We start from the raw sequence: 51,083 nt of genomic DNA on the forward strand, positions 1-51,083 counted from the left end.
GTCAACGGCCAGAAGCTGTCGGGCGGCGACGCCGCGATGCTGCAAGGCGAATCGCAACTGACGCTTGGCGCCGGCAAGGATGCCGAAGTGCTGGTGTTCGACCTGGCCGCCTGAGCAGGCGCTTTCTTCAATTCTTGTTTTCCGTTTCTCTCAACTTTCAACAACCGAGGAGTTTCATCATGACAACCACTGCAATCAACGCAACCGCCACATCCAACCCTACCGCCGCGCAAGACACGCTGGCACTTGTAGGCCGCGTGCTGCTGGCGCTGCTTTTCGTGCCCGCTGGCTTCAGCAAGCTCATGGGCTTTGCGGGCACGGTGGGGTACATCTCGTCCGTCGGCGCGCCGCTGCCTCAGGTTGCGGCAGTCATCGCAATCGTCGTGGAGCTGGGCCTTGGCCTGATGCTGCTCGTCGGCTTCAAGACCCGCCTTGCGGCCGTGGTGCTGGCGGTGTTCACCGTGGCAGCATCGGTGCTGTTCCACAATTACTGGAGCATGCCTGCGGACAAGGCCTTCGTGAACCAGTTGATGTTCTTCAAGAACATTGCCATTTCTGGCGGTTTGCTCGCCTTCGTTGCCTTCGGTGCCGGCCGTTTCAGCATCGACAGGAAGTAAGCAGGCTTTCGCCTTTGCTCGTTCGCATCAACGACCCTCGCCATCACTTCAGGAGAATCAACCCATGCCAAATATCGTTGTCGTCTTTCATTCCGGCTACGGCCACACCCAGCGCATCGCCCAGGCGGTTGCCGAGGGAGCCAGCGCGCAGCTGCTTGCCATTGATGCGGACGGCAACCTGCCTGAAGGCGGTTGGGAAACGCTGGCCGCGGCGGACGCCATCGTCATGGGCTCGCCGACCTACATGGGCGGCGTGAGCTGGCAGTTCAAGAAGTTTGCCGATGCGTCGTCGAAGGTGTGGTTCACGCAGGGCTGGAAAGACAAGCTCTTTGCGGGCTTCACCAACAGCGCCACCATGAACGGCGACAAGGTCACGACCATGGCCTACCTATGGACGCTCGCGATGCAGCACAGCGGCATCTGGGTGAGCATGGGCATCCTGCCGACCAACAACAAGGCCGCCACGCGCGATTCGATGAACTACGTGGGCGGCTATGGCGGCCTGCTCACGCAGTCGCCTTCTGACGCGAGCCCGGCCGAGATGTTCAAGGGCGACTTCGATACGGCCCGGGCGTTTGGAGAACGCGTCGCCGAAGTGGCAAGATCGCGCGGGTAAAAACCCAGCCCACCACGGAGCCCCCCGATGACCGATACCGCCGCACAGACCCAACTGCTTCAACCGCACGACAAGGACCTTGGCGGTGGCTTCAAGGTGCGGCGCCTGCTGCCTGCGGCGCAGCGCCGTTCGGTCGGGCCGTTCGTGTTCTTCGACCACTTCGGTCCGGCCACCGAGCAGCCCGGTGCCGAGCACGATGTGCGGCCGCATCCGCACATCGGCCTTTCGACGGTCACCTATCTTTTCGAGGGCGCGATGATGCATCGCGACAGCCTTGGGAGCGTGCAGGAAATTTTGCCCGGCGCCATCAACTGGATGACGGCGGGCCGCGGCATCGTGCACTCCGAACGCAAGCCCGAGCGGCTCAAGGCCGATACCTACGTGAACCATGGCCTGCAGCTTTGGGCGGCCTTGCCGCAGGCGCATGAAGAGGTCGAGCCGAGCTTCGAGCACACGCCGGCCAGCGCTATTCCCGAGCTTGTGGAGCAGGGCGCGCAAGTGCGCGTGCTGGTGGGCGAGGCCTTTGGAAAGCGCTCACCGGTCAAGACGCTGTCGCAGACGCTCTACCTCGATATTGCATTGCCGGCGGGCGGCCGCTTCGAGCTATCCGCGCTGGCACGGGAGCTGGCCGTCTATGCCGTCGATGCCGATGCGCGCGTCAACGGCGAGATCATTGCGGCACATACGATGGTTGTCCTGCCGGACGGCCAGGGTGCGGTGCTGAGCGCCGATACGGCGGTGCGTTTGATGGTGATTGGCGGCGAGCCACTCGATGGGCCGCGCTACATCACCTGGAACTTCGTCTCCAGTCGGCGCGAGCGCATTCTGGAGGCGGGCTCCGACTGGGCCGCCCAGCGCATGGGCCATGTGCCCGGTGAGACCGAATTCATTCCGCTGCCGGGCAAGCCGTTCGGCGTGCGCGAGCCGGACGTCGGCACCACGCCGGTCTGACGAGCCCGCGGCGACGAAGGCCCCGCGCCTCGGAGCTCAGTTCTTGCGTTCCAGGTCGGGATCTTCGGCCGCGCGCGCGCTGGCATCGGCCGCGCGTGCGCTCAGGTCCGGCGCGAGCGCGCGCCGGCCGTCGAACACGAAGCAGTCGCCGTGATAGTGCGCACCGCCGACCTCTTCGAAATATTTCAGGATGCCGCCTTCGAGCTGCAGCACGTTCTCGATGCCTTCCTCGCGCATGAGGATGGCGGCTTTTTCGCAGCGGATACCGCCTGTGCAGAAGCTCACCACCGTCTTGCCCACGAAATCGGCGCGGTGCGCTTTCAGTGCGGGCGGGAATTCGGTGAACTTGGTGATGCGCCAGTCGATTGCGCCGTCGAAGGTGCCTTCGTCGACCTCGAAATCGTTGCGTGTGTCGAGCAGTGCGATTTCTCGGCCCTCGTCGTCGTGGCCTTGGTCGAGCCAGCGCTTGAGCGTGAGGGCATCGACTCCTGGCGCCCGGCCGGCTGCCGGCTGGATGGCGGGATGGTCCATGCGGATGATCTCGCGCTTGAGCTTCACCAGCATGCGGCGGAAGGGCTGCGTGGCCGACCAGCTTTCCTTGGTTTCGAGGTCTGCAAAGCGCGGATCGGCGCGCAGGCTGGCTACAAAGCTGTGGACGGCGTCGGCTGCGCCTGCCAAAAACAGGTTGATGCCCTCCGGAGCCAGCAGGATGGTGCCCATGAGGCCCAGCGCCAGGGCGCGCCCGCGCAGGTCTTCACGCAGCACGGGGCTGTCGTCGATGGCCACGAACTTGTAGGCCGCAATATTCAAAATCTCTTGCACGGGGCGGAATTGTAGGTGCCGCCGGGCCGCCCCAAGGCACCGAGCCTCCCCCTCGGGGGGTGGCGAAGCACACGAAGTGGCAAGCCGGGGGGCTCAATTTAGGGGATTGCCAACCCACATCGTGGAGTGCCGGTTTCTACAATGGGAGGATGTTTGTTCACCTGCGCCTGCACACCGAGTTTTCCGTCGTCGACGGCACCAACCGAATCGATGAAGTCGTCAAGGCCGCCGCTGCCGACAAGCAGCCCGCACTGGCCATCACCGACCTGAACAACCTGTTCGGGGCGATCAAGTTCTACAAGCAGGGGCGCAGCAAGGGTGTCAAGCCAGTCATCGGCGCTGAAATCTTCGTCGAAGGGTTGGGCAAGGAGCCCGGCGTGCTCACGCGCATCGTGCTGCTGGTGCAGAACATGGAAGGCTACCTGCACCTTTCAGAATTGCTGGCGCGTGCCTGGACCCAGAACGTGGGCCGGGGGCAATCCCAAGCCGCCTGCAAGCTCGAGTGGCTCGAAGAACTGCAGGGCGGGCTGATCGCGCTTTCGGGCGCGCAAGCCGGCCCGCTGGGCGCGCCGCTCTTGCAGGGGCAGGAAGAACGCGCCGCCGAATTGGCGCTTCAGTTGGCGGGCATGTTCCCGCACCGCTTCTACATCGAGTTGCAGCGTGCGGGCCGCCCCGAGGACGAGCCGCACGTGATTGCCGCCGTGAAACTCGCCGCGCGGCTGCGCCTGCCCGTGGTTGCCACGCACCCCGTGCAGTTTGCTGAACGCCAGGACTACGAAGCGCACGAGGCGCGCGTCTGCATCTCGGAAGGTGAAATCCTGGGCAACCCGCGCCGGGTGCGCAAGTTCACCGAGGAGCAGTACTTCAAGTCGAGCGCCGAGATGGAGGCGCTCTTTGTCGACGTGCCGAGCGCGCTTGCCAACACGGTCGAGATTGCCAAGCGCTGCAACCTGACGCTGGTGCTCGGCAAACCGCAGCTGCCCGACTTTCCGACGCCCTTCATCAGCGAAGGCGTGCGCATGCCGATCGACGAGTTCTTCCGCCAGGAGTCCTTCGCCGGCCTTGAGGAGCGGCTGGTGCACCTGTACCCAGACCCCGCCAAGCGCGATGCCGAGCGGCCGCGCTACGTCGAGCGGCTGGAGTTCGAGATCAACACCATCTTGAACATGGGGTTCCCGGGCTACTTCCTGATCGTGGGCGACTTCATCAAGTGGGCCAAGAACAACGGCTGCCCGGTGGGTCCGGGCCGGGGCTCGGGCGCGGGCTCGCTGGTGGCCTATGCGCTTAAGATCACCGACCTCGATCCGCTCGAATACAAGCTGCTGTTCGAACGGTTCCTGAACCCCGAGCGCGTTTCGATGCCCGACTTCGACATCGACTTCTGCCAGGGCAACCGCGACCGGGTGATCGACTACGTCAAGGACAAATACGGCCGCGAGGCCGTGAGCCAGATCGCCACCTTCGGAACCATGGCCGCACGCGCCGCCATTCGAGACGTGGGCCGCGTGCTGGACATGAGCTACATGTTCTGCGACGGCATCAGCAAGCTCATTCCGAACAAGCCGGGCCAGCCGGTCACCATCCAGTACCCGCCCGAGCCGAAGGTGGAGGGCGACAAGAACAATTACGCCATCGAGATGGAGCCGCAGCTTGCGGCCCGTATCGAGAAGGAAGAAGAAGTGCGCATGCTGGTGGAGCTTGCGCAAAAGCTCGAGGGCATGACCCGCAACATCGGCATGCACGCGGGCGGCGTGCTGATTGCGCCCGGCAAGCTCACCGATTTTTGCCCGCTGTACCAGCAGCCCGGCAGCGACTCGGCCGTGAGCCAGTACGACAAGGACGACGTGGAGGCCATCGGCCTCGTGAAGTTCGACTTTCTGGGCTTGGCCACGCTCACCATTCTCGAGATTGCCAAAGAGTTCATCGTCAAGCGCCACAAGGGGCAGGAGAACTTCGCGTACGAGAACATCAGGCTGGACGACCGCGAAACCTACAAGCTGTTTTCCGAGGGCAAGACGGAAGCGGTGTTCCAGTTTGAAAGCCGCGGCATGCAGGGCATGCTGAAGGACGCACGGCCCACGCGCCTTGAAGACCTGATTGCGCTCAACGCGCTGTACCGGCCGGGCCCGATGGACCTGATTCCGAGCTTTGTGGCGCGCAAGCACGGCCGCGAAGAGGTGGAGTACCCGCACCCGGCCGTGGCCGAAATGCTCTCCGAGACCTACGGGATCATGGTCTACCAGGAGCAGGTGATGCAGACCGCGCAGATCCTGGGCGGCTACTCGCTTGGCGGCGCCGACCTGCTGCGCCGCGCCATGGGCAAGAAAAAGCTCGAGGAGATGGCCGAGCACCGCGAAAAATTCCGCGCGGGCGCGCTCAAGACCCACGGCATTCCGCAAGACAAGGCCGACGAGATCTTCGACTTGATGGAGAAGTTCGCGGGCTACGGCTTCAACAAGTCGCACGCCGCCGCGTACTCGCTGCTGGCGTACCACACGGGCTGGCTCAAGGTTCATTACACGGCCGAGTTCTTCTGCGCCAACATGACCGTGGAAATGGACGACACCGACAAGCTCAAGGTGTTGTTCGAAGACGCGCAGAAAAACTTCGGCATTACCTTCGAGCCGCCGGACGTGAACCGCGGCAACTACCGTTTCGAGCCGGTTACCGACAAGGTGATTCGCTACGGACTGGGTGCCGTCAAGGGCACGGGCCAGCTGGCGGTCGAAGCCATTGTTCGGGCGCGCGAAGAGGGCGGCCCGTTCAAGAGCCTGTTCGACTTTTGCGTGCGCATCGACCGCCAGCGCATCAACAAGCGCACGGTCGAGGCGCTCATCAAGGCCGGTGCGTTCGACGCCATCCAGCAGAACCGCGCTTCGCTCATTGCCTCGGTCGACCGCGCCTTCGAATTTGCGGTGGCCACCGAGGCCAACGCGGCGCAGGTCGACATCTTCGGCGACAGCGAGCACGGCTCGGCCACGCAGGAGCCCGAACTGGTCGACGCCACGCCCTGGGGCGTGAAGGAGCGGCTCACCTACGAGAAAACGGCCGTGGGCTTCTACCTCTCGGGCCATCTGTTCGACGAGGTGTCGCACGAGGTGCGGCGCTTCTGCAAGCGCGAGATCGGCGACCTGATGGACACCCGCGAGCAGCAGGTGATTGCGGGCATCGTGAGCGACTTCCGCGTGATCAACGGCCAGCGCGGACGCCTGGCGATCTTCAAGCTCGACGACAAGTCGGACTCCATCGACGCGACCGCCGACGAGGCGCTGATCAACGCGAACCGCAACACGCTGAAGGACGACGAACTGGTGATCGTGAGCGGCCGGCTGCAGCCGGGCCGCGGCGGTTTCGAAGCGCGCTTCCAGGTGCAGCAGGTGTGGGACCTGGCCACGGCGCGCTGCCGCTTCGGCAAATTCCTGCGTGTGGCGGTCAACGGCAAGGCGCCGGACATCGCGCGCCTGGTGAAAGACTTTCCGCCGCGCACCGAGCAAAGCGAACACGGCGACCTGGTGCAGGGGCTGCCGGTGCGTCTGTCGATGGCGCGGGGCGGCGCGCAGGTCGAGTTGCAGCTTGGCGAGCGCGCCAAGTTCTTTCCGACCGATGCCGCGCTGGCAAGCTGGACGGCGCAGGCCGAAGCCGGAAAAGCCTCGGTCGTCTACGAGTGAGTTAGCGGCGCCGGATGTTCCTCAGGGAACATTCGGGCGCCGGGGCTGTCCATCTGGTTCTTCTCAACCAGGCCTTCAAAGGAGGACAGATCGAATGGCCCATGGCAAGACCGAGACCCTGAAGAAAACCACGCTGGCCATCGGCGTGTCACTCGTGCTGGCGCTGCCCTTGTCGCCCGCCCTTGCGCAGTACGCAGGCCCGAGCACCGTACAGAGGATGACCGTCAAGCAACTGCTCGACACCGGCAAGGACGACCAGCACGCCACGCTGCGCGGCTTCATCGTTTCGCACGACGGCGGCGAGCACTACACCTTTGCCGACGACACCGGCCGCATGAAGGTGGAGATCGATGCCAAGCACTTTCCGCCGGGCGTGAAGATCGACGACAAGGTGCGCGTCGAGATTTCGGGCGAGTTCGACAAGGATCTCGTGGGCAACAAGGCCGAGCTCGACGTCAAGCGGCTGAGCGTCGCGGCGGCCAAGTAAAGAGCGCCAGCGCTTTCGCTGCCTTTGGCGCGCAAGCACCGAAGGCAGCGGAATCTCAACCTTAGCGCTTGGGCCGTAGCGAGACGATCAGCGACGGGAAGATGCGCCCGTCCGTGTCGCGCGGCAGCTTGTCGGTCTTGCGCAGGCCGCGTTCGGCGGCTTCGTCCCAGCTGGGCAGTCCGCTCGATCGGGTCAGCTTGACGCCGACGATGGTTCCGTCGGGTGCCAGATTGACTTCGAACTCGGCGGCCGGATTGCCATTGACCGTTTCCGCATCGGGGAAGGTGATGTTCGGGCGAACGGCCGCGGCGATGCGCCCTGCATAGCCGCTCGAAGGCCCGGACGAACGCAGGGCCGTGCCCTTGGAATCGTCGCTGCCGCTCGCGCCCGCGAGGCCTTGCATGCGCTTGAGCGTTGCGGCGCGGTCGGCGGCGGCCTGCTTGGCTGCCGCTTCCTGCTGCTGTTTTTTCGCTTCGGCCTGCTTGGCCTCCGCTTCCTGCTGCTTCTTCTGTTGCTCGGCGAGCTTTTGCTGCTGGGCCTTCTTGCGCTCGGCCTCGTCTTCGGCGCGCTGCTTGGCTTCGAGCTCTTTCTTGCGCTGCTGTTGCTGGCGCTCGAGCTCGCGCTCCTTCTGCTCTTTTTCTTCCTTGAGCTTTTTCTCGCGCTCGAGCGCGATGTCCGGCGCGCGCGGCGGCGGTGCGGGCTCGGGAGCCTTCACCTGGGGTGGAGGAGGCGGCGGCGGTGGGGGAGCCGGCGGCGGTGGTGCGGGAGCGGGCGTGGGCGCCTGCGGGGCGGACAGGCGCGGCGCGGCCTGCTGCACCGTGGAAGACCACAGCTCCGCGTCGACCGCGCCTTCGTCGGCGTCGCTGCGCCAGCGCACTCCCCACGTCAGCGCCGCAATCAGGAGCGCATGCGCGACCAATGCAAGCAGCACCGCGCGCGGCGTGCCGCGCTGCGGCGGTGGGGCGAACTCGGGGCGATCCAGGGCGAGCGACATGCCTTATTTGCCGCCTGTGGTGGTGACGGACAGGCCCACGCGCTCGATGCCGCTGCGCTTGAGCTGGTTCATCGCCTTCACGACGGTTTCGTACTTGACGGACTTGTCGGCGCTGATGACCACGGGGCGCTGGTCGTCGCCACCCTGGGCGGTCTTCGCCGCGGAGCCGATCTGGGTCATGGGAACGGACGTGCCGCCGCTGCCGGCGGACGGGTCTTTCTTGATCTGCACTTCGTCATCGCTCTTGATGACGATCTCGATGGGCTTGTCGGGCTGCTTGTTGGCACGGTCGACCGAGGGCAGGTTGATCACGCTCGGCGTGATGAGCGGCGCCGTGACCATGAAGATGATCAACAGCACCAGCATCACGTCGATGAACGGGACCATGTTGATCTCGTTGATCGTGCGGCGGCCTCGGCCCCGGGATGAAACGGCGGGCATGCGCTGGGCCTCCGTTCAGCGGTTGCCCGGAGTCGCCGAAGCTGCCGTCGCGCTCGCGGCCGGGTGGGCCGAGAGGTTGCGCTGCAGGATGTTCGAGAACTCCTCGATGTAGGTCTCGAGCGCAATGGCGATCTTGTCGATCTCGCGCGCGAAGCGGTTGTAGCCCACCACCGCGGGAATGGCTGCGAACAGGCCGATGGCCGTGGCCACCAGTGCCTCGGCAATGCCGGGTGCCACGGTAGCCAGCGTTACCTGCGCGAGCGCGGCCAGGCCGGTGAAGGCGTGCATGATGCCCCAGACCGTGCCGAAGAGGCCGACATACGGCGACACCGAACCCACGGTGGCCAGGAACGAGAGGTTCTGTTCGGCCGCGTCGAGTTCGCGCTGGAAGCTCGCTCGCATGGCGCGGCGGGCGCCGTCGAGCAGCGTGCTGGCGTCGCTCACGTGGCGTTCGCGCAGCTTCTGGTATTCGCGCATGCCCGAAGCGAAGATGCGCTCCATGGGGCCGGCGAACTTGGCGTTCTGCGCGGCCGAGGCAAACAGCTCGTTCAGGCTGGTGCCCGACCAGAACTCGCGCTCGAAGTCGTCGTTCAGCGCCCGCATGCGACGCAGCGCGAAGTACTTGCGGATGATCGCGGCCCAGCTGGCAATCGAAACGATCACGAGCAGCAGCACGACCAGTTGGACCACGAAACTCGCGTGGAGGAGGAGATTGATGATCGAGAGGTCTTGGTTCATGGCTTGAAAGGTTGAGTCATGGAGCCGCCGGAGCGCTCGAGGGTTCCCGAAACTTGGGTCGGTATGCGCGCGGGGCGCAATGTGGTGGCGTCCACCCAGCCGATGCGGATGGTGCCTTCGCACAGAAGGACGGGCGCCGGGGCGCCTGTTCGCTCTTGCTCTGTTTTTGATAGCACCTGCTGACCGATTATCAACGACGCCGTACCCATTTGTCGGAGATCGGCTGTAACCAGCAGTTCGTCGTCGAGCCGGGAGGGGCGATGGTATTTGAGCTGGGTTTCGCTCACCACGAACTGGCCGCCGGTTTCCTCTCGGAGCTTTCGCTGCTCCACGCCCAGCGAGCGCAGCCATTCGGTGCGCCCGCGTTCCATGAACTTGAGGTAGTTGGCATAGAACACGATGCCGCCGGCATCGGTGTCTTCCCAGTACACGCGGATCGGAAACGCGTAGCTCATCGGGCCGGGTTCGCCATCATGGCCCGCAGGCGTTCGATGGATTCCTCGAGATGCGCCATCGAACTGGCGGTGGAAAAGCGCACGAACTTGCCGGTTTCGGCGGTGCCGAAATCGCGGCCGGGCGTCACGGCCACATGGGCGCGCTTCATGGTTTCGAAGGCGAAATCCCAGCTGCCCGAAATGCCGAGCTTCTCGGCCACGCTGGTGCAGTCGGCCCAGGCGTAGAAGGCACCATCGGGCACCACCGGCACGCTGAGGCCCAGCGCATCGAGCTGCGGAATGAACCAGTCGCGGCGCGCCTTGAACTCGGCGCGGCGGCGTTCGTATTCGGCAATGCTCGCATCCTCGAAGCAGGCCAGCGCCGCATATTGCGACACGGTGCTGGGGCAGATGAAGAGGTTTTGCGCCAGCCGCTCGACCACCGGCACCAGCGCTTCGGGCACCACCAGCCAACCAAGGCGCCAGCCCGTCATGTTGAAGTACTTGCTGAAGCTGTTGATGCTGATGACGTTGTCGTCGATGGCCAGCGCCGTCTGCCCGAAGGCATCGTCGTATGAGAGCCCGAGGTAGATCTCGTCGATCAGCGTGATGCCGCCGCGCTGCGACACAACGTTGTGGATGCGGCGCAGCTCGTCGGGCGCAATCGAGGTGCCCGTGGGGTTGGAAGGCGAGGCGAGCAGCACGCCGCGCGTCTTGCCGGTCCACGCGGCTTCGACCTTGGCGGCGGTGAGCTGAAACCGCTCGTCGGCCGTGGTCGGGATCATCACCGCGGTGCCATCCGCGGCGCTCACGAAATGGCGGTTGCAGGGGTAGCTCGGGTCGGGCAGCAGGATCTCGTCGCCGGACTCGATGAGCGCCAGGCAGGCCAGCTGCAGCGCGGCCGACGCGCCGGCCGTCACCACGATGCGGCGTGCCGGTACGTCGACGCCGAAGCGCTGCGCATACCAGCCGCTGATGCGCTCGCGCAGATGGTCGAGCCCGGTGGCCTGCGTGTACTGCGTGGCGCCGGCACGCACGGCGCGCGCGGCGGCTTCCTGGACCAGCGGCGGCGCGGTGAAGTCGGGCTCGCCGATGTTCAGGAAGATCATCGGCCGGTCGGTATGCGCCACCTCGCGCGCCAGCACGCCGGCGGCCTTGGCAACCTCCATCACATAGAACGGTTCGATGCGCTGTGCGCGCTTCGAAATTCTCACGTCCTGGCCTTGCCGGAAGTGCGGTCGGCCTCCACCTCGGCCGCGCGCAGTTGCGGCGCCAGGCCGTTGAGCACGGCGTTCACGTACTTGTGGCCGTCGGTGCCGCCGAATTCCTTGGCAAGCTCGATGCACTCGTTGAGCACCACGCGCCACGGCACGTCGAGGCAGTGCTGGAACTCGTAGACGCCGATCCACATCACGGCGTGCTCGATGGGCGATATTTCTTCGAATTTGCGGTCCAGCAGCGGGCGGATCAACGCGTCGAGCTGCTCGGCACCTTCGATGGCGCCGTGCAGCAGCGCGTCGTAATGCGCGGCGTCGGCCTTGTGGAAGCCCGCAAGGTCGCGCGTGAACTGGTCGATGGCGGCGGCGTCATTGCGGCCCACCAGGTGCTGGTAGAGCGCCTGCAGCGCAAATTCTCGCGCGCGGCTGCGGTTGGACTTGGCCGAAGCCTTGCGTGCGCCGGTGCTGGTGAGGCCGGTGCGCGCCTGGCGCGGCTTGGCGCCTGCTGTCTTGTTGTTGTCTTCGGTCATTTGAGGGAGGCCAGCAATTGCGCCATCTCGACAGCCACCTGGGCCGCATCGCGGCCCTTGTCGGTCTGGCGGGCAATGGCTTGCTCCATGTTTTCGGTCGTGAGGATCGCGTTGGCGATGGGAATGCGATGGTCCAGCGCGATGCGGCTCACGCTCGCGCCGGATTCGTTGGCCACCAGTTCGAAGTGGTAGGTTTCGCCGCGGATGATGCAGCCCAGCGCCACAAGCGCGTGGTAGCCGCCGCGCACGGCCATCGCCTGCAGGGCCACGGGCACTTCGAGCGCGCCGGGGACCTGCACATGATGGATGTCGTCCGCCGCCACGCCGAGCTTTTCGAACTCGGCCAGGCAGGCCGCGGCCAGCGCGTCCGTGATGTCGGCGTTGAAGCGTGCCTGGACGATGCCGATGCGCAGCCCTTTTCCGTCGAGCGGCTTTGCATCCGCTCCCTTGTTTGCACCTTGCATGTCGTGTCAGTCTTTCGTGAGGTAGCCGGCAATTTCGAGGCCGTAGCCTGCAGCCATGCTCGGCATGCGGCGGGGCGTGCCGAGCAGGTTCATCTTGTGCACGCCGCATTCGCGCAGGATTTGCGCGCCGATGCCGTAGCTGCGCAGGTCCATGCGACCGCGTTCGGGCGCTTGCGCGGGACGCGCGGTACCGTCGAACTGGGCCAGCAGTTCGCCGGCCGTTTCGCCGCAATTCAGCAGCACGGCCACGCCCTTGCCTTCGTTGGCAATGTGCGCCAGGCTGGCGTCAAGGCTCCAGGAGTGCAGCGAGCGGTTGATTTCGAGCGCGTCGAGCACCGAGAGTGGCTCGTGCACGCGCACCGACACCACGTCGTCCGGCGCCCACGTGCCGCGCACCAGCGCAAGATGCACGCCGCGGCTGGGCTTGTCGGTGAAGGCGTGGGCGGTGAAGGTGCCCCACGCGGTCTGGATTTCGCGGCAACCGACTTTTTCGACCAGCGACTCGGTGCGGCTGCGGTGCTCGATGAGCGCGGCAATGGTGCCAATCTTGAGCCCGTGCTCGGCCGCAAAAATCTGCAGGTCGGGCAGCCGCGCCATGGTGCCGTCTTCGTTCATCACCTCGCAGATCACCGAGGCGGGCGAGCAGCCGGCCATGGCCGCCAGGTCGCAGCCGGCTTCGGTATGGCCGGCGCGCATCAGCACACCGCCGTCCACCGCCTGCAGCGGAAAGATATGGCCGGGCTGCACCAGGTCGCTGGCCACGGCATTGCGCGCCACGGCGGCCTGCACGGTGCGGGCGCGGTCGGCGGCCGAAATGCCAGTGGTCACGCCTTCGGCCGCCTCGATCGAAACGGTAAACGCGGTCGAATGCTTGGCGCCGTTGCGGGACACCATGGGCGGCAGCTGCAGCCGCTCGCACATTTCGCGCGAAAGCGTGAGGCAGATCAGCCCCCGCGCATGGCGGGCCATGAAGTTGATGGCTTCGGGCGTGATGTGGTCCGCGGCAATGACGATGTCGCCTTCGTTCTCGCGGTCTTCCTCGTCCACCAGGATGACCATGCGGCCGGCGGCAAGCTCGGCCACGATCTCCTCGACCGGGGAAATCGGCGCGGGTGCCCGCGAACCGCGGGGCGCGCCGATAGGGGTGACGGAGGCGTTCATTCGGCGGTGTCCTTGGAATACGTGGAAGGAGTTGGCACCAGGACGCCAGCCTGGAGCATGCGCTCCACGTAGCGCGCCACGGTATCGATTTCGAGATTGACCTTGGAGCCGGCCGTGAGGCTGCCCAGGGAGGTGTTTTCGACGGTGTGCGGGATCAGGTTGATGCTGATTTCCGCACCGTCTTCGATGTCGCTCACGCTGTTGACCGTCAGGCTCACGCCGTTGATCGTGATCGAGCCCTTGTAGGCCAGAAAGCGCGCCAACGCCGGCGGCGCGACCACGCGCAGTTCCCAGCTTTCGCCCACGGGCGCAAAGTGGCTCACCGTGCCGATGCCGTCCACATGGCCCGACACGATGTGCCCGCCCAGCCGGTCGCTGGCGCGCAGCGCCTTCTCGAGGTTGATGCGGGCGCCTTGCTCGGTGAGGCCAGCGGTCTTGTCGAGCGATTCGGCCGAAATGTCGATGGTGAACAGCTGCTGCGCCGGATCGAGCGTGGTCACGGTCATGCAGGCGCCGTTGAGCGCAATGCTGTCGCCAAGGCCTACATCGTCGAGATATCCGTCGGGCACCGAAATGCCGAGTCTTTTGCCGTAAGAGGAGGAGGGGCCGAGGTCGTGGATGGCGGCGATGCGCCCCACGCCGGTAATGATTCCGGTGAACATTTGCACATTTTCGCAGATGCGGGGGCCCTCGGCCTTTCCGCGGCGCTTTGGCCGTGCAATCCGCCTCCGCTTGCCCGAGGCGGGCCGCTAGAAGCTGTCGCGCCCGCGCACCCGCGACACGACCCGAAGGTCGGGCCCGAGCATCTGCACAGACTTGAATTCGAGCGCCAGCGCGCCTTCCAGCGAGGTGAGCGGCCCTTCGGCGTGCAGGTGGCTCGCCATGTCGAGGCCGCTGCCGATGAGCTTGGGCGCCAGATACACCAGCAGTTCGTCGACGCAGCCTTCGCGAATGAGCGAGCCGTTGAGCTTGTGACCGGCTTCGACGTGGAGTTCGTTGACGCCGCGCGCTGCCAGGTCTTGCAGCATGGCGGCCAGATCGACCTTGCCGCTTGCATTGGGCAGGCAGGTCACGGTGGCGCCGCGTGCTTCCAGGGCGGCAGCGCGGGCTTCGTCGCGGACAGCCGCGTAAATCCAAACCGGACGGCCTGCTATGAAAACATGAGCATCGGGCGGCGTCTGCAAGTGGCTGTCGACGATCACCAGATACGGCTGGCGCGGCGTCTCGATCAGTCGTACGTCGAGCCGGGGGTTGTCTTCGAGCACCGTGCCGACGCCGGTCAGCACCGCGCTGGCGCGAGCCCGCCATGCGTGGCCGTCGGCGCGGGCGGCCTCGGACGTGATCCATTGGCTGACGCCGTTGGCAAGGCCTGTCTTGCCGTCGAGCGAGGCTGCGACCTTGAGGCGCACCCAGGGCAGCTTGCGGACCATGCGGCTGAAGAAACCAATGTTGAGTTCACGCGATTCGGCCGCGCCGGGGCCGGTTTGTACCTCGACACCTGCTGCCCGAAGACGGGCGAAACCCTGTCCAGCGACCAGCGGGTTCGGGTCAGCGAGCGATGCCACGACCCTGCCGATGCCGGCCGCGATCAGGGCGTCGCAACAGGGGCCGGTGCGTCCGTGATGCGAGCAGGGCTCGAGCGTGACGTAGGCGGTGGCGCCCACAACCGAATGGCCCTTGGCCGCCGCATCGCGCAGCGCCATCACTTCGGCATGCGGTCCGCCGGCTTGCTGCGTATGGCCCTGGCCCAGCACACGCCCGTCTGCATCGCACAGCACGCAACCCACGCGCGGGTTGGGATCGGTCAGCAACAACGCGGCCGAGGCCAACTGCAATGCGGTGGCGATGTGCTGCGCGTCTTGTTCGGGGGAAGGCATGGACTGCGAGAAGAATTAATTAACACCGGAGCCGCTGGATCATACGAGCGGCGGTCAAAAGCGGATGAACGGCAAACGGCATGCAGAGAGCCGCACCTACGCTCCAGTTTCGATGCAGGAATAAAGAAGCAACCGAAGTTGCAGGACGGGGGAGGACATCGAAAAATGGCTACATCAAGGCAGGCCTCCACGGGCTTTTCGCTCGTGGAGGTGCTCGTTTCCATTGCGGTGCTGAGCCTCGGTTTGCTCGGCTCCATCGGCATGCTGCTCACGGCTGTGCGAACGGGCAAGGAAGCCGCAACGTTCGCTGCGGCAGTCAACCTTGCTCGCGACCTCTCGGAAAAGGTTCGCATGAATCCGGGCGTCGCGGCCAGAAACGACGCGGCCAATACTTACCTCGTCGTCAACTGGAGCGCGGATTCCGGTACCGGCGGTGCCTCGGGTGGATGCGCGGCGGCCGGAGGGGCTTGCGATCCGGAAGGCCTCGCCGCTTGGGACATGGACGAATGGATGCGCCGCGTTGCCAAGGCACTGCCCGGTGCCCGCGTCAGCGTGTGCTTCGACGACAACCCTTGGAACGCGTCGGCCGGCGAATACGCGTGGCCATGCAGCCAGTCAGGCCGCAATGTGGTCGTCAAGCTCGGCTGGGTGCCGCACGCCGACGCTGCGGACGCAAAGCACGGCGGCAAGCCGCAGCGTGAGCTTCCGCCTCGCTTGGTGATGCAGCTGGTTTCCGGCTAGGCGAACGGCTGCCATGCGAGCCTCTTATCACCCAATGCGCCTGCGCCAGTGCGGGATGACCTTGGTCGAATTGATGGTCGCCGCCGCGATTGGCCTGATGGTGGTGCTCGCCGCCACGGCCACCTTCCTTGGCAGCCGGCAGCTCTTTGCCGCCAATGCGGAAGCGCAGTCGGTGGAAGATTCACTGCGGTTCGCGGCTGCCGTCGTCAGGGGCATGGTGCGGCAAGCCGGCTATACCGACTACGCACCGGACCGCGTCGGCTCCGACGGCACCGTGGTCATCGGCAGCAGCGCAAACCTGATGGCCTCGGCCGACGATCCATCCGACCTGGACATCGTCGGCGCGAGCAATGCGCGGGTGAGCTTCACAGGCGAAAGCCACGGCAGCCACAACAGCAGGGGCGTGAACGGAAGCGACTCGCTGCGGGTGCGGTTTTTCGGCCGCAGCCGCGCCGGAGGCGGCGACACCGAGCCCGACGGCACCATGGTCGATTGCATGGGCATCGCCCAGCCCGGGCCTGCTGATGGCGAGCCGTCGCTCGCCGATCGGGCGTGGAGCTTCTTCTTCGTGGCCGAAGCTGCCGACAAGGAACCCGAGCTTTACTGCAAGTACCGCAGCGACAAAGAGGGTGCGTTCAGGTCCGAGCCGCTTGCGCGCGGCATCGAGGTGTTCAAGGTCGTCTACGCCTACGACGGCAATGGCGACAGCGTGCCTGAACGCTGGCTCGATGCAGCACAGCTGGAGGCGCTAGCGGGCTCCACCGCCGGCATCAACAGTGAGTGGCGCAAGGTGGTCGGTCTTCGCATCGGCATGGTGGCGCGCAGTGGCCCCGGCATTGGTGGAGCCCAAACGCAGGTCGAACGTCTTTACCCCCTCGGCGCCGACTTTCCCAGCGTGAGCTTCATGCCGCCGGCGGACGGCAGGTTGAGGCGCACCTCCACCTTCACGGTCATGCTGCGCAACGTCATGAAGGAGCCGGCACCATGAGCCGGAGCGGCCCTTCGCCGCAGCGAGGCTTCTCGTTGATCGTGGTGCTGTTGATGCTGCTCATTGCGATGGTGCTGGGCATTGGTGCGGCGCAAGTCTCGCTCGTAGGCGAGCGAAGCGCACGCAACGACCGCGACACCGAAATCGCGTTCCAAGCCGCCGAAGCCGCGCTCGTCGACGCCGAGCGCGACGTGCTCGGCCCCAACCCAAGCGCGGCGCAGCGCCTGTGTGTTTTCAACGGCAAGGACGTCTCGGCCTTTGTCGCGGGATGCGGCGGCCCGGGCATTCACCAAGGGTTGTGCGCCCATGCAGAAGACGGCGCCAAGCCGGTCTGGATGACGGCTGATTTCGCTGCTGAAAGCACAACGTCGGTCGCCTACGGCACCTTCACCGGACAAAGCTATGCCACTGCCAGTGCGGCCGCAGGCACCCGCGGCGGCGCGCTCTCCGCACGCGCGCCGCGCTACATCGTGGAAGCGGTGCGCAACCACGGCGGCTGGCAGTCCAGCCAGCTGCAGAGCGCAAGTGCACGAAACGCCTCGCATCTTTTTCGCATCACGGCCATCGGCTACGGCGTGCGGGACGAGACGCAGGTAGTGCTGCAAACCAATTTGTACAAGCCGGCCGCCAGCCCGGGTTGCCCGTCCTGACTTTCCATCTTTTTTGCTGAAACGGAATCCGAATGCGTTCTCCTGAAAGTCGCTTGTGCCCGGCGGCAGCTGTTGCCGCGTGGGTGCTCTGCATCGGTACCTCTGTATTTGCAACGGACCGCGGCGTGGCGCCGGCTGTAGATCTCCCGAGCGAGCCGCTGTCTTCCATGGCGTCGCGCGTCGACGCGAACATGGTGCTCGATCTTGCGCTGGAGTTCTCGAACACCGGTGCGGCCTATCGCGGCAGCTTCGACTGGAAGAAGGTCTACCTCGGCTATTGGGATCCGATGGCCTGCTACGGCTACGCCCCCGCCGATGGCCACTTCAAGCGCGTGGCTCCGGCAACCCGACTTGCAGGCGGCGAGATCGCGTGCGCGCATCAATGGAGCGGCAACCTGTTGAACTGGGCCGCCACGTCCACCGTCGACGTGCTGAGGCTTGCATTGACGGGCGGCGACCGGGTGGTGGACGAAGCCGACCGCACCGTGCTGCAACGTGCGGTGCTGCCGCAGGATTTCTATCGCAGCGCCGGCTTCGCTGGGGCGAATGCGGAGGGCTCATTCAGGCCGAGGGCTCTGCCCGAAGCTGCGCTTTTCGCTCGAGCTGCGCGCGGCGCGCATCGATCGCCAGCAAGCGAGCCTTTTCATTGCCGTGCGTTGTCACCGAGAACCACTCGGCGATGCTCCTGCCATCGATCCCACCGGTTTTGGCCAGCCAGTAGCGGGGCAACTCATCGGCGCCCTTGACGCACGAGACCCCGGGAATGCCCGAGCTGTTGTTTTTTCTGAGGATCTCGACGATGGGAATGGGCTCGGGCAGCTTTCGTTTCGACCTGGACGCCGTGGCCTTGGCGGCATTTGGCGCCTTCTGTGTGGTCGCCCTCACGCTTGCTTCGGCGGGATGAACGTTCCGCAGTCCTTTCATGGCCTCCAGTTGCTTCTCGCGCTCCGCCATGGCCAGGCACTCCGCCTGGGCTGCGCCGTAGCGGCCCACGCCGAAGGACTTGGTCAACAGGCGATCAGCGCTCACACGGGTGATCGCGTGCCAGCTCATGATTTCGCCCTTGGCGTTGAAGCGGAAGGTCACGCCGGAGACGCCGCTCTTGTTGGTGGTGCGCAGGTTCTGCGCCAGTTCGCTTCGCTCGGGCGGCAGATGGTTGCGCACGATCTCGTCTCGGTAGGCCTGCGCGCACGCCAGTGCAGCGGCCTCGCCGCCATACCGGCTGAAGGCGAAGCTCCTCATGAACCGCGTTCCCGCGCGGCTCAGGGTGACTCGCCAGCTGTTGGCTACGCGGAAGATGCCGTACATCGCCGGCACGTTGTAGAAGTTGCGGCCACCCGACGCCGATGGCGCTTCGTGCGTGTTCGCGGGCCCTGGACCTGCATTCGCGCCGGCATCGCTTGCCGAGAGGGATTCGCTCTGCTTCATGCTGCTTGTCTGAAGTGGATTTCAGCCGAGGCCCGGCCTCGACCGGACGAAGGGCTCTTGCTCATGGGCGTACGCGAAATGTGTCTCGGCGGAAAGCTGCGGAGCCCGATCAAAAGCTTGCGTTGAGATTGAACCCAAAGGTGGTCCTGGCCGTGCGATACCCCTCCGGCTTGCGGATGGGCGCCCCCATGAAGAAGTCATAGCTCAGCTTGCTCCACTGCCCCCGCACGCCAATGACCGCACCTGCGAGGCTCCGGCCCAGCAGGTCCACAGTCGAGCGCCCGCCCACATGCCCGTAGTCGGCGCCGACATACAGCTCCGCGCCGCTCTGTCCCACGGCCCATCCAACATCGTTGCGAATCAGCCAGCCCCGCTCGCCCATCAGGCTCGTCTCGCCGTCGAAGCCGCGCACCGTGTAGCGCCCGCCGATGGCGAACCGGTCCTGCGACATCAGCGGCGTGCGGTTCCACTGCGCGCGGATCAAGCCCGAATAGCGCAGCTTCTGCGCCCCCAGCTTGAACGGCGCATTCAGGCTCACTTCGGCCGTGTACAGCTTCATGCGCGAAGTGCCTTCGCCGAACTCTTCTTCCGGCGCCGCGATGGAACCGAAGCCGCCCGTGCCGTGCTTGAACGCCAGCGTGCCCTCCAGCGTGGCCTCGCCGATGAACTCCTTGTGGTTCAGGCCCAGCTCCCAGCCGCCCACCACCCGGTGCTGCACATCGACCTCGGTGTCGTCCACGAAATTGCGCGATTCCCTGCGGAACCCCTTGAGCGCCAGCGTCGTCTTGCGGCTCTGGTCGCGGTACAGCAGGCGCGAGAGCTTCACTTCGGCGTTGTTGGTCTTGCCCGCATACACATAGTCCTGGTTCAGCCCGGCCACGCTCTGGTGGTACTGGCTGTTCGAGGCCGTGAACCCCAGCATCCAGTAGCCGTACGGCAGCGAGTAGTGCACCGTCTGGCCCTCGGTGCCGTAGCTCGGCAGATCCTCGGCCGGCGGCGTGACGCCGAAGGTGGCCCAGATCGGATCGGTGCGCGCATACCAGCTGCCGGGCATGGCGACGGTCTCGCAGACCTGGACATCGCCGCCGCTGCAGTGCTGGTAGCTGCGGTCGGCGCTGTTGGCCGGGCTTCGCAGGTAGTAGGCGCGGAACTGCGCGAGCGGGTAGTCGGGCGACGGGATCAACAGGCGCACGTTGGCATTGCTGCCGGGCGCCTGGGGGTCGGTGGCGGGGACGCCGGCCCAGCCGTTCCAGCCGATGTCGGGGATCCGCTCGAAGCCGCCGATGCTGAAGAGGACTTCGCTCGCCGCATAGCGCACGCTGCTGCCGGGAAGCGCGTATTCGACGATGTGCTGGTCCGATCCGGGCTCCAGAGTCCAGGTCACGCCGCCGTTGGTGTTGCTCAGCGTGGCCGTCTTGATGTCGACGTTGCGGGTCGCCTCGATCGTTGCGGCGTGGTTGTTCACGGCGCCGGCCGAGCCAGTGGCATGGCCCGCCGCATCGAGGCCGCCGCCGATGAAAAGGTCGCCGTCGCTGAAGATCAGCGATCCGTCGCGGTTGTTGACGGTGGTGGCGCCAATATCCAGGCGCTGGCGCGCGGCAATGGTGGCGGCGCTGGTGGCGCCGTTGGCGGCGGTCTCGGCCAGGTTGTTGAGCGTGCCGACACCGATGGAGATCTGGTCGCCATAGATGCGTCCAGTGCCGATGTTGGTCAGCGTGCCTGCGTCGATGCGGGTCACGACACCGTCGATCACGCCCCGGTTGGTCACGGTGCCCGTGGCGCTCAGGTGGGTGGTGGTGCCCTGGATGTCGCCAGTGGCGGTGTTGTCGATGTTGGCGGCCGCGAGCGACAGAGCGTTGCCGGCGGCGATCCGACCGCTGTTGCGGATGTTGCCAGTGGTGGCGATGCCCAGGTCGCGATTGGCGATGGTCTCGCTGCCGGCGGCGAAGACGGCGTCCTGCGTCAGGACCAGGCGCATGTCCTGCTGGGAGAGCAGCCGGCCGGTGTTGGCGAGCGAGGCTGCGTCGACGACGAGGGCCTTGCCGGCGAGCAAGGTGCCGCCGTTGGCCACGCTCAGGGTCTTGGCACCGGGATTGGCGGCATTGGGATCGACGATGGCCAGCGTGTCGCCGGCATGGATCAGGCCGCCGGCGCCGTTGTCGATGCGGCCGCTGCTGGTGAGGGTGGTGTTCACATCCGCCCGAATCGCGCCCGCGGTGTTGTCGACGGTCGTGGCGGCGATGGCGACGTTCTGCCCTTCGATGCCTTGTTCGGCGCCGGAGGTGAGGCGGTTGTCGATGCTGCCCGCGTTCAGGGTGGTCGTGGCAGTCGAGCGGATCAGGCCGCCGACGTTCGCGATGCTGCCGGCGTTGATGCCCACGTCGCCAACGGCCAGCGTCTGGCCGCCGCTGTTGTCGTAGCCTGCGCCCTGGGTGTGGATCGCCACCGTGGACTGGCTGAGCACCAGGCCGCCACTGGTGTTGGTGAAGGCCTGCGTGTCGGCGGTCAGCGCACCATTCGCGCCGATGAACCCGGCCGTGTTGTTCACCGCACCCGTGTTCAGCGTCAGCGTGCCGCCGCTGGTGATGCCGCCCTGGCCATTGCTGTAGCCCGCCGCATTGGTGTTGCTCAGGCTCTGACCGTTCGTATGGATGGTCATCGCGGCGCCCGACTGGACCAGGCCGGCGTCGTTCACCAGCGCGCCCGAGCTCACCGCCACCGTGGTGGTCGCGGCCAGCGTGCCTTGCGTGTTGTTCAGCGTGTTGCCGTGCGTGTCCACCACCAGGCTGTTGCCGAAGACTTTGCCCGATTGGTTGCTCAGACCGCCATTGCTCAAGGTGGTCGCGCCGCCGGCTTGCAAGGTGCCGCTGTTGTTCGTCGTCGCGCCCGTGGTCGTGACATTCAGGTTGCCGGAGACGGCGGCGGTTGTCCCTGCGCTGTTGTCCAGGCTGGCCGCGGTCAGCGTCGTGTTGCCGTTCGCGGCCAGGGTGCCACCCACGTTGGTTGCGGCCCCGCCGATGGTGGCGCTCAGATCGCCGACCGCGGTCACACTGCCCGCGTTGTTGTTCAGGCTGCCCGCCGCGAGTGTGGTGTTGCCGCCCGCGAGGATCTTGCCACCGGCCGAGTTGTCGAGTGGTCCGGTGGCCGTGAGGCTCAGGTTGGAGGCACCGCCCGCCTGCAGCGTACCGCCCTGGTTGCTCACCGAGCCTGCACTCGCAGCGATGGCACCGTTGCTCGCGATGGTGCCGGCGTTGTTGTTCAGCAGGCCGCCCACAGCCAGGGTCGTGGCGCCCGTGCCGGCCTGGACGAGGCTGCCGCCCTGGTTGCTCAGCGACCCCGCGCTCAGGTCGATCTGCTGGACGTAGGTGGTCCCGCCGTCCTGGTTGAAAGCGCCCGACAGGGCCACCGCCAGCGCGCCGTTGGTCGTGATTTGGCCGTTGCTGCCGCTGTAGTTGCCGCCCGCGATGGCGAGCGTGCCGGCGCCGGCATGCTCGATCTTGCCGCTGGTGTTGGTGATGCTGGCGCTGTTCAGGCTCAGGTCCTGGCCGTTGCTGGCGATGCGCCCGCCGTCATTGTTCAGGGTGCCACTGGTGGCGATGGTCGTTGCGCCCGTGCCTGCGTTCACCTTGAGGCGCTCGACGGCCTCACGAAAGTTCGCTCCAGCGTTTTCAGGCTTCGGCAACGTCATAGACCTTCCAATGGCTTGCTTCTCGGGCTGAAGGCTTCGGTGCCTAGGCGAACGGGGGTTGACGGTTCTCAGCTGTTTGTCAGTCCTCAAGAGATCCGTATCGCAGGCACTCTGCGCAGTTCAGGCTGCAGCTGTGCCATGACATTCGTTCTGGCGTTCTAGGTCGGCGCGATGCCCAGCGGAAGTACACCCTCTCAGCCAACCTCATCCAGATGTGGCTGACGCAGTTCGACCGCGGCGAGCTCAGCAACGAGGAGGTCGAGGCGGCTCTTGTGGCCGACTACGAAGCGAAGATCGCAGCCTTGGAGCGCAAGGTTGGTGAGCTCCGAAGGACAAGAAATCTCGATGTACAGGATCGCTTTCACAACCCGTGCGGCGCCATCTTTAGCTGCGTGTTCAGAATTGACAGATGGCGACAAGGGCTTCGGCGCCGGATGTCTCGCGCTGAAGGCCTAGTCGGGCCGCAGGGCGTCGATCGTGGTGTCGGCATCGGGCCGCGCCAGCGTCTGCAACCCCGATGTGCGGGGCGACTGCGGAAGCGGCGTCTGCGGCAGCGGTGGCAAATGAACTGGCGCCGGGGGCTTGCCTCGACGCCTTTTGCTCAAATGTCCCGCAACAGCTGCCTGAACTCGTCCACGTCCTCGAAGCTGCGGTACACCGAGGCAAAGCGCACGTAGGCCACCTTGTCGAGCTTCTTGAGCTCGCGCATGACGAGCTCGCCGACCTTGGTCGAATCGATTTCGCGCAGGCCGCTGGCCAGCAGCTTCTGCTCAATGCGCAGCAGCGCGTTGTCGATCTGCTCGATGCTCACCGGCCGCTTGCGCAGCGCCAGCATCATCGAGGCACGCACCTTGGTCGAGTCGAAGTCGGCGCGGCTGCCGTCCTTCTTCACAACGACCGGAAAGTTGACGTCCGGCCGCTCGTACGTTGTAAAGCGCTTGTCGCAGGCGCTGCACTGGCGGCGCCTGCGCACGAAGTCGGCGTCTTCCGAAACACGGGTCTCGACGACCTGCGTTTCAAGATGACCGCAAAAAGGGCATTTCATGCGGCCAGGTCTTGCGGACGATCAGCGGTAGACAGGGAAGCGGCTCGTGAGCGCGTGCACCTTGGCGCGCACTGCGTCGATGTTGGCCGCATCGCGCGGGTTCTCGAGCACGTCGGCCACCAGGTTCGCCGTGATGCGGGCTTCTTCGTCCTTGAAGCCGCGCGTCGTCATGGCGGGGGTGCCGATGCGCACGCCGCTGGTCACCATCGGCTTTTCAGGGTCGTTGGGGATCGCGTTCTTGTTGATCGTCATGTGGGCGGCGCCCAGCACGGCTTCGGCTTCCTTGCCGGTAATGCCCTTGGAGCGCAGGTCGACCAGCATCACGTGGCTTTCGGTGCGCCCGCTCACGATGCGCAGGCCGCGCTCGGTGAGGGTGTCGGCCACGATCTGGGCGTTCTTGACCACTTGCTGCTGATAGGCCTTGAACTCGGGCGTCATGGCTTCCTTGAACGCGACGGCCTTGGCGGCAATCACGTGCATCAGCGGACCGCCTTGCAGGCCCGGGAAGATCGCGCTGTTGATGGCTTTCTCGTGCTGCGACTTCATCAGGATGATGCCGCCGCGCGGGCCGCGCAGGCTCTTGTGCGTGGTGGAGGTCACCACGTCGGCATGCGGCACGGGGTTGGGGTACACGCCCGCGGCTACCAGGCCGGCGTAGTGAGCAATGTCGACCATGAAGATCGCGCCCACATCCTTGGCCACCTTGGCGAAGCGCTCGAAGTCGATGCGCAGCGAATAAGCCGAGGCGCCGGCGATGATGAGCTTGGGCATGTGCTCGTGCGCCTTGCGTTCCATCGCGTCGTAGTCGATGGCTTCGTTGGCGTCCAGGCCGTAGCTCACCACGTTGAACCACTTGCCGCTCATGTTGAGGGGCATGCCGTGCGTGAGGTGGCCGCCTTCGGCCAGGCTCATGCCCATGATGGTGTCGCCGGGCTTCAAGAAGGCCAGCATCACGGCCTCGTTGGCCGATGCGCCGCAATGCGGCTGCACGTTGGCGGCGTCGGCGCCGAAGATCTGCTTGATGCGGTCGATGGCCAGCTGCTCGGCCACGTCGACATGCTCGCAGCCGCCGTAGTAGCGCTTGCCCGGATAGCCTTCGGCGTATTTGTTGGTGAGCTGCGAGCCCTGCGCGGCCATGACGGCCGGCGAGGCGTAGTTTTCGCTCGCGATGAGCTCGATGTGGTGTTCCTGGCGCGCGTTTTCGGCCTGGATGGCAGCCCAGATTTCGGGATCGGTCTGTTCGACCAGGATATTGCGTTGGTACATGGCAGTCCTTTGAAGACGAGGTCCTTGTTCTTCAACCAAACAAGGGCTGCCCAGGCGAACGGCTGAACGCCTGAATGGATGCCAGGCGGCACGCTTCCCAGTGGTATTCCACGTCAGCGCGTGGCACCTCTGGAGGTGCTGCGCCTATCGCCAGTCGCGTACGGAACGGAGTGTAGCTCACCCCATGGTTTTGCCCATGGGGCAGGGGCTCAGGAAACCTCGGAAAGCAGTGCGACTTTTTGAGGATCGGCCACCACCGGCTCGGCCGCTTGCTCCGGCTTCGGCGGTACAGCGATGGGGATTGGCTGCGCGCGAACGATGGGCGCCGTCGTGGTCGGAGGATTGCGGCCATTGGCCACCTGCAGCAGCCGCTCGTGCTCGGCGAGGACCTTGTTGGCATAGCCGCCGTCGTCGTCGAGATTGGCTGCGCCCACGTAGTAGCGCAGGCCGCCTTCGAGCGAACCGGCGCGGGCGATGCATTCCTGCAGCACTTTCACGCCGACGCGCATGTTGGTCACGGGGTCGAAAGCAGTGAGCGTGCCGCCGGCGCTTTCGTATTTGTCGCCGTGCACGCGGGTCATGACCTGCATCAGGCCCTGCGCGCCCACGTGGCTCTGGGCGAACGGGTTGAAGCTCGATTCGACCGCCATGATGGCCAGGATCAGCGTCGGGTCGAGCTTGGTGCGCTTGCCCAGTTGGTACGCTTCTGCGACGAGCACGCTGAGGGGCTCGGCCGCGACACGGTACTTCTTGCTGAGCCAGTAGGCCACCGCGGCCTGCTGCTTGGGCAGGTCGCCGGGGCTCGCGGCCGTGGTGCGCACAATCGCGGTCGGCTCCAGGTCGGTGGGCTCGGGCGCGGGCTTACGCGACTGGAGCCAGCCCATGAGCTGCTCTTCGCCGGTCTGGCGCAGATCGGGCCGTGCCACCAGGGCGAGAGCCGCAAACACAATAGCCAGGCCGACCAGTGCAAACCCGTTGTGGGTGATCTCAAAAAAGCCGTCTGCCACATCGGACGCAAAGGTCCTTAGCCCGCGGGCTGTGGCATCAAACGCCTTGTTCATCGCTCTTCCTTTCTATGCGGCACCTGATCGCAGCGCCCGGAGGGCGACGGATAAGGCAGCGGCGCTTGATTGGTACGAATCAGGCTCCGCGCATGGAGGTGTAGGGTGAGGGCGCGGCGACCTGATCAAGCCGGGGGGATTCGGCAGCGGGTTCAGGGGCCCCTGCTGGGTCTGGGGCAGGCCAGGGGCAGGCGGATTCTAGCGTGGCTAAATACTCGGTCAAGCATAAGGATCTATTTCCTTATGTGATTACATATTTAAACAAATCCAACTTTTTGATTCGAAGCACAAGGGAAATCCCTTGGGGCCAGGCATTGCAATGCAGGCGTGCGGCGCCTAATCTGAACACGCCTGAGTTCTCAGGCGGTTTTCCGAAATCCGGCAGCCCGAGGTGCAAGTCAAGGGCTCGAACGATGGAGGATCCATGGCGGCAATCTCTTGCTGCCAGCACGGCAGGAACCATTGACTTCCGGTCGCGCGAAACGATGGCATGGGTCTTATGCCCGCCATCAAGCCCGGTAATGAGACTTTCGTCGAATTGCCGGGCTTTCTTGTTTCTGGCTTTGCTTCTCTTTGCGGCACACTCCCGCGATGGATGTAGCTTCGCTCAAACAAAATAAATGGATGCGGCGTGGGATCGTCGCCTTGCTGGTTCTTCTGGCTTTGTGGGCCATTGCGTGGCTGGCTGTTCCGCCCATCGCCAAGAGCCAGATCCAGAAGATCGCAAGCGAGAAGCTCGGCCGGCAGGTCACCGTGGGCAAGATCGACTTCAAGCCCTGGACCCTCGAGCTCGCGCTGAACGATCTGAGCATTGCCACGGCCGACGGTAGCCGGCCCCAAGTGGCCATCAAGCGAATCTACGCCGATGCCGAGCTGCAGTCGCTCTTGCGCCTGGCGCCCGTGATCGATGCGGTGTCGGTCGAGTCGCCGGCCTTCCTCCTCACGCACCTTGCCGACGGCAAGTACGACATCGACGACATCGTGGCCAAGCTCGCGGCCGGGCCGCCGCCCGATCCCAAGGCCGAGCCCGCGCGCTTCGCTATCTACAACATATCCATCAAGAACGGCGCCGTCGATTTCGACGACCAGACCGTCAAGCGCAAGCACGAATTGCGCGACTTCGTGCTGAACGTGCCGTTCCTGAGCAACCTGGCTTCCAAGCGCGACATCAACACCGAGCCCAAGCTTGCCTTCACCCTCAACGGCAGCAAGTTCGACTCGGCTGCGCTCACGACGCCGTTCGCCGAAAGCCGCAAGACCGACGCCCATGTTCAGTTCAAGGGGCTCGACCTGGTGCCGTACCTGGGCTACATACCCGGCGGCTTGCCGGTGAAGCTGCAAGCCGGCAGCCTGGACGCCGACCTGAAGATCGACTTTGCCCAGGCTCCCGCGCCCGGCCTGAAGATCACCGGGACCATCGAAGCCCGCGGCGCCAAGCTGGGCGATGCACGGGGCCGCGACTTGCTGGCGTTCGAGTCGCTCAAGCTGGCGCTGGCCGACGTGCGGCCGCTGGAATCGGTATTCCACCTGAGCGAAGTTGCGCTCTCCAGTCCGCAGCTTGCGGTCGCCCGCGATGCGAAGGGCCAGCTCAACCTGCTGGCCACCGATCCGGCCACCGGGGCTGCCGAAAAAGTAGCCGCCGCTCCCGCTGCCGCGGCAAGTGCTCCGGCCGGCAAGGCACCTGAAAAACCGAAGCTCAAGGTCCAGGTCGACAAGCTCGCGCTCAGCGGCGGGCGCATCGGCTGGCGCGACGAAACCGTCAAGCCTGCAGCGCTGGTCGACCTGAGCGCGCTCGGCCTCGATGTGACCGGCGTGACCTGGCCCATGGAAAAGCCGGCCCAGTTCAACGGCAGCACCGCCGTAGCGGGCGCAACGCTCAAGTTCAAGGGCAACGCCACCGACAAGGCGGCCGACGTACAGACCGAAGTCGAGGCGCTGCCGCTGTCGCTCGCGGCTCCTTATCTGGCGCAAAGCCTGGAGCCCACGCTCGACGGCAAGCTCAGCGGACAGATCGACATCGCCTGGGCCCAGCCCGATCTCAAGTTCAAGGCCCGGCGCCTCGCCGCCGACGGCCTGGCGCTCACCCAGGCGAAGACCGCCCTGGCGAGCGTCGGGCGCTTCGAACTGGTCGACGCCGAGGTCGACATGACGAAGCACACGCTGAACGTGGCCTCGTTCACCGCCAGCAACCCGAAGGTACATATAGAACGCGACAGCGAAAAGCGCTGGATGTTCGAGCGTTGGCTCAAGACGCCCGCCGGCGGCGCGGCGGCAGAGGCCAAGGTGGCCGCGCCCAAGCCCGCGGGCGCCGGGTCGGCGGCCGCAGCGCCGGGCGCCAACACCAAGCCGTGGGCATTGACCATCGGCACGCTCGCGGTCGACAACGGCACGCTTTCATATGCGGACAAGGCCAGCGCAACGCCTGTGGCGGTCGAGATCACGGCGCTCAACCTGAACGCGCAGAAGGTCGCGCCCGAGACCAGCACGGTGTCGCCGCTGCAGATTTCAGGACGCATCGGCTCGCGGCGGGCCGAGCCGGGCCGCTTCGACTACAAGGGCCATGTGGTGCTGAAGCCGCTTTCGGCCGAAGGCCGGCTCGAAGTGGCGTCGTTTCCCGCCCATGCCTTCAAGGCCTACTACGCGGATGCCCTCAATGTGGACATCCGCCGCGCGTTCGCGAGCTATCGCGGCACCGTGCGCTATGCAAGCGCACCGGCCGGCATGACGCTGAAGCTGGCCGGAGACACCGCGCTCGACGATTTCCGCGCCAACAGCATCTCGCTGACCCAGTCGCCCGGTTTCGACCGCAACACCAACCAGCTGCTGAGCTGGAAGACGCTGAGCCTGCGCGGCCTGCAGGTGAGCATGGCGCCGAACGCGCCGCCGGCGGTGGACGTGCGCGAAACCACCCTGACCGACTTTTTTGCCCGTGTGATCGTCGACCCCACCGGGCGGCTGAACCTGCTGAACCTGACCAAGAAAGGTGAGGCGGAAGGCAATGCCGCGGCGGCAACCAGTGCCGAGGCAAAGACCCGCAGGAGCCTGGGCGGAACCAGCACCACCACGGCGCCCCTGCCGCAGTCCGGCGGCGCCCCGGCGTCGGCCGAAGCCATGGTCGGCGGCAGCCCCGAGCCCGCCAGGCCGGCTTCGGCGCCTGCTGCAACGGCGCAGGCCGAAGCGGATACCGGGCCCAAGCCGGTCATCAACTTCGGTCCGATGAGCCTGGTCAACGGGCGCATCGACTTCACTGACCTGTTCGTCAAGCCCAATTACTCGGCCGACCTGAGCGAACTGACCGGCAAGCTCAGTTCCTTCTCGTCGAATCCGCCGAAGGGCGAGAGCGGCCGCCCGGCGCTGGCCGATCTGGAACTGCGCGGCAAGGCGCAGCAGACGGCGGCGCTGGAAATCACCGGCAAGCTCAATCCGCTGGCCAAGCCGCTCGAGCTCGACATTACGGCCAAGATGCGCGATCTCGACCTGGCGCCGCTGTCGCCCTATTCGGTGCGCTATTCGGGCCATGGCATCGAGCGCGGCAAGATGAGCATGGACGTCAACTACAAGATTGCGGCCGACGGCCAGCTCACGGCCACCAACAAGCTGGTGCTCAACCAGCTGCAGTTCGGCGACGAAGTGCAGGGCGCACCCAACAGCCTGCCAGTGCGGCTGGCGGTGGCCCTGCTGGCCGACCGCAACGGCGTGATCGACGTCGACCTGCCGCTGCGCGGTTCGCTCAACGATCCGCAGTTCAGCATCGGCCCGCTGATCTTCAAGGCCATCGTCAACCTCATCGTCAAGGCGGCGACATCGCCGTTCAGCCTGCTGACCGGTGGGCTCGGCGGGGGCAGCGGCGAATCGAGCACCGTCACCTTCGAACCTGGCAGTTCGGTGCTCAGCGCGAGCGCCAAGGAAAGCCTGGACAAGGTCGCCAAGGCCTTGACGGAGCGTCCGACCCTCCAGATGACGGTGGTCGGCACTTCCAGCCTCGAGCAGGAGCGCGATGCCTACCAGCGCCAGCGCCTGCGCCAACTGGCCCAGGCCGAGAAGCGGCGTGCGGCCGTGCGTGGCGGCCAGGCGGGCACCGACGTGCCGCCGGTCACCGATGCCGAATACCCCGAACTCCTGACCGCCGTGTACAAGCGCGCCGACATCACCAAGCCGCGCAACATGGTCGGGCTGGCCAAGGACCTGCCGGTGAAGGAAATGGAAAACCTGCTGATCACGAGCATTCCGGTCGATGAAGAGTCGATGCGGCAACTGGCCGTGGAGCGCGGCGCCGTGGTGCGCGACTACCTCCTGGCGCAAAAGCTTCCGAGCGAGCGCTTGTTCCTTGGCGCCGTGAAAACCAAGGCAAGCGGTGCCGACTGGAAACCGGGCGCCGAACTCAACCTGGCCATGAAGTAGGGCAGAAGAGCACTTGGTTTTTGCGCCGGCCCGCTATATATGTAGGCCGCCCCCCGGGCCTTCCGGCAGCTATTTGGCTGCTGTCCCGGCATGGAATTCAACCGCTCGCCACAACTGGGTGAAAATGTCGATGTGCGCCGGCCTTTGCCGGCGCCTTCGCTTTCTCTCTTCAGACAACGATCTCGCGCAAGTGACCTCTACTTCTTCCAAGCCACACGACCTCCAGGCCCTCGACACGCTCACCGGCGGCGCCTTCACCGCGCCAACCTCGGGCGAGCGCGCCGCGCGCATCCGCGACTGGCTCGCGGGCAACCCCGCGCCCGAGCAGATGCAGGAAGTCTTCAAGGAGCTGAGCGGCCGCGACAAGGGCGCGGCGCGCCTCTTGCGCGAAAAGCTCGACGAACTCAAGCGGGCCAAGGGCCAGGAAGCCATTGCTGCCGAATGGGCGCAAAAGGCCGAGGCGTTGCTGGGCCAGTCCAAGCTCAACATTGCCGATGCGCTCGCCTGGCAGCGCGATGCCGCCAAGGCCGGCGCGCCGCTGTCGCGCGAGCCGCTGGCTGGTTTCAAGGTGCAACTCGCCGAGCGCGTGAAGGGCATCGAAGACCTGCAGCACCGTGCCCAAGTGCACCGCGAAGCCGCCGTGCTGCTCGCGCAGCGCTTCGAAGTGCTCTCGACCAAGGGCTGGCAGGACGCCCAGGCCGCCGAAGAATCGCTGCGTGCCGACGTGACCCATTGGCAGCAACAGGCTGCCGACATCACGGCCGATGCAAACTGGACCAGCCTGGACGCGAGGTTTGCCCCGCAGCTCGAATCGTCGAAGGCCCAATTGCTGGTCGTGTCCGATGCGTTCCATGCGGCGTTGGCCCAGGCGCAAGCCGCGGCTGCAGACTCCGCGGCGCCCCTGCCGCCGGTGCCCGTGTGGGCCGACGAGCTGCGCGCGGCGCGCGGTGAAGTAGTGGCGCCCAAGGCCGCGCCCGCCAAGCCGGCCGCACCCAAGGTCGACCCCGCAGTGCGCGCAGCCGCGCAAGACGCCGTGCAAGCGGCCCTTGCCAAGCTCGAGCAGGAAACCGCCGAAGGCCACGGCAAGGCCAGCGCCGGTGCGGCCGCTGCGCTGCGCGCGGTGCTGAAGGAACATGGCAAGCTTGTCGATGCCCCGCTCGAAGCACGCGTGCATGCGGCGCTGGTGGCGGCCGGCGAACTCGAAGGCTGGCAGCGCTGGAGCGCCGACAAGGTGCGCGAAGACCTCGTTGCCAAGGCTGAAGGCCTGCTCAAGCGCCCCGAAGGCCAGGCCCTCGGCGGCCGCAAGATGCAGGAAACGCTGCGGTCGCTGCGCGACCAGTGGAAGCAGGCCGACCAGGGCGGCGTGCCCAACCATGCGCTGTGGAAGCGCTTCGACGAAGCCTGCAACGAAGCCCACAAGGTGGTCGAAGCCTGGCTCGAAAAGGTTCGCGCCGATGCGGCCGAGCACCGCGCCCACCGCGTGGCGCTGATCGAAGAGGTCAAGGCCTGGGCGGCCGAGCATGCCACCCCCTCCGACCTGAAGGCGCACAACCGCGCGCTGCACCAGTTTGCCGACCGCTGGCGCGATGCCGGCCACGTGGGCGAGAAGGTCTTCGCCGAGCTGCAGCCGCAGTGGAACGAAGCATTCGGCGCCGCGCGCGCACCTTTCGAGACGGCGCAAAAGGCCAGCATCGAACGACGCCAGGCCATGATCGCCGAGGCCGCCGAGTTGGGCGCCCAGCCCATGCTGCGCATCGATGCCGTCAAGGCGCTGCAGCAGCGTTGGCAGGCGGAGGCCCAGAGCGTGCCGCTCGACCGCCGCCACGAACAGAAGCTGTGGGATGCGTTCCGCGCACCCATCGACGAAGCCTTCAATCGCAAGACGGCGGAGCGCGAGAAGTCCGCGACCGCAATGAGCGAACACGACCGCCATGTGCTCGAGGCGTCCAAGGCGCTTGACGCTGCCAATGCCGGCGGCGACGTGCAGAAGATTCGCGCCGCCATCGCCCGGCTCGAAGCCGCGCTGCGCGGCGAGGCGCCCCCACCGGCACCCGCGGCCTCCAGCGACGGACCTTCGGTCGGCGCTACCGAGGTGGTCGCACCCGGGCAGGCCGCTGCTGAATTCGGCGAGAGCGCCGAACAGGCCCCGGGCTCGAGCGACGCGGAAGCCTTGCCGGGCACGCGCGCCGAATCGGCACCTGCTGCCAATCCCGATCTGGTGGCCCCTGCCGACGGTGCAGATGCATCGGCGCGAGCCGACAGCGCGGCACACGAAGGCAGCGAGCCTGCTGCGGCCGAAGAAGCCAAGGCCCCGCCCGCACCGCCGAAGCCGGCTCCCAAGCCGGTGGTTGCCGTGCGCGGCGACGACCGGCCCGGCAACAAGAAGGCCGAAGCGGCCCCGGCAGCCCGTGCAGGCGGCAGGTTCGGCGACCGGCGCGATGGCGCCCGTCCGGGCCCGGGCGGCCCTGGTCGTCCTGGCGAGCGCGGGGCACCTCGCGCTGACGGACGTGGCGACCGCGGCGATCGCGGTGCACCGGCCGGACGCTTCGGCGACCGTCCGCCGCGCTTCGAAGACCGTGGTCCGCGGCTCGGCGACGCGGCCTTCCGCGCGCAGCGCGAAGCCCTCGAGCGTGCGGACATGGCGCTGCGCAAGCTGGCGGCCCAGGCCCACGGCGAGGCGCTCACGCAAGTGCTCGGCGCATGGGAGCAGCGCGACGCGTCGAAGCTGCCCAGCGTTCAGGAGCTGGGCCGCGCGGTAACGCCCGCGGTGCGTACCGGCTGGTCTCAGGCCATCGGTTCGGCGCCCAAGGCCGCACCCGATGAAGCCGCCGAAGCGCTGCTGCGCCTTGAAATGGCCGCCGAAGTGCCGACGCCTGCCGAGCAGCTCGACGCACGCCGTGCGCTGCAGCTCAAGCTGCTGACGAAGCGTGGCGATCCCCCGCCGGCGCAAACCTGGGGCCAGGACGCCGGCAAGGTGCTGGCTGCCGCGCACGATGCAGCCAGCGCACGCCGGCTGCAGAACGCGTTGAAGGCGCTGCTGCGCAAGTAAGGTGCGCACCCGCCGCCGCACCGCCTGACGGCCATGCATGAAAAAGGCGCCCCGCGGGGCGCCTTTTTCATGGTGCGATGAAATCGCGTGGATCAGACTTTCTCGCCGATCATGGGCGTCTGGACCGTGGCCGCCTGCTCGGCCGCATGGCCGCTCGCCATCCGACGCCGGACGAACAGCCCGCCGATGCCCAGCAGCAGGGCGACGGCGCCGACGATCAGCGTGATCTTGTCCGTGGCCATCGATGCTGCGACCTTGTCCTTGTTCTCCATGATCTTCTGTACGTCGGCGAGCGCGACCACCGGTTTGCCCTTGAGCTTGGCCTCGTACACGAGGTTGTTGTCCGAGGGATCGATGCGCACTTCGATGGCTTCGTCGATCAGCGGCTCGACCTTGCTCCGGCCGATCGCATGGTCGACGCGCCATTTCTCGATGCTGCCGTCGGCGAGCTTCGCGTCGAGCACGAAGTAGTGGCGCGTCGTGGTGCCGCCGCGGCGGCGCTTGGTCGTCTCGGTGATCTCGCTGCCGCTGACGATCGTGCCGCTCTTGGCGACCAGGTCTTCCACCGCGGTGCCGTGCGTGTCGGCGCCCGCCTTGAACTGCGCATAGGCTGCCCAGCCCAGGATGCCGATGCCGAAGAGCAGCGCGATCCATGCCTTGCCCGTGAGCTGATAGAACCAATCCCTCATGTTGTTGACCTTTTTCGGTGAGTTGATAACCCGCCGATGTTAAGGGGCAAACTGCTACTGAATAGGTAGCAAAGAATGAAGAATTGGCGGGCGATCAGCCCTGTTTAGGAAGAAAGAATTCATCGAACAGCGCCACCACCGCGGGGAAGTCCCGCGCGAAGTTCGGACGGTTCACGAAGTAGGCCTCGCAGGCCACTGCGAAGAACTCGCTGATCGATGTCGCGCCGTAGTCGTCGAGCCATGGCGGCTCGGCGCCGAAGCGGTCGGCAAGGATCGTCTTCTCGCGAAAGTCTTCGTACGCGGGCTGCAGCACCGCGAGCCAGGCGGCGCGAGCCTCGCGTGCGCTCTTCTTGCCCGCAAAGCCCGGCGGCAGCGGCGGGCAGCCGTCGGCATCGCCTGCGCGCATGTCGATCTTGTGGGCGAACTCGTGAATCACGACGTTGTAGCCGCCGCCCGTGGTGATGCCGCTGGCGAGAACGTCCTGCCAGCTCAGCATTACCGGGCCGCGATCCATGGCCTCGCCGGCCACCACCTCGTCGTATTCGTGCACCACCTGCGCTTCGTCGACGATCTTGCGCCGCGCAACGACCTCCGACGGATGCACCACGATGCCGACAAAATCGTCGTACCAGTCCAGGCCGCCCTTCAGGTTCAGAACCGGCAGCACCGCCTGCGCGGCAATCGCCAGCGCGACCTCGTCGGTGATGACGAAGCCCTGCGTGCCATGGAATTCCTTGTCGCGCAGGAATTCGGCGGTGAGGGTGCGCAGACGTTGCTGTGCTGCGTGAGGCAATTCGCCCAGAAAGGCATAGCGCTCGAGCGTTGCCTGCCACGCAGCCTCCGGAATCGGGGGCAGGGCGCGCAAGCGGCGCAGCCACTTGAACATTGCGGTGGTTAGCGCAGATCGACGCGTTGCGCGCCGGCGGGTGAAAGGCACAGCAGCTGCGCGCGCGGCGGATGGGCCGCCGCGTCCCAGTCGCTCAGCACCATGCGCTTGAGGCCCTCGCCCAGGTCGTGGTCGGCGGGCCGGTGCGTGTGGCCGTGCACCAGCGTGCGCGCGCGCGCCTGCTCAAGCCATTGGCGTGCTGCACCGCCATCCACATCGGCCCAGAGCGCCGACGGGTCGCGCTTGCGGTCTTCGCTTTGCGTACGCATCGATCGTGCGAGCGCCCGGCGCTCGGCCAGCGGTCTGGCCAGGAACGCGGCCTGCCATTCGGGCGTGCGCACCTGGGCGCGAAACTTGAGGTAGTCGGTATCGTCCAGGCAAAGAATGTCGCCGTGGCTCAGCAGCCAGCGTTCGCCGTGCAGCACCAGCACCGTGGGATCGTCCAGCAGCGTGAAGCCGCATTGCGCCGCCAGCGCCGGGCCCACGAGGAAGTCGCGGTTGCCGTGCATGAAGTACACCGGCAGCCGTTCGGCCGTGCGGCGCAGCAGCTCGGCGCACTGCGCCTCGAAGCCGGGCGGGGCGGCGGCATCGTCGCCCACCCACACTTCAAACAGGTCGCCGAGGATGATCAGCGCATCGGCCGGTGTGGTCTGCAAATAGCCCTGCCAAGCCTCGAAGGTGGCGGGCTCGCCGGCCTGCAGATGCAGGTCGGAAATGAGGTCGACGGTGCGCCACGTGGGCGGGGCGAGCAGCTCCTTGAAAGCCGGATTTGCCGCCATGCCGCTGTCGCGCCCCGCCTGCTCTTGCCGATCGTTATTCGGAGACGACGACAGCCTTCTCGATCACGACGTCTTCGAGCGGCACGTCGTCATGGAAGCCCTTGCGGCCCGTTTTCACGGCCTTGATCTTGTCGACGACATCGGTGCCGCTGGTGACCTTGCCGAACACCGCGTAGCCCCAGCCTTGGGCCGAGGGAGCGGTGTGGTTCAGGAAGCCGTTGTCGGCCACGTTGATGAAGAACTGGGCGGTGGCCGAGTGCGGGGCGCTCGTGCGGGCCATGGCAACGGTGTAGTTGTCGTTCTTGAGGCCGTTGTTGGCTTCGTTCTCGATTTCCGCGCCCGTGGGCTTTTGCTTCATGCCGGGTTCGAAGCCGCCGCCTTGCACCATGAAGCCCGGAATCACGCGGTGGAACACCGTGTTGTCGTAGTGACCGTTCTTCACATAGCTGACGAAGTTCTCGGCCGACTTGGGGGCCTTGGCGCTGTCGAGCTCGAGCGTGATCACGCCGTAGTTCTTGATGTGCAGTTCGACTTTGGGGTTGCTCATGAGGGAGTCCTTCTTTCGGATGTGTTCGAGAAATTACTTCGCCAGTGTGGCGGACTTGATGATGATGGGCTCGAGCGGCACGTTCTGCATGCCGCCCTTGTTACCGGTTTGAACAGCGCGGATCTTGTCGACCACGTCGGTGCCGGCCACCACGCGGCCGAACACGGTGTAGCCGTAGCCGTCCGGGTTGGGCGCGTTGAGCGAGTCGTTGTTCTTCACGTTGATGAAGAACTGCGAGGTGGCCGAATTCGGGTTGCCGGTGCGCGCCATGGCAATGGTGTACCTGTCGTTCTTCAAGCCATTGTTGGCTTCGAGGGCGATGGGCGGACGCGTGGGTTTTTGTTGCATCTCGGCCGTGAAGCCGCCGCCCTGGATCATGAAGCCGTCGATCACGCGGTGGAACACCGTGCCGTCGTAGTGCTTGTCGTTGACGTACTGCAGAAAGTTTTCGACCGTCTTGGGTGCCTTGGCCTGGTCGAGTTCGACCAGGATGTCGCCGGCCGAGGTCGCGAGCTTCACGCGAGGCCCGGGCTGCTGCGCGTGTGCGGCACCGGCAAAGGCGAGGGCGGCGGCCAGCGCGAGCGCACCGCGGCGGCTGAATCGCGTGGACGGGAAATTGAACAAGGCTTGGATCGTCAAGGAAAGCTCCGTGTGCGAATGATGTGGGGTGCGGGCCCGGCAACGCAAGTTGCCGCGGCCAGGGTGGGCGTGCGGCCGGTTACTTGCTCGGGCGGCCGACCGGCTTGCGAACTTCCGCCGGGGGCGGCGGCAGCGTTGCGGCTTGCGCCTCGGTCTTCGGGTTGAAGATCTGGCGGATCAGCGAGAGCTTGGGCGCCACGCTGGCATTGGTGCTGGCGAATTGCTGCGCCCGCACATACTCCTGGGCGGCCAGGCGCGCGTACACGTCGCCGAGATTTTCATGCGCGGTGGCGTAGTTCGGGTTGAGCTTGAGTGCCTGTTCCAGCGCGGCGCGCGCCTGGTCGAACTTGCTCTGCGCCGCATACAGCGCGGCCAGGTTGTTGTAGGGCTCGGGCAGTTCCGGGAAGTCTTGCGTCAGCTGCGTGAACGCGGCAATGGCCTCGTTCTGCTTCTTTTGCTCGGTGAGGATCACGCCCCGCAGAAAGCGCATCTGCGGATCGCGCGGCTTGCCGGCAATGTAGGCATCGGCCTTGGCAAGCGCTTCGTTCGACTTGCCCTGGCGCAGCAGCGTGTTGACGTCGTCGTAGTCGTTGGCGTACGCGGCGGAACCCCACAGGCTGAAGAGCAGTGCAAAGGCGATGGAGAGTTTGGAGAACGCGACGTGCTTCATGAAGCCTCGGCAAGATTGGGAAGTGCGGGCCTCGAAAACACCCGGAATGTACACGGCAGCAGCCGTTTATACTGCGATGCATTGTAGCCGAGGGGCCATGTCCAACCCCTCGCGGCCACTGTCCCCGTCACCCCTGAAATTCAACGTCGTTCGCCCGTGCCGCACGTGCGCGAAGCGACGCTTTCCGAGCCTCATGAGTCTGCGCATCTACAACACGCTTTCGCGTGAACTGGAGGAGTTCTCCCCATTGCAACCGGGCCGGGTGCGCATGTACGTGTGCGGCATGACGGTCTATGACCTGTGCCACATCGGTCATGCCCGCATGATGATGGCCTTCGACGTGGTGCAGCGTTGGCTGCGAGCGAGCGACTACGCCGTGACCTACGTGCGAAACATCACCGATATCGACGACAAGATCATTGCTCGCGCGGTGCAGCGTGGCATCACGATTCGCCAACTGACTGATGAAGTCATTGCCGCCATGCACGAAGACATCGGCGCGCTTGGCATCGAACCTCCCACTCTGGAGCCGCGTGCGACGGAGTACGTTCCGCAAATGCTCGGCATCATCGAGACGCTGGAGCGCAAGGGGCTGGCCTATCGCTCGCCCGACGGCGACGTGAACTATGCGGTGCGCAAGTTTCCCGGATACGGAAAGCTGTCGGGAAAGTCGCTCGACGAATTGCATGCCGGCGAACGCGTCGCAGTGCTCGAGGGCAAGCAGGACCCCCTCGACTTCGTGCTCTGGAAGGCAGCCAAGCCATCCGAGCCCGACGATGCCAAGTGGGACAGCCCCTTCGGCACCGGCCGCCCGGGTTGGCATATCGAATGCTCCGCGATGAGTTGCGCCACGCTTGGTGAAACCTTCGATATCCATGGAGGCGGGGCGGACCTTCAGTTTCCGCACCACGAGAATGAAATTGCGCAAAGCGAGGGCGCCCACGGCAAGCCGCTGTCCCGCTTCTGGGTGCACAACGGCTTCGTGCGCGTGGACAACGAAAAAATGTCCAAGAGCCTGGGCAATTTCTTCACCATCCGCGAGGTGCTCCAGAAGTACGACGCCGAAAGCCTGCGCTTCTTCCTCGTTCGCACGCACTATCGCAGCGCGCTCAACTACAGCGATGCGCATCTGACCGACGCCCGCAACTCGCTCAAGCGCCTTTACACGGCGCTGGACCTGGTTACCCCCGCGCCAGTCGCGCTTGACTGGACGAACCCGCACGCAGCTGCTTTCAAGGCTGCGATGGATGAAGACTTCGGCACGCCTGGGGCCATTGCAATCCTGTTTGAATTGGCCACGGGAGTCCACCGTACGCAGTCCGCGGAAACCGCCGGGCTTCTCAAGGTGCTCGGCGGTACGCTGGGGCTGCTCCAAGGTGATCCCAAGGCGTTTCTGCAAGCGGGCAGCAGTCTCGACGATGCCGCAATCCAGGTGCTGATTGCGCAGCGCGCAGCCGCCAAGGCCGCAAAGAACTTCGCCGAGGCCGACCGCATTCGCAACGACCTCCTGGCGCAGGGCATCGTGCTCAAGGATTCGCCCACCGGCACGACCTGGGCCGCAGCGCAGTGAACGGAACCACCAACCCCATGCCTGCAACCAGGAAATCGAGCGTCCAGATCTTCACGCCCGACTATTGGGAGGAGGCCTGCAAGCACCTGGCCAAGAAGGACCGCGTGATGAAGCGGTTGATCCCGAAATTCGGCGATGCCTGCCTCGAGTCGCGCGGCGACGCATTCACTACGCTCGCGCGCAGCATCGTGGGCCAGCAGATTTCGGTGAAGGCCGCGCAAACGGTGTGGGACAAGTTCGCGGTGCTGCCGCGCAAGCTAACCCCGGCCAACGTGCTCAAGCTCAAGGTCGACGACATGCGCGCGGCGGGGCTGTCGGCGCGCAAGGTCGAATATTTGGTCGACCTGGCCATTCATTTCGATTCCGGCGCGGTGCACGTCGACGCCTGGAAGGACATGTCGGACGAGCTCATCATCGAAGAGCTCGTCGCCATTCGCGGCATTGGCCGCTGGACGGCCGAAATGTTCCTCATCTTTCACCTGATGCGGCCCAATGTGCTGCCCGTGGACGACCTGGGCCTGCTCAACGGCATCAGCGTGAACTATTTTTCGGGCGATCCCGTGAGCCGCAGCGATGCCCGCGATGTTGCCGTGGCCTGGGCACCATTTTGCAGTGTGGCAACTTGGTATATTTGGCGCTCGCTCGACCCGGTACCGGTCGCATACTGAACAACAGGAGAAGACGTTGGCGAAACGAACCTTCCTCGACTTCGAGCAGCCCATTGCTGAACTCGAATCCAAGATCGAAGAACTGCGCTATGTACAGACCGAATCGGCGGTCGACATCTCGGAGGAAATCGACCAGCTGGGCAAGAAAAGCCAGCAGCTCACCAAGGACATCTACAGCGACCTGACGCCCTGGCAGATCACCAAGATCGCGCGGCATCCGGAGCGCCCGTACACGCTCGACTACGTCAACGAAATCTTCACCGACTTCGTCGAGCTGCATGGCGACCGGCATTTCTCGGATGACCTTTCGATCGTCGGCGGGCTTGCGCGCTTCAATGGCACGCCCTGCATGGTGTTGGGCCACCAGAAGGGGCGCGACACCAGGGAGCGCACCGCGCGCAACTTCGGCATGAGCAAGCCCGAGGGCTACCGCAAGGCATTGCGGCTCATGAAGACGGCCGAGAAATTCAAGCTGCCGGTCTTCACCTTCGTCGATACGCCCGGCGCCTACCCAGGCATTGATGCCGAGGAGCGCGGCCAGTCCGAAGCCATCGGCCGCAACATTTATGAAATGGCGCAGCTCGAAGTGCCGATCATCGTCACCATCATCGGTGAAGGTGGCTCTGGCGGCGCACTCGCCATCTCGGTGGGCGACCAGCTCCTGATGCTGCAGTACTCCATCTACTCGGTCATCAGCCCCGAAGGCTGCGCTTCCATTCTCTGGAAGACCAGCGACAAGGCGCAGGAAGCGGCCGATGCCCTCGGCATTACCGCGCACCGCCTGAAGGCATTGGGCCTGGTCGACAAGATCGTGAACGAGCCGGTCGGCGGCGCGCACCGCGACCACCGCCAGATGGCCGCTTTTCTCAAGCGCGCCCTCAACGACGCCTTCCGCCAGGTCAGCGACCTGAAGCCGAAGGAGCTGCTCGATCGCCGCTACGAACGCCTGCAAAGCTACGGGCGCTTCAACGACACCAAGGCCGACACCGGCAGATAAGCAAGCGCCCCATGAACGAAGCCTTCGAACGCGCGATGGCCGCGTTCGAGCCGGCGCAGCTGCCGCTGGCGGTGGGCTTCAGCGGCGGGGCGGATTCCACCGCCTTGCTGGCCGCTTGCGCATCGGCCTGGCCGGGGCAGGTGGTCGCCTTTCACGTACACCACGGGCTGCAAGCCGCAGCCGACGATTTCGAGCGGCATTGCGCTGCGGTGTGCGAGCGGCTCGGTGTGCCGCTGGTCGTTCATCGCGTCAACGCTCGGCATGCGCAGGGCGACAGTCCTGAAGACGCGGCACGGCGGGCCCGCTACGAGGCCTTCGCAGCGATGGCCGGCTCGGCCGAACCCGCCGGCGCGATCAAATCGATAGTTCTTGGGCACCACGCAGATGATCAGGTCGAGACATTGCTGCTCGCCTTGTCCAGGGGGGCGGGACTGCCGGGCCTCGCGGCCATGCCGGCCCATGCGCGACGCAATGGACTCGACATTTACCGGCCGCTGCTCGGCGTGCCCGGCTCGGATATCCGTGCCTGGTTGAAAGGCCTCGACCTGCCCTGGATCGAGGATCCGACCAACCAGGACGAGCGCTACACCCGCAACCGCATCCGCGCCGTGCTGTTGCCCGCGCTGGCGCAGGCTTTTCCGCAGTTCCGTTCCACCTTCACCCGCAGCATCGGCCATGCCGCGCAGGCACAGGAACTGCTGGGCGAACTGGCGGCGCAAGACTTGGGCGTGGTGGGCGACCCGCCGCGCATTGCCGCGCTGCGGCTGCTTTCGCAGGCGCGCCAGGCCAACGTGCTGCGGCACTGGCTGATGCAGGCGCACGGCTGCGCCCCCAGCACGGCGCAGCTCGACCAATTGCTGAGCCAGTTGCAGGCCTGCACCACGCGCGGCCATCGCATCCACCTCAAGGTGGCCAACGGTTTCGTCGAGCGGCGGGGCGATTTTCTGCATTGGTACAATTCCAGGCCCTCGCCCAAGGCTTCGCGCTGACGGCTTGCAGGGCGCCGCGTTGGCACTCGGGAGTGCAGCGGCCCTTTCTTTTTCTCTGAATTCACCCATGGCATTGATCGTTCACAAATACGGCGGTACGTCGATGGGCTCGACCGAGCGCATCAAGAATGTCGCCAAGCGCGTCGCCAAGTGGGCGCGCGCCGGCCACCAGATGATCGTGGTCCCGAGTGCCATGAGCGGCGAAACCAATCGCCTGCTCGGCCTGGCCAAAGAGCTGGCCCCGAGCAAACCCAGCGACGCCCACGGCCGCGAACTCGACATGCTCGCCGCCACCGGCGAACAAGCTTCGTCCGCGCTGCTGGCCATTGCGTTGCAGGCCGAAGGCATGGAAGCCGTGAGCTATGCCGGCTGGCAGGTGTCGGTGCGCACCGACAACTCCTACACCAAGGCCCGCATCGAAAGCATCGACGACGAACGCGTGCGCGCCGACCTCGACGCCGGCAAGGTGGTTGTCATTACCGGCTTTCAGGGCGTGGACGACAGCGGCAACATCACTACGCTGGGCCGCGGCGGCAGCGACACCTCGGCCGTGGCCATCGCCGCCGCCATGAAGGCGCACGAGTGCCTGATCTATACCGATGTGGACGGCGTCTACACCACCGACCCGCGCGTGGAGCCCGATGCGCGCCGCCTCTCGACCGTGAGCTTCGAAGAGATGCTCGAAATGGCGAGCCTGGGCTCCAAGGTGCTGCAAATCCGCTCGGTGGAATTCGCCGGCAAGTACAAGGTGCCCCTGCGCGTGCTTTCGAGCTTCACGCCCTGGGACATCGACATCAATGAAGAGGCCAAGTCCGGCACGCTGATCACTTTCGAGGAAGACGAAAACATGGAACAAGCCGTTGTATCCGGCATCGCTTTCAACCGCGACGAAGCCAAGATCTCGGTGCTGGGCGTGCCCGACAAGCCGGGCATCGCGTATCACATCCTCGGTGCCGTGGCGGACGCCAACATCGAGGTCGACGTGATCATCCAGAACCTCAGCAAGGACGGCCGCACCGACTTCAGCTTTACCGTGCACCGCAACGAGTACGCGAAGACGGTCGACCTGCTGCAGTCGAAGGTCATGCCCTCGCTGGGTGCGACCGAGATCGTGGGCGACACCAAGATCTGCAAGGTCAGCATCGTCGGCATCGGCATGCGCAGCCACGTGGGCGTGGCCAGCAAGATGTTCCGCGTGCTGAGCGAAGAGGGCATCAATATCCAGATGATTTCGACCAGCGAGATCAAGACCTCGGTCGTCATCGACGAAAAATATATGGAATTGGCCGTGCGCGCGTTGCACAAAGCCTTCGATCTGGACCAACCTGCCGCCTGACAGTGGCATAATCTCGGCTTCTTTCAGGAACTGTGACCGAGTGGCCGAAGGTGCTCCCCTGCTAAGGGAGTATGGGGTGTAGAGCCTCATCGAGGGTTCGAATCCCTCCGGTTCCGCCAAGCTGATGAAGCCCTGTTGATCTTCGGATTGACAGGGCTTTTTTCATGCTTGGGAAATGCTGCCAGCATGGCTTTGAAGCCATCGGCGGCTTTTTTTTTCGTCTGCGTTTTCCGGTGCCTCAAGGTCCTTCGCCATCGCCGCAATGAATGCCCGAGTTGGGTCTTCTCCCGGGGTGAGCCGAATCAGCTGAGAGGAGGCGAGCAGCGCGGTGGCGCCCAGCATCGCAACTTGCGAGCTGGCGCATTGATATGCCGAGATCAGAAATGAGCGTAAATAAATCTCGTACAACCATTTGATCCGTAGCAGCTTTGCGACAAATCTGGGGCAAAAGTAACCATCTGTATGGTTAAATCGGCCGAACTATCGCGAAGAGGACGAGGGAATCTCCATGAAGCTGCTGCTGAGCGTCGTGTGCGCCGTTGTTGCATTGGCCGGGTGCGTCAGCACGCCGCCGACACCGACGGAGCCTGGAACAGGGTCGGGGCTTTCCTATGTGCCCATGGTGGCCATGGAAGGCGTCGACAAGGCCCGATACGACAGCGACGTGGCCGATTGCCGCACCGCGGCGACGCGGATCACCGCGCGCAGCGAATCTGGCGACGCCATGTGGCTGGCGCTGGGCCTGGGCCTGATCACCGTGCACGGCCAGGGCATCGTTGCCGCAGCCGCTCAAGGGGGAATTGCGGCCGCCGTGATCGACATGTCGTACCGTCCTGATGCACAGGTGATTGCCGAGCACCAGCAGGTCGCAATCGTGCACTGCATGGCGAAGCGCGGATATCACAACCTCGACCCGAACGTGCGCGACACCTTCTACGGCCACTCCTTCAACCCTGAAGTCGTGATGGCGCCGCGCCGCACCGGCGTGGATACCTACAACGCCGAACTCGTCGCCAAGGCCGGGCAGTGCAGCATCCAGCCGCGCGCGGAGCTGACGGCCAAGGGCCCCGGCTACGAGGCCTACAGCGTGCCGTGCTCGAACGGCGCAACCTGGGCCGTGCGCTGCGAATTCGGCAAGTGCCGCGTGCTGGGCCAGTCGGCCGTTCGCCGCTCCTGACCCTCGATGGCCGCGGCGCCGCGTGCGCCGACGGCCTGCGCCCGCCCGATCACTTGATGATCATTCCTTTTAGCGCCGGATCCGCGGGCGGCGCCTTGAGCTTCATTTCGCGCAGGGTCTTCATGAGCAGCTTGGCAATCATGAGGTTGCGATGCCGCTTGTGGTTGGCGGGAATCACATACCAGGGCGCGTGGTCCGTGGAAGTGGCGCGCAGCGCCTTGTCGTAGGCCTGCTGGTAGGCGCTCCACTTGGTGCGCACCTCGAGGTCGCCCATGCTGAACTTCCATTGCTTGCCGGGCGTATCGATACGGGCTTGAAGGCGTTCGCGCTGTTCGTCCTTGTCGATGTGCAGCATGCACTTGACGACCACCGTGCCGGTTTCGACCAGCAGGCGCTCGAAGTCGTTGATCTGCGCATAGCGCCGCTTGGCCTCGGCCTTGTCGATCCAGCCTTCGACCACCGGCACCAGCACGTCTTCGTAATGGCTGCGGTTCCATACCGCGATTTCGCCTGTGCGCGGCACGACCGCGTGGCAGCGCCAGAGATAGTCGCGCGCGCGTTCGTCGTCAGTGGGCGCCTTGAAGGCTGTCACGCGAACGCCGAGCGGAGAGGTGCGCGAAAAGACCCATCGCACGGTGCCGTCCTTGCCGCTGGTGTCCATGCCTTGCAGCACCAGCAGAACCTTGCGACGGCCTTCGGCATGCAGCAAGTCCTGCATTTCGTCGAGTTCGCCCGCCAGTTCGTCTATTTCGGCGACTTGCGCGGCTTCGTTGCCCTCGAGAAACGGCGTGTCGCCGGGGCTCACCTGCGAGAGTTGGAAGCTGCTGCCGACGCGGTATTTTTTAAGGCTGGCCATGAACCGGAGCTCCGTGCAAAAGCACGCAGCGTACGCGATCGGCGGTCAGCGGTCGGACTCATCCGGATCGATGGATGCGCTCCAGCGGTTGTCCCAATCGGCGTGGCGCGCCGCGCCGTCGAGCTCCCGCCGGTCGCGCTTGGTTGGCCGGCCCTGCTCGATGGCCAGCGCCGGTTCGCTGCCCATGCGGCGCTGTTCGCGCGCGGCGGCCTGCGCGGCGATGCTCTCCGCCGTCTCTTCATAGAGCTGCTGCGCCACCGGCGCTGGCCCGCGCTGACCGCTCAGGCCGCGCACCAGCACAGTCCGCGTTACGGCGCCCAGGCGGATGGCCACGGTGTCGCCCGCCTTGACCTCGCGGGACGCCTTGGCAACGTCGCCGTTCACCTGCACACGGTTCTTGCCGATCTCTTCCGCGGCCAGCGACCGCGTCTTGAAGAAGCGGGCGGCCCAAAGCCATTTGTCGATGCGCAAGCGATCCATATTCAGGAATTGTGGTGGTAGACAGGGAGCCGCACGACAGCGTCGAGCCCGACCACCTGTGCGGAATTTTCCTGCACGCCGCGGTTGTCGAGGCTGATGCGGCCGCCGAGCGCCAGCACGATTTCGCGGCAGATGGCCAGGCCCAGGCCGGAGCCGCTGCCGGTGTCGCCGGCGGAAAAGGGTGCGAACAGGCGCTGGCGAAGCTCGGCTGAAATGCCGGGGCCTTCGTCGCGCACCGTCAACATTGCTTCGTCACCCGTGGAACGCACCGTGACCGAAAGTGCGCCGCCCCGGGGACTCTGCTTGATGGCGTTGTGCAGCAGATTGCGCGTGAGCTCCTGCAGCATCCAGCGGTGTGCGCGCACCGTCACGGGCTGGTCCACGGCCAACTCGAAGTCGAGCGCCTTGTCGGCGATGAGCGGAGACAGGTCCAGCGCAATCTGCCGCACCACTTCGCCGAGTTCGAGCGGAACCGATTCAGGCTGCTGGCGCAATTGCTCCACCTTGGCGAGCGAAAGCATCTGGTTGGCGAGCGTTGTGGCGCGCTCCACGGTCTGGCTGATCTCGCTCAGGGCCTGTTCGGGTGCCACGTCGCCGCGCCGCGCCGATTGCACCTGCGCCTTAAGTACCGCCAGCGGCGTGCGCAACTGATGAGCGCTGTCGCGCACGAATCGCTTTTGATGGTCGAGCAGGCGTTGCAGCCGGCCCATGACCTCAGTGGTCGCATCGACCAGCGGGCGCAGTTCTCGCGGCGCATCGGGCGCATCGATGGGCGAGAGGTCGTCGGCCGCGCGCTTCTCGATGGCCTCGCCGAGCTCCCGCACAGGCCGCGTGGCGCGCTGCACCACAAGCACGGTGACCAGCGCGATCACGCCCATCAGCAGCAGCTGGCGCCACAGCATGTCGGTGAGCAGCTTGCGCACCAGCGTCTCGCGCAACTCGAGGGTTTCGGCCACCTGCACCACCGCCATGCCGCGGCCCTTGGCGCTGGCGACGGGTTGCAGCAACACTGCCACCCGCACCGGCTGGTTGCGAAAACGTGCGTCGTAGAAGTCGACCAGCGCCGAATAGGCCCCGCGGTCAGGAATTTGGCCGCGCCAGAACGGCAGTTCGGCAAAGCCCGAAACCATCTCGCCATCGAGCGCGGAAACGCGATAGAAAAGCCGGCTGCGGTTGTCGGCCTCGAAGGCTTCAAGCGCGGAATAGGGAACGATGGCGCGCAGTCGCGCCGCTTCGTCGTAGCCTTCCACGTCGAGCTGCTCGCCGATGGTCTTGGCCGAGGCGAGCAGGGTACGGTCGTAGGCCGTGGTGGCCGCCGCCAGGCTCTGCCGGTACAGGCTCACGCTGTTGATCACGATGAACAGCGCCACCGGCGCGAGAATGCCGAACAGCAGCCTCGCGCGCAGCGACAAGGCCTTCTTCATGGTTCGGCGCGCAGAAGGTAGCCCAGCCCGCGCAGCGTCATCAACGCCGCGCCGGTGCCCGCCAGCTTCTTGCGAAGGCGGTACACCACCACCTCCACGGCTTCGTACTGCACATCGGTTTCGCCGGGGAACACCAGCTCGAACAGGCGCTCCTTGCTCACGGCGTGCCCTGGTTTCATCATCAGCGCCTTGAGCAGTGCCAGCTCGCGCGGCGTCAGTTCCAGGATCCCGCCGCGGTGGTAGACGGCGCCGCTTTCGGGCTCGAAGCGCAGCCCGCCCACCTCCTGGGGGTTGAGGCCCATGTCGGGGCCGGCATTCTGGTGGCGCCGGCGCAACGCCCGGATGCGGGCTTCGAGTTCGTCCAGGTCAAACGGCTTGGGCAGGTAGTCGTCGGCCCCGGCGTTCAGGCCCATGATGCGGTCGCCCACCGTGCCGCGGGCGGTCAGCAGCAGCACGGGCGTGCGCAGCCCGGCGGCACGGGCCTGGGCCAGCACCTGGAGACCGTCGAGGTTGGGCAGGCTCAGGTCGAGCGCCACCACGTCGGGCTCCAGCTCGCGCCACTGCTCGACGGCCAGCGCGCCGTCGCCGCAGATGCGCACGTCGATCTTGCTGCGGGCGAGGGCGCGCTGCAGGGTGACCTGCATCGAGGGATCGTCTTCGACCAGCAGCAGCTTCATGGGGTGAGGTGGGGGAATGGTACTTCGGTGTTTTCCCCAGTCCGGCGGACAGCCAACTGACAGCGGGGCGGCGCATGATAGCGGCTCAGGCCCAAGTCAGGTTTTCTTTAGTTCTCAGGAGACAACGATGCGTCGCGACACCTTTTTGAAGTCATTGGCCGCGCTGGCCGCCGCCGGAGCCCTGCCGTTGTCGGCGCGCGCCGCTGCCAACGTCAAGATGATGATTCCAGCCAACCCGGGCGGTGGCTGGGACACCACGGGCCGCGCGCTGGGCAAGGCACTGACCGACGCCAAGCTGGCAGACACGGTCACCTATGACAACAAGGGCGGCGCTGCGGGCGCACTGGGCTTGGCCCAGTTCGTGAACGGCTCCAAGGGCGACCCGAACGCGCTCATGGTGATGGGCTCCGTCATGCTGGGCGGCATCATCACCGGCAAGCCGCCGGTCAACCTGTCGCAGGCCACGCCGCTGGTGCGCACCACCACCGAATACAACGTGTTCGTGCTGCCGGCCAACTCGCCCTTCAAGACCATGAAGGACGTGGTCGAGCAGCTCAAGAAGGACCCGGGCAGCGTGAAGTGGGGCGGCGGTTCGCGCGGCTCCACCGAGCACATTGCCGCGGCCATGATCGCGCAGAAGGTCGGCGCCGATCCGTCCAAGATCAACTACGTGGCCTTCCGCGGAGGCGGTGAAGCCACCGCCGCCATCCTGGGCGGCAACGTCACCGTCGGCGGCAGCGGCTACAGCGAATTCGCCGAATACATCGCCGCCGGCAAGATGAAGGCCATTGCGGTCACGTCCGCCCAGCGCCTGCCGGGCATCAACGTGCCCACGCTCAAGGAGCAGGGCATCGACGTCGAGATCGGCAACTGGCGCGGCGTGTACGGCGCCCCCGGCATTACCGCCGAACAGCGCAAGGCGCTGACCGACATGGTGCTGGCCGCTCTCAAGAGCCCGTCGTGGGCCGAGTCGCTCAAGAAGAACGACTGGACGCCTGCCGTGCTGTCGGGCGAGGCTTTCGCCAAGTTCGTCGACGACGACTTCGCCAGCCTGCGCGCCATCATGGCCAAGTCCGGAATGATCTGAACTTGACTCGCCCCAATCTTCGCGTACTTCGGAGATTGGGGGCTCTTTCGATAGTGGGGCCCTTCAATGGGCCCCATTCCTTTCCCTGACTGCGGGAGAAAAAATGACAACTCCAGAATCCTCGGTCTCGCCGCAACCCGCGGCCACGTGGCCGCAAACACTGGTCGGCGCGGGCGTGCTGCTGACCGGCTTGGCGCTGGGTTTCGGCGCCATTGGCATTTCTTCAGAAGCTGGCTACGGCGGCGTCGGCCCCAACTTTTTGCCTTGGCTGGTGTCGGGCGTACTCACCTTGTGCGGCGCCTGGATTCTCTGGGAAGCGCGCACCGGCGGCTTTCGTGAACTCGACGCCCCCTCGGGCGCAGAGCATGCCTACTGGCCGGGCTTCGTCTGGGTATCGGCCGGCCTGCTGCTCAACGCGGCGCTCATCACCACGCTCGGCTTCATCCTGAGTTGCATGCTGTGCTACCTGCTCGCCGTGCAGGGCCTGCGCCGCGCGAGCGGCCAGCCCTCGGCCAGCGCGCCGCGCACCTGGGCCATCGATCTGCTGACGGGCGCGCTCATCTCGGCTCCCGTGTTCTGGATGTTCACCAAGTTCCTGGCCATCAACCTGCCGGGCCTCACAACAACCGGGTGGCTCTGACATGGAAATCTTCAACGCACTCATGGCGGGTTTCGCCGCCGCGATCACTCCCGTCAATTTGCTCTGGTGCCTGGTGGGCTGTGCACTGGGCACGGCCGTCGGCGTGCTGCCGGGCATCGGCCCGGCCGTCGCGGTGGCCATGCTGCTGCCCATTACCGGCAAGGTCGACATCACGGCCTCGATGATCTTCTTCTCGGGCATCTACTACGGCGCCATGTACGGCGGCTCGACCACTTCCATCTTGCTCAACACGCCAGGTGAAACGGCCAGCATGGTCACCGCGATGGAAGGCAACAAGATGGCCAAGAGCGGGCGCGCGGGCGCTGCGCTCGCCACCGCCGCCATCGGTTCCTTCGTGGCCGGCACCATCGCCACCGTCATCGTCACTTTGTTTGCGCCGTTCGTCGCCGAGTTCGCGGTCAAGCTCGGGCCGCCCGAGTATTTCCTGCTGATGCTGCTGGCCTTCACCACCGTGAGCGCAGTGCTCGGCAAGAGCACGCTGCGCGGCATGACGGCGCTGTTCGTCGGCCTTGCAGCGGGTTGCATCGGCCTGGACCAGATCTCGGGCCAGGGCCGCTACACCGGCGGCGTTCCTGAGCTGCTCGACGGCATCGAGATCGTGTTGGTGGCCGTGGGCCTTTTCGCGGTGGCCGAGGTGCTGTATGCCGTGCTCTACGAGGGCAAGGTGGTCGAGGGCCAAAACAAGCTCACCCGCGTGCACATGACAGCGCGCGACTGGAAGCGCTCGATTCCCGCGTGGCTGCGCGGCACTGCCATCGGCACGCCGTTCGGCTGCATTCCGGCCGGCGGCACAGAGATTCCGACCTTCCTGAGCTATGCGACGGAAAAGAAGCTGGCGAAGGACGCGGACGCGAAGGCCGAGTTCGGCACCAAGGGCGCCATCGAAGGCGTGGCCGGCCCCGAAGCAGCCAACAACGCCACGGTGACCGCCGCGTTGATTCCGCTGCTCACGCTGGGCATTCCGACGTCGAACACCACGGCCATCTTGCTCGGCGCATTCCAGAACTACGGCATCCAGCCTGGCCCGCAGCTGTTTACTACCTCCGCCGCATTGGTGTGGGCACTGATTGCCTCGCTCTACATCGGCAACGTGATGCTGCTGGTGCTGAACCTGCCGATGGTCGGTTTGTGGGTCAAGCTGCTGAAGATCCCCAAGCCGCAGCTCTACGCGGGCATCCTGATCTTCGCAACGGTCGGTGCCTACGGCATGCGCCAGAGCGCGTTCGACCTGTTCCTGCTCTACGGCATCGGCCTGCTCGGCGTCGTGATGCGCCGCTTCGACTTCCCGACCGCTCCGGTCGTGGTGGGCATGATCCTCGGGCCGCTCGCTGAAGCACAGCTGCGCAATGCCATGTCGATCGGCGAAGGGAGCGCTTCGGTGTTCTTCCAGCGGCCGATGTCGATCACGCTGGTGGTCATCATCGTGGCGGTGCTGGTGTTGCCGCGCGTTGCCAAGCGGATGAGCGATCGGAAGCTGGCGCGGTTGGCGGCTCAATAATTTCTGCTGGACGTTACGGGCGCTTTCGTTTTGGCTGAGCGCTGTTCAGGGCGGCGCACCCGCCGACGGGGTACCTTTCTCCGCGAATGTCCCCCGGCCTGCGGCCTCCTCCTTTATTT

The 51,083-nt window shown here is 65.6% G+C and carries 48 protein-coding genes, 1 tRNA gene and 1 riboswitch (1 of these 50 running past the window's edge); of the genes, 21 read left to right on the top strand and 28 right to left on the bottom strand.

Translation table 11 applies throughout. The features are described from left to right. The 4 genes from V9K97_RS10220 to V9K97_RS10235 form a co-directional block, all read left to right on the top strand. Nucleotides 1-114: the 3' end of a pirin family protein gene (locus V9K97_RS10220; protein WP_337317850.1), read on the top strand. It extends 588 nt beyond the left edge of the window; the window shows 114 of its 702 coding nt (coding positions 589-702); its start codon lies beyond the left edge, outside the window; it ends in the stop codon at nucleotides 112-114. 65 nt (nucleotides 115-179) lie between these two features. Then, nucleotides 180-617 carry a DoxX family protein gene (locus V9K97_RS10225; RefSeq protein ID WP_258507019.1) on the top strand — a complete coding sequence of 146 codons (438 nt, stop codon included), beginning with the start codon at nucleotides 180-182 and terminating at the stop codon, nucleotides 615-617. 64 nt (nucleotides 618-681) lie between these two features. After that, complete coding sequence (locus V9K97_RS10230) at nucleotides 682-1,233, top strand: flavodoxin family protein (RefSeq protein WP_337317852.1); 552 nt, start codon at nucleotides 682-684, stop codon at nucleotides 1,231-1,233. Between the two features lie 27 nt (nucleotides 1,234-1,260). After that, complete coding sequence (locus tag V9K97_RS10235; RefSeq protein ID WP_337317853.1) at nucleotides 1,261-2,184, top strand: pirin family protein; 924 nt, start codon at nucleotides 1,261-1,263, stop codon at nucleotides 2,182-2,184. Between the two features lie 36 nt (nucleotides 2,185-2,220). Here V9K97_RS10235 and V9K97_RS10240 read toward each other — a convergent pair whose 3' ends face one another. Continuing rightward, nucleotides 2,221-3,006, bottom strand: coding sequence for a sulfurtransferase (locus tag V9K97_RS10240; RefSeq protein ID WP_258507014.1), 786 nt, complete (start codon nucleotides 3,004-3,006; stop codon nucleotides 2,221-2,223). Nucleotides 3,007-3,155: 149 nt separating this feature from the next. On the opposite strand from V9K97_RS10240, the gene dnaE reads away from it, so the two are divergent. Continuing rightward, nucleotides 3,156-6,674 (top strand): DNA polymerase III subunit alpha, encoded by a 3,519-nt coding sequence (gene dnaE, locus V9K97_RS10245; RefSeq protein WP_337317855.1) that lies wholly within the window; start codon nucleotides 3,156-3,158, stop codon nucleotides 6,672-6,674. A gap of 94 nt (nucleotides 6,675-6,768) precedes the next feature. Next, a complete protein-coding gene (locus tag V9K97_RS10250) occupies nucleotides 6,769-7,161 on the top strand; it encodes a YgiW/YdeI family stress tolerance OB fold protein (protein ID WP_337317857.1) in 393 nt (130 codons plus the stop codon). A gap of 61 nt (nucleotides 7,162-7,222) precedes the next feature. Here the strand turns inward: V9K97_RS10250 and V9K97_RS10255 are convergent, their stop codons facing one another. The 10 genes from V9K97_RS10255 to ribD all read right to left on the bottom strand — a co-directional run bounded on the left by V9K97_RS10255 (nucleotide 7,223) and on the right by ribD (nucleotide 15,017). Continuing rightward, nucleotides 7,223-8,155 (bottom strand): cell envelope integrity protein TolA, encoded by a 933-nt coding sequence (locus tag V9K97_RS10255; protein ID WP_337298534.1) that lies wholly within the window; start codon nucleotides 8,153-8,155, stop codon nucleotides 7,223-7,225. A gap of 3 nt (nucleotides 8,156-8,158) precedes the next feature. Further along, a complete protein-coding gene (locus V9K97_RS10260) occupies nucleotides 8,159-8,596 on the bottom strand; it encodes an ExbD/TolR family protein (protein WP_337317859.1) in 438 nt (145 codons plus the stop codon). 15 nt (nucleotides 8,597-8,611) lie between these two features. Continuing rightward, nucleotides 8,612-9,334 carry a protein TolQ gene (gene tolQ / locus V9K97_RS10265; protein WP_126750007.1) on the bottom strand — a complete coding sequence of 241 codons (723 nt, stop codon included), beginning with the start codon at nucleotides 9,332-9,334 and terminating at the stop codon, nucleotides 8,612-8,614. Then, the gene (locus tag V9K97_RS10270) at nucleotides 9,331-9,789 is read right to left on the bottom strand and encodes a YbgC/FadM family acyl-CoA thioesterase (protein ID WP_157614416.1); all 459 of its coding nucleotides are present in this window, start codon (nucleotides 9,787-9,789) and stop codon (nucleotides 9,331-9,333) included. Before V9K97_RS10270 ends, tolQ begins: the two co-directional genes overlap by 4 nt. Further along, nucleotides 9,786-10,982, bottom strand: coding sequence for a pyridoxal phosphate-dependent aminotransferase (locus V9K97_RS10275; protein WP_337317861.1), 1,197 nt, complete (start codon nucleotides 10,980-10,982; stop codon nucleotides 9,786-9,788). Before V9K97_RS10275 ends, V9K97_RS10270 begins: the two co-directional genes overlap by 4 nt. After that, nucleotides 10,979-11,515, bottom strand: coding sequence for a transcription antitermination factor NusB (nusB, locus tag V9K97_RS10280; protein WP_126750010.1), 537 nt, complete (start codon nucleotides 11,513-11,515; stop codon nucleotides 10,979-10,981). Before nusB ends, V9K97_RS10275 begins: the two co-directional genes overlap by 4 nt. Beyond that, a complete protein-coding gene (gene ribH / locus V9K97_RS10285; protein WP_126750011.1) occupies nucleotides 11,512-11,979 on the bottom strand; it encodes a 6,7-dimethyl-8-ribityllumazine synthase in 468 nt (155 codons plus the stop codon). Before ribH ends, nusB begins: the two co-directional genes overlap by 4 nt. Nucleotides 11,980-11,985: 6 nt before the next feature. Continuing rightward, nucleotides 11,986-13,140 (bottom strand): bifunctional 3,4-dihydroxy-2-butanone-4-phosphate synthase/GTP cyclohydrolase II, encoded by a 1,155-nt coding sequence (gene ribBA / locus V9K97_RS10290; protein WP_258507000.1) that lies wholly within the window; start codon nucleotides 13,138-13,140, stop codon nucleotides 11,986-11,988. Continuing rightward, nucleotides 13,137-13,802 (bottom strand): riboflavin synthase, encoded by a 666-nt coding sequence (locus tag V9K97_RS10295; RefSeq protein WP_337298531.1) that lies wholly within the window; start codon nucleotides 13,800-13,802, stop codon nucleotides 13,137-13,139. Before V9K97_RS10295 ends, ribBA begins: the two co-directional genes overlap by 4 nt. Nucleotides 13,803-13,889: 87 nt before the next feature. Next, the gene (ribD, locus tag V9K97_RS10300; RefSeq protein ID WP_337317864.1) at nucleotides 13,890-15,017 is read right to left on the bottom strand and encodes a bifunctional diaminohydroxyphosphoribosylaminopyrimidine deaminase/5-amino-6-(5-phosphoribosylamino)uracil reductase RibD; all 1,128 of its coding nucleotides are present in this window, start codon (nucleotides 15,015-15,017) and stop codon (nucleotides 13,890-13,892) included. Between the two features lie 165 nt (nucleotides 15,018-15,182). Between ribD and pilV the strand changes: the two genes are divergently transcribed. Genes pilV through V9K97_RS10315 form a run of 3 tightly spaced genes read left to right on the top strand, consistent with a single transcriptional unit; the run spans nucleotide 15,183 to nucleotide 17,396 of the window. Further along, entirely contained in the window at nucleotides 15,183-15,758 is a 576-nt protein-coding gene (pilV, locus tag V9K97_RS10305; RefSeq protein ID WP_258506994.1) for a type IV pilus modification protein PilV, read from the top strand. Nucleotides 15,759-15,792: 34 nt separating this feature from the next. Then, nucleotides 15,793-16,746: a PilW family protein gene (locus V9K97_RS10310; protein ID WP_337317866.1), complete on the top strand. Its 954-nt coding sequence runs from the start codon at nucleotides 15,793-15,795 to the stop codon at nucleotides 16,744-16,746. Next, nucleotides 16,743-17,396, top strand: coding sequence for a pilus assembly PilX family protein (locus tag V9K97_RS10315; RefSeq protein ID WP_337317868.1), 654 nt, complete (start codon nucleotides 16,743-16,745; stop codon nucleotides 17,394-17,396). The genes V9K97_RS10310 and V9K97_RS10315 overlap by 4 nt, the downstream gene beginning before the upstream one ends. 561 nt (nucleotides 17,397-17,957) lie before the next feature. Here the strand turns inward: V9K97_RS10315 and V9K97_RS10320 are convergent. The 6 genes from V9K97_RS10320 to V9K97_RS10345 all read right to left on the bottom strand — a co-directional run bounded on the left by V9K97_RS10320 (nucleotide 17,958) and on the right by V9K97_RS10345 (nucleotide 25,884). Next, nucleotides 17,958-18,704: an AP2 domain-containing protein gene (locus V9K97_RS10320; protein WP_337317870.1), complete on the bottom strand. Its 747-nt coding sequence runs from the start codon at nucleotides 18,702-18,704 to the stop codon at nucleotides 17,958-17,960. Between the two features lie 229 nt (nucleotides 18,705-18,933). Beyond that, nucleotides 18,934-22,512, bottom strand: a complete 3,579-nt coding sequence (locus tag V9K97_RS10325) for a ShlB/FhaC/HecB family hemolysin secretion/activation protein (protein WP_337317872.1) — start codon at nucleotides 22,510-22,512, stop codon at nucleotides 18,934-18,936. Between the two features lie 194 nt (nucleotides 22,513-22,706). Further along, nucleotides 22,707-22,931: a hypothetical protein gene (locus V9K97_RS10330; protein WP_337317874.1), complete on the bottom strand. Its 225-nt coding sequence runs from the start codon at nucleotides 22,929-22,931 to the stop codon at nucleotides 22,707-22,709. A 182-nt stretch (nucleotides 22,932-23,113) separates the two neighbouring features. Next, on the bottom strand, nucleotides 23,114-23,557 hold the full coding sequence (gene nrdR, locus V9K97_RS10335; RefSeq protein ID WP_007836918.1) for a transcriptional regulator NrdR: 444 nt from the start codon (nucleotides 23,555-23,557) through the stop codon (nucleotides 23,114-23,116). A 21-nt stretch (nucleotides 23,558-23,578) separates the two neighbouring features. Continuing rightward, nucleotides 23,579-24,823: a serine hydroxymethyltransferase gene (gene glyA, locus V9K97_RS10340; protein ID WP_258506967.1), complete on the bottom strand. Its 1,245-nt coding sequence runs from the start codon at nucleotides 24,821-24,823 to the stop codon at nucleotides 23,579-23,581. Between the two features lie 41 nt (nucleotides 24,824-24,864). Beyond that, nucleotides 24,865-24,991: riboswitch (ZMP/ZTP riboswitch) on the bottom strand. A 41-nt stretch (nucleotides 24,992-25,032) separates the two neighbouring features. Then, the gene (locus tag V9K97_RS10345) at nucleotides 25,033-25,884 is read right to left on the bottom strand and encodes a lytic transglycosylase domain-containing protein (RefSeq protein ID WP_337312164.1); all 852 of its coding nucleotides are present in this window, start codon (nucleotides 25,882-25,884) and stop codon (nucleotides 25,033-25,035) included. 591 nt (nucleotides 25,885-26,475) lie between these two features. Here V9K97_RS10345 and V9K97_RS10350 point away from each other — a divergent pair. Next, a complete protein-coding gene (locus tag V9K97_RS10350) occupies nucleotides 26,476-30,285 on the top strand; it encodes a DUF748 domain-containing protein (protein WP_337317876.1) in 3,810 nt (1,269 codons plus the stop codon). A gap of 130 nt (nucleotides 30,286-30,415) precedes the next feature. After that, a complete protein-coding gene (locus V9K97_RS10355) occupies nucleotides 30,416-33,334 on the top strand; it encodes a DUF349 domain-containing protein (RefSeq protein ID WP_443303066.1) in 2,919 nt (972 codons plus the stop codon). A gap of 92 nt (nucleotides 33,335-33,426) precedes the next feature. On the opposite strand, the gene V9K97_RS10360 is transcribed toward V9K97_RS10355, so the two are convergent. The 6 genes from V9K97_RS10360 to V9K97_RS10385 all read right to left on the bottom strand — a co-directional run bounded on the left by V9K97_RS10360 (nucleotide 33,427) and on the right by V9K97_RS10385 (nucleotide 37,544). Continuing rightward, nucleotides 33,427-34,023, bottom strand: a complete 597-nt coding sequence (locus tag V9K97_RS10360; protein WP_337317880.1) for a hypothetical protein — start codon at nucleotides 34,021-34,023, stop codon at nucleotides 33,427-33,429. Nucleotides 34,024-34,117: 94 nt separating this feature from the next. After that, on the bottom strand, nucleotides 34,118-34,909 hold the full coding sequence (locus V9K97_RS10365) for a zinc-dependent peptidase (RefSeq protein ID WP_258506958.1): 792 nt from the start codon (nucleotides 34,907-34,909) through the stop codon (nucleotides 34,118-34,120). A gap of 8 nt (nucleotides 34,910-34,917) precedes the next feature. Beyond that, a complete protein-coding gene (locus V9K97_RS10370) occupies nucleotides 34,918-35,688 on the bottom strand; it encodes a UDP-2,3-diacylglucosamine diphosphatase (RefSeq protein WP_337317883.1) in 771 nt (256 codons plus the stop codon). A gap of 34 nt (nucleotides 35,689-35,722) precedes the next feature. Then, entirely contained in the window at nucleotides 35,723-36,235 is a 513-nt protein-coding gene (locus V9K97_RS10375) for a peptidylprolyl isomerase (protein WP_258506957.1), read from the bottom strand. Nucleotides 36,236-36,268: 33 nt separating this feature from the next. Beyond that, nucleotides 36,269-36,874, bottom strand: coding sequence for a peptidylprolyl isomerase (locus V9K97_RS10380; RefSeq protein ID WP_258506955.1), 606 nt, complete (start codon nucleotides 36,872-36,874; stop codon nucleotides 36,269-36,271). Between the two features lie 79 nt (nucleotides 36,875-36,953). Beyond that, nucleotides 36,954-37,544 carry a tetratricopeptide repeat protein gene (locus V9K97_RS10385; protein WP_337298515.1) on the bottom strand — a complete coding sequence of 197 codons (591 nt, stop codon included), beginning with the start codon at nucleotides 37,542-37,544 and terminating at the stop codon, nucleotides 36,954-36,956. Nucleotides 37,545-37,737: 193 nt separating this feature from the next. On the opposite strand from V9K97_RS10385, the gene cysS reads away from it, so the two are divergent. The 6 genes from cysS to V9K97_RS10415 all read left to right on the top strand — a co-directional run bounded on the left by cysS (nucleotide 37,738) and on the right by V9K97_RS10415 (nucleotide 43,223). After that, nucleotides 37,738-39,114, top strand: a complete 1,377-nt coding sequence (gene cysS / locus V9K97_RS10390; protein WP_281148399.1) for a cysteine--tRNA ligase — start codon at nucleotides 37,738-37,740, stop codon at nucleotides 39,112-39,114. 17 nt (nucleotides 39,115-39,131) lie between these two features. Further along, complete coding sequence (locus tag V9K97_RS10395; protein WP_157614396.1) at nucleotides 39,132-39,782, top strand: DNA-3-methyladenine glycosylase family protein; 651 nt, start codon at nucleotides 39,132-39,134, stop codon at nucleotides 39,780-39,782. A gap of 16 nt (nucleotides 39,783-39,798) precedes the next feature. Continuing rightward, nucleotides 39,799-40,779 carry an acetyl-CoA carboxylase carboxyltransferase subunit alpha gene (locus V9K97_RS10400; RefSeq protein ID WP_258506946.1) on the top strand — a complete coding sequence of 327 codons (981 nt, stop codon included), beginning with the start codon at nucleotides 39,799-39,801 and terminating at the stop codon, nucleotides 40,777-40,779. Between the two features lie 11 nt (nucleotides 40,780-40,790). Continuing rightward, a complete protein-coding gene (gene tilS / locus V9K97_RS10405; protein WP_337317885.1) occupies nucleotides 40,791-41,768 on the top strand; it encodes a tRNA lysidine(34) synthetase TilS in 978 nt (325 codons plus the stop codon). Between the two features lie 67 nt (nucleotides 41,769-41,835). After that, nucleotides 41,836-43,104 carry an aspartate kinase gene (locus V9K97_RS10410; protein WP_337312141.1) on the top strand — a complete coding sequence of 423 codons (1,269 nt, stop codon included), beginning with the start codon at nucleotides 41,836-41,838 and terminating at the stop codon, nucleotides 43,102-43,104. A 26-nt stretch (nucleotides 43,105-43,130) separates the two neighbouring features. Beyond that, nucleotides 43,131-43,223: transfer RNA gene (locus V9K97_RS10415), tRNA-Ser, on the top strand. A 43-nt stretch (nucleotides 43,224-43,266) separates the two neighbouring features. On the opposite strand, the gene V9K97_RS10420 is transcribed toward V9K97_RS10415, so the two are convergent. Continuing rightward, entirely contained in the window at nucleotides 43,267-43,512 is a 246-nt protein-coding gene (locus V9K97_RS10420) for a hypothetical protein (protein ID WP_337317887.1), read from the bottom strand. Nucleotides 43,513-43,612: 100 nt separating this feature from the next. On the opposite strand from V9K97_RS10420, the gene V9K97_RS10425 reads away from it, so the two are divergent. After that, nucleotides 43,613-44,281: a hypothetical protein gene (locus tag V9K97_RS10425; protein ID WP_337298512.1), complete on the top strand. Its 669-nt coding sequence runs from the start codon at nucleotides 43,613-43,615 to the stop codon at nucleotides 44,279-44,281. A 49-nt stretch (nucleotides 44,282-44,330) separates the two neighbouring features. Here the strand turns inward: V9K97_RS10425 and V9K97_RS10430 are convergent, their stop codons facing one another. From V9K97_RS10430 to V9K97_RS10445, 4 genes are read right to left on the bottom strand one after another with little or no spacing between them, the layout of a single operon-like run. Continuing rightward, the gene (locus V9K97_RS10430; protein ID WP_337317889.1) at nucleotides 44,331-45,137 is read right to left on the bottom strand and encodes a PPK2 family polyphosphate kinase; all 807 of its coding nucleotides are present in this window, start codon (nucleotides 45,135-45,137) and stop codon (nucleotides 44,331-44,333) included. Between the two features lie 45 nt (nucleotides 45,138-45,182). Then, nucleotides 45,183-45,617, bottom strand: coding sequence for an RNA-binding S4 domain-containing protein (locus V9K97_RS10435; RefSeq protein WP_126749532.1), 435 nt, complete (start codon nucleotides 45,615-45,617; stop codon nucleotides 45,183-45,185). Between the two features lie 2 nt (nucleotides 45,618-45,619). Continuing rightward, nucleotides 45,620-47,041 carry a sensor histidine kinase gene (locus tag V9K97_RS10440; protein ID WP_337317890.1) on the bottom strand — a complete coding sequence of 474 codons (1,422 nt, stop codon included), beginning with the start codon at nucleotides 47,039-47,041 and terminating at the stop codon, nucleotides 45,620-45,622. Further along, nucleotides 47,038-47,718, bottom strand: a complete 681-nt coding sequence (locus V9K97_RS10445; RefSeq protein WP_258506938.1) for a response regulator transcription factor — start codon at nucleotides 47,716-47,718, stop codon at nucleotides 47,038-47,040. Before V9K97_RS10445 ends, V9K97_RS10440 begins: the two co-directional genes overlap by 4 nt. A 127-nt stretch (nucleotides 47,719-47,845) precedes the next feature. On the opposite strand from V9K97_RS10445, the gene V9K97_RS10450 reads away from it, so the two are divergent. The 3 genes from V9K97_RS10450 (at nucleotide 47,846) to V9K97_RS10460 (ending at nucleotide 50,964) form a co-directional block, all read left to right on the top strand. Then, nucleotides 47,846-48,805, top strand: a complete 960-nt coding sequence (locus V9K97_RS10450; protein WP_157614336.1) for a Bug family tripartite tricarboxylate transporter substrate binding protein — start codon at nucleotides 47,846-47,848, stop codon at nucleotides 48,803-48,805. A 103-nt stretch (nucleotides 48,806-48,908) separates the two neighbouring features. Then, nucleotides 48,909-49,445, top strand: coding sequence for a tripartite tricarboxylate transporter TctB family protein (locus V9K97_RS10455; RefSeq protein WP_337312131.1), 537 nt, complete (start codon nucleotides 48,909-48,911; stop codon nucleotides 49,443-49,445). A gap of 1 nt (nucleotide 49,446) precedes the next feature. Next, on the top strand, nucleotides 49,447-50,964 hold the full coding sequence (locus V9K97_RS10460) for a tripartite tricarboxylate transporter permease (protein WP_258506926.1): 1,518 nt from the start codon (nucleotides 49,447-49,449) through the stop codon (nucleotides 50,962-50,964). The last annotated feature ends 119 nt before the right edge of the window (nucleotides 50,965-51,083 follow it).

The sequence above is a fragment of the Variovorax sp. CCNWLW186 genome (genome assembly GCF_037203865.1).
Classification (GTDB): Bacteria; Pseudomonadota; Gammaproteobacteria; order Burkholderiales; family Burkholderiaceae_C; genus Variovorax.

Coding starts and splice junctions, on each gene's coding strand:
- V9K97_RS10225 (WP_258507019.1), top strand. CDS start 180: ATGACAACCACTGCAATCAACGCAACCGCCACATCCAACCCTACCGCC.
- V9K97_RS10230 (WP_337317852.1), top strand. CDS start 682: ATGCCAAATATCGTTGTCGTCTTTCATTCCGGCTACGGCCACACCCAG.
- V9K97_RS10235 (WP_337317853.1), top strand. CDS start 1,261: ATGACCGATACCGCCGCACAGACCCAACTGCTTCAACCGCACGACAAG.
- dnaE (WP_337317855.1), top strand. CDS start 3,156: ATGTTTGTTCACCTGCGCCTGCACACCGAGTTTTCCGTCGTCGACGGC.
- V9K97_RS10250 (WP_337317857.1), top strand. CDS start 6,769: ATGGCCCATGGCAAGACCGAGACCCTGAAGAAAACCACGCTGGCCATC.
- V9K97_RS10255 (WP_337298534.1), bottom strand. CDS start 8,155: ATGTCGCTCGCCCTGGATCGCCCCGAGTTCGCCCCACCGCCGCAGCGC.
- V9K97_RS10260 (WP_337317859.1), bottom strand. CDS start 8,596: ATGCCCGCCGTTTCATCCCGGGGCCGAGGCCGCCGCACGATCAACGAG.
- tolQ (WP_126750007.1), bottom strand. CDS start 9,334: ATGAACCAAGACCTCTCGATCATCAATCTCCTCCTCCACGCGAGTTTC.
- V9K97_RS10270 (WP_157614416.1), bottom strand. CDS start 9,789: ATGAGCTACGCGTTTCCGATCCGCGTGTACTGGGAAGACACCGATGCC.
- nusB (WP_126750010.1), bottom strand. CDS start 11,515: ATGACCGAAGACAACAACAAGACAGCAGGCGCCAAGCCGCGCCAGGCG.
- ribH (WP_126750011.1), bottom strand. CDS start 11,979: ATGCAAGGTGCAAACAAGGGAGCGGATGCAAAGCCGCTCGACGGAAAA.
- ribBA (WP_258507000.1), bottom strand. CDS start 13,140: ATGAACGCCTCCGTCACCCCTATCGGCGCGCCCCGCGGTTCGCGGGCA.
- V9K97_RS10295 (WP_337298531.1), bottom strand. CDS start 13,802: ATGTTCACCGGAATCATTACCGGCGTGGGGCGCATCGCCGCCATCCAC.
- ribD (WP_337317864.1), bottom strand. CDS start 15,017: ATGCCTTCCCCCGAACAAGACGCGCAGCACATCGCCACCGCATTGCAG.
- pilV (WP_258506994.1), top strand. CDS start 15,183: ATGGCTACATCAAGGCAGGCCTCCACGGGCTTTTCGCTCGTGGAGGTG.
- V9K97_RS10310 (WP_337317866.1), top strand. CDS start 15,793: ATGCGCCTGCGCCAGTGCGGGATGACCTTGGTCGAATTGATGGTCGCC.
- V9K97_RS10315 (WP_337317868.1), top strand. CDS start 16,743: ATGAGCCGGAGCGGCCCTTCGCCGCAGCGAGGCTTCTCGTTGATCGTG.
- V9K97_RS10320 (WP_337317870.1), bottom strand. CDS start 18,704: ATGTACGGCATCTTCCGCGTAGCCAACAGCTGGCGAGTCACCCTGAGC.
- V9K97_RS10325 (WP_337317872.1), bottom strand. CDS start 22,512: ATGACGTTGCCGAAGCCTGAAAACGCTGGAGCGAACTTTCGTGAGGCC.
- nrdR (WP_007836918.1), bottom strand. CDS start 23,557: ATGAAATGCCCTTTTTGCGGTCATCTTGAAACGCAGGTCGTCGAGACC.
- glyA (WP_258506967.1), bottom strand. CDS start 24,823: ATGTACCAACGCAATATCCTGGTCGAACAGACCGATCCCGAAATCTGG.
- V9K97_RS10345 (WP_337312164.1), bottom strand. CDS start 25,884: ATGAACAAGGCGTTTGATGCCACAGCCCGCGGGCTAAGGACCTTTGCG.
- V9K97_RS10350 (WP_337317876.1), top strand. CDS start 26,476: ATGGATGTAGCTTCGCTCAAACAAAATAAATGGATGCGGCGTGGGATC.
- V9K97_RS10355 (WP_443303066.1), top strand. CDS start 30,416: ATGTGCGCCGGCCTTTGCCGGCGCCTTCGCTTTCTCTCTTCAGACAAC.
- V9K97_RS10360 (WP_337317880.1), bottom strand. CDS start 34,023: ATGAGGGATTGGTTCTATCAGCTCACGGGCAAGGCATGGATCGCGCTG.
- V9K97_RS10365 (WP_258506958.1), bottom strand. CDS start 34,909: ATGTTCAAGTGGCTGCGCCGCTTGCGCGCCCTGCCCCCGATTCCGGAG.
- V9K97_RS10370 (WP_337317883.1), bottom strand. CDS start 35,688: ATGGCGGCAAATCCGGCTTTCAAGGAGCTGCTCGCCCCGCCCACGTGG.
- V9K97_RS10375 (WP_258506957.1), bottom strand. CDS start 36,235: ATGAGCAACCCCAAAGTCGAACTGCACATCAAGAACTACGGCGTGATC.
- V9K97_RS10385 (WP_337298515.1), bottom strand. CDS start 37,544: ATGAAGCACGTCGCGTTCTCCAAACTCTCCATCGCCTTTGCACTGCTC.
- cysS (WP_281148399.1), top strand. CDS start 37,738: ATGAGTCTGCGCATCTACAACACGCTTTCGCGTGAACTGGAGGAGTTC.
- V9K97_RS10395 (WP_157614396.1), top strand. CDS start 39,132: ATGCCTGCAACCAGGAAATCGAGCGTCCAGATCTTCACGCCCGACTAT.
- tilS (WP_337317885.1), top strand. CDS start 40,791: ATGAACGAAGCCTTCGAACGCGCGATGGCCGCGTTCGAGCCGGCGCAG.
- V9K97_RS10410 (WP_337312141.1), top strand. CDS start 41,836: ATGGCATTGATCGTTCACAAATACGGCGGTACGTCGATGGGCTCGACC.
- V9K97_RS10425 (WP_337298512.1), top strand. CDS start 43,613: ATGAAGCTGCTGCTGAGCGTCGTGTGCGCCGTTGTTGCATTGGCCGGG.
- V9K97_RS10430 (WP_337317889.1), bottom strand. CDS start 45,137: ATGGCCAGCCTTAAAAAATACCGCGTCGGCAGCAGCTTCCAACTCTCG.
- V9K97_RS10435 (WP_126749532.1), bottom strand. CDS start 45,617: ATGGATCGCTTGCGCATCGACAAATGGCTTTGGGCCGCCCGCTTCTTC.
- V9K97_RS10440 (WP_337317890.1), bottom strand. CDS start 47,041: ATGAAGAAGGCCTTGTCGCTGCGCGCGAGGCTGCTGTTCGGCATTCTC.
- V9K97_RS10445 (WP_258506938.1), bottom strand. CDS start 47,718: ATGAAGCTGCTGCTGGTCGAAGACGATCCCTCGATGCAGGTCACCCTG.
- V9K97_RS10450 (WP_157614336.1), top strand. CDS start 47,846: ATGCGTCGCGACACCTTTTTGAAGTCATTGGCCGCGCTGGCCGCCGCC.
- V9K97_RS10455 (WP_337312131.1), top strand. CDS start 48,909: ATGACAACTCCAGAATCCTCGGTCTCGCCGCAACCCGCGGCCACGTGG.
- V9K97_RS10460 (WP_258506926.1), top strand. CDS start 49,447: ATGGAAATCTTCAACGCACTCATGGCGGGTTTCGCCGCCGCGATCACT.